Source organism: Sporosarcina sp. P7 (assembly GCF_002743425.1).
Lineage (GTDB): Bacteria > Bacillota > Bacilli > Bacillales_A > Planococcaceae > Sporosarcina.
In genome coordinates this window covers 115343-173013 of sequence record NZ_PDZF01000003.1, presented here as the reverse complement: position 1 = coordinate 173013, position 57671 = coordinate 115343, and the positions used below count along the sequence as shown (strand labels likewise).

At 43.1% G+C, this 57671-nt stretch carries 59 protein-coding genes and 1 riboswitch (2 of these 60 running past the window's edge); of the genes, 32 read left to right on the top strand and 27 right to left on the bottom strand.

The window, feature by feature from the left end:
* The 6 genes from CSV60_RS05095 to CSV60_RS05075 all read right to left on the bottom strand — a co-directional run.
* Positions 1–985, bottom strand: partial view of a methyl-accepting chemotaxis protein gene (locus tag CSV60_RS05095; RefSeq protein WP_099636185.1) — the 5' portion only. The gene continues 485 nt to the left of window position 1, outside the view; 985 of the gene's 1470 nt are visible here — the first part of the coding sequence; it begins with the start codon at positions 983–985; its stop codon lies beyond the left edge, outside the window.
* 207 nt (positions 986–1192) lie between these two features.
* A complete protein-coding gene (locus tag CSV60_RS16110) occupies positions 1193–1324 on the bottom strand; it encodes a hypothetical protein (RefSeq protein ID WP_255397304.1) in 132 nt (43 codons plus the stop codon).
* On the bottom strand, positions 1321–1791 hold the full coding sequence (locus tag CSV60_RS05090; protein WP_099636184.1) for a hypothetical protein: 471 nt from the start codon (positions 1789–1791) through the stop codon (positions 1321–1323). The genes CSV60_RS16110 and CSV60_RS05090 overlap by 4 nt, the downstream gene beginning before the upstream one ends.
* On the bottom strand, positions 1788–3068 hold the full coding sequence (locus CSV60_RS05085; RefSeq protein WP_158233153.1) for a replicative DNA helicase: 1281 nt from the start codon (positions 3066–3068) through the stop codon (positions 1788–1790). The genes CSV60_RS05090 and CSV60_RS05085 overlap by 4 nt, the downstream gene beginning before the upstream one ends.
* Positions 3049–3855, bottom strand: a complete 807-nt coding sequence (locus CSV60_RS05080; RefSeq protein ID WP_158233152.1) for a conserved phage C-terminal domain-containing protein — start codon at positions 3853–3855, stop codon at positions 3049–3051. Before CSV60_RS05080 ends, CSV60_RS05085 begins: the two co-directional genes overlap by 20 nt.
* A 211-nt stretch (positions 3856–4066) precedes the next feature.
* On the bottom strand, positions 4067–5440 hold the full coding sequence (locus CSV60_RS05075; RefSeq protein ID WP_369823580.1) for an alkaline phosphatase: 1374 nt from the start codon (positions 5438–5440) through the stop codon (positions 4067–4069).
* A gap of 251 nt (positions 5441–5691) precedes the next feature.
* Between CSV60_RS05075 and CSV60_RS05070 the strand changes: the two genes are divergently transcribed.
* On the top strand, positions 5692–6921 hold the full coding sequence (locus CSV60_RS05070; RefSeq protein ID WP_099636181.1) for a Fic family protein: 1230 nt from the start codon (positions 5692–5694) through the stop codon (positions 6919–6921).
* A gap of 90 nt (positions 6922–7011) precedes the next feature.
* Here the strand turns inward: CSV60_RS05070 and CSV60_RS05065 are convergent, their stop codons facing one another.
* On the bottom strand, positions 7012–7932 hold the full coding sequence (locus tag CSV60_RS05065; protein ID WP_099636180.1) for a DMT family transporter: 921 nt from the start codon (positions 7930–7932) through the stop codon (positions 7012–7014).
* 167 nt (positions 7933–8099) lie between these two features.
* Here CSV60_RS05065 and CSV60_RS05060 point away from each other — a divergent pair, with 167 nt between their 5' ends.
* A complete protein-coding gene (locus tag CSV60_RS05060; protein WP_099636179.1) occupies positions 8100–8525 on the top strand; it encodes a DUF1284 domain-containing protein in 426 nt (141 codons plus the stop codon).
* A 117-nt stretch (positions 8526–8642) separates the two neighbouring features.
* Complete coding sequence (gene rpoN, locus CSV60_RS05055) at positions 8643–9917, top strand: RNA polymerase factor sigma-54 (protein ID WP_233189540.1); 1275 nt, start codon at positions 8643–8645, stop codon at positions 9915–9917.
* A 287-nt stretch (positions 9918–10204) separates the two neighbouring features.
* Here rpoN and CSV60_RS05050 read toward each other — a convergent pair whose 3' ends face one another.
* Positions 10205–11458: an S-layer homology domain-containing protein gene (locus CSV60_RS05050; RefSeq protein ID WP_099636177.1), complete on the bottom strand. Its 1254-nt coding sequence runs from the start codon at positions 11456–11458 to the stop codon at positions 10205–10207.
* A 502-nt stretch (positions 11459–11960) separates the two neighbouring features.
* Between CSV60_RS05050 and tatA the strand changes: the two genes are divergently transcribed.
* From tatA to CSV60_RS05015, 6 genes are all read left to right on the top strand, one after another.
* A complete protein-coding gene (gene tatA, locus CSV60_RS05045; RefSeq protein ID WP_158233151.1) occupies positions 11961–12188 on the top strand; it encodes a twin-arginine translocase TatA/TatE family subunit in 228 nt (75 codons plus the stop codon).
* Positions 12189–12196: 8 nt separating this feature from the next.
* Positions 12197–13105, top strand: coding sequence for a twin-arginine translocase subunit TatC (tatC, locus tag CSV60_RS05040; RefSeq protein WP_099636176.1), 909 nt, complete (start codon positions 12197–12199; stop codon positions 13103–13105).
* Positions 13106–13149: 44 nt separating this feature from the next.
* On the top strand, positions 13150–13596 hold the full coding sequence (locus CSV60_RS05035) for a hypothetical protein (RefSeq protein ID WP_143565316.1): 447 nt from the start codon (positions 13150–13152) through the stop codon (positions 13594–13596).
* A 567-nt stretch (positions 13597–14163) separates the two neighbouring features.
* On the top strand, positions 14164–15117 hold the full coding sequence (locus tag CSV60_RS05025) for an agmatinase family protein (protein ID WP_099636173.1): 954 nt from the start codon (positions 14164–14166) through the stop codon (positions 15115–15117).
* 107 nt (positions 15118–15224) lie between these two features.
* A complete protein-coding gene (locus CSV60_RS05020) occupies positions 15225–15860 on the top strand; it encodes a helix-turn-helix transcriptional regulator (RefSeq protein WP_099636172.1) in 636 nt (211 codons plus the stop codon).
* Positions 15861–15911: 51 nt separating this feature from the next.
* The gene (locus tag CSV60_RS05015) at positions 15912–17162 is read left to right on the top strand and encodes an Nramp family divalent metal transporter (protein ID WP_099636171.1); all 1251 of its coding nucleotides are present in this window, start codon (positions 15912–15914) and stop codon (positions 17160–17162) included.
* Positions 17163–17350: 188 nt separating this feature from the next.
* On the opposite strand, the gene CSV60_RS05010 is transcribed toward CSV60_RS05015, so the two are convergent.
* From CSV60_RS05010 to CSV60_RS04995, 4 genes are all read right to left on the bottom strand, one after another.
* Complete coding sequence (locus tag CSV60_RS05010; protein WP_099636170.1) at positions 17351–18592, bottom strand: S-layer homology domain-containing protein; 1242 nt, start codon at positions 18590–18592, stop codon at positions 17351–17353.
* A gap of 528 nt (positions 18593–19120) precedes the next feature.
* Entirely contained in the window at positions 19121–20701 is a 1581-nt protein-coding gene (locus tag CSV60_RS05005) for an ABC transporter permease (RefSeq protein ID WP_099636169.1), read from the bottom strand.
* Positions 20701–21600: an ABC transporter ATP-binding protein gene (locus CSV60_RS05000; protein ID WP_099636168.1), complete on the bottom strand. Its 900-nt coding sequence runs from the start codon at positions 21598–21600 to the stop codon at positions 20701–20703. Before CSV60_RS05000 ends, CSV60_RS05005 begins: the two co-directional genes overlap by 1 nt.
* A gap of 140 nt (positions 21601–21740) precedes the next feature.
* The gene (locus CSV60_RS04995; protein WP_099636167.1) at positions 21741–23222 is read right to left on the bottom strand and encodes an S-layer homology domain-containing protein; all 1482 of its coding nucleotides are present in this window, start codon (positions 23220–23222) and stop codon (positions 21741–21743) included.
* 182 nt (positions 23223–23404) lie between these two features.
* Here CSV60_RS04995 and CSV60_RS04990 point away from each other — a divergent pair, with 182 nt between their 5' ends.
* The 4 genes from CSV60_RS04990 to CSV60_RS04975 all read left to right on the top strand — a co-directional run bounded on the left by CSV60_RS04990 (position 23405) and on the right by CSV60_RS04975 (position 25458).
* Positions 23405–23602, top strand: coding sequence for a DUF6440 family protein (locus CSV60_RS04990; RefSeq protein ID WP_099636166.1), 198 nt, complete (start codon positions 23405–23407; stop codon positions 23600–23602).
* Positions 23603–23976: 374 nt separating this feature from the next.
* Positions 23977–24150 carry a Zn-dependent hydrolase gene (locus CSV60_RS04985; RefSeq protein ID WP_233189534.1) on the top strand — a complete coding sequence of 58 codons (174 nt, stop codon included), beginning with the start codon at positions 23977–23979 and terminating at the stop codon, positions 24148–24150.
* Positions 24137–24715 carry a Fic/DOC family protein gene (locus CSV60_RS04980; RefSeq protein WP_099636165.1) on the top strand — a complete coding sequence of 193 codons (579 nt, stop codon included), beginning with the start codon at positions 24137–24139 and terminating at the stop codon, positions 24713–24715. Before CSV60_RS04985 ends, CSV60_RS04980 begins: the two co-directional genes overlap by 14 nt.
* Before the next feature lie 296 nt (positions 24716–25011).
* Entirely contained in the window at positions 25012–25458 is a 447-nt protein-coding gene (locus CSV60_RS04975; protein ID WP_099636164.1) for a hypothetical protein, read from the top strand.
* A 434-nt stretch (positions 25459–25892) separates the two neighbouring features.
* Here the strand turns inward: CSV60_RS04975 and CSV60_RS04970 are convergent, their stop codons facing one another.
* On the bottom strand, positions 25893–27146 hold the full coding sequence (locus CSV60_RS04970; RefSeq protein ID WP_099636163.1) for an amidohydrolase family protein: 1254 nt from the start codon (positions 27144–27146) through the stop codon (positions 25893–25895).
* A 284-nt stretch (positions 27147–27430) separates the two neighbouring features.
* Here CSV60_RS04970 and CSV60_RS04965 point away from each other — a divergent pair, with 284 nt between their 5' ends.
* From CSV60_RS04965 to CSV60_RS04945, 5 genes are all read left to right on the top strand, one after another.
* Positions 27431–27886: a MarR family winged helix-turn-helix transcriptional regulator gene (locus tag CSV60_RS04965; RefSeq protein ID WP_099636162.1), complete on the top strand. Its 456-nt coding sequence runs from the start codon at positions 27431–27433 to the stop codon at positions 27884–27886.
* Positions 27887–27966: 80 nt separating this feature from the next.
* Complete coding sequence (gene mhqE / locus CSV60_RS04960) at positions 27967–28920, top strand: ring-cleaving dioxygenase MhqE (protein ID WP_099636161.1); 954 nt, start codon at positions 27967–27969, stop codon at positions 28918–28920.
* Between the two features lie 23 nt (positions 28921–28943).
* Positions 28944–29837 (top strand): VOC family protein, encoded by an 894-nt coding sequence (locus CSV60_RS04955; protein WP_099636160.1) that lies wholly within the window; start codon positions 28944–28946, stop codon positions 29835–29837.
* 58 nt (positions 29838–29895) lie between these two features.
* Positions 29896–30504 carry an alpha/beta hydrolase gene (locus CSV60_RS04950; RefSeq protein WP_099636159.1) on the top strand — a complete coding sequence of 203 codons (609 nt, stop codon included), beginning with the start codon at positions 29896–29898 and terminating at the stop codon, positions 30502–30504.
* A gap of 372 nt (positions 30505–30876) precedes the next feature.
* The gene (locus CSV60_RS04945) at positions 30877–31407 is read left to right on the top strand and encodes a YceI family protein (protein WP_099636158.1); all 531 of its coding nucleotides are present in this window, start codon (positions 30877–30879) and stop codon (positions 31405–31407) included.
* Positions 31408–31515: 108 nt separating this feature from the next.
* Here CSV60_RS04945 and CSV60_RS04940 read toward each other — a convergent pair whose 3' ends face one another.
* The 7 genes from CSV60_RS04940 to chrA form a co-directional block, all read right to left on the bottom strand.
* Positions 31516–31953 (bottom strand): GNAT family N-acetyltransferase, encoded by a 438-nt coding sequence (locus CSV60_RS04940; RefSeq protein WP_099636157.1) that lies wholly within the window; start codon positions 31951–31953, stop codon positions 31516–31518.
* Positions 31954–32025: 72 nt separating this feature from the next.
* Positions 32026–32700 (bottom strand): Dph6-related ATP pyrophosphatase, encoded by a 675-nt coding sequence (locus CSV60_RS04935; protein ID WP_099636156.1) that lies wholly within the window; start codon positions 32698–32700, stop codon positions 32026–32028.
* A complete protein-coding gene (locus CSV60_RS04930; RefSeq protein WP_233189533.1) occupies positions 32697–33689 on the bottom strand; it encodes a GNAT family N-acetyltransferase in 993 nt (330 codons plus the stop codon). The genes CSV60_RS04935 and CSV60_RS04930 overlap by 4 nt, the downstream gene beginning before the upstream one ends.
* A 972-nt stretch (positions 33690–34661) precedes the next feature.
* Positions 34662–35186, bottom strand: a complete 525-nt coding sequence (locus CSV60_RS04925; RefSeq protein WP_099636155.1) for a PCYCGC motif-containing (lipo)protein — start codon at positions 35184–35186, stop codon at positions 34662–34664.
* An 84-nt stretch (positions 35187–35270) separates the two neighbouring features.
* Entirely contained in the window at positions 35271–36656 is a 1386-nt protein-coding gene (gene fumC, locus CSV60_RS04920; RefSeq protein ID WP_099636154.1) for a class II fumarate hydratase, read from the bottom strand.
* A 320-nt stretch (positions 36657–36976) separates the two neighbouring features.
* The gene (locus CSV60_RS04915) at positions 36977–38194 is read right to left on the bottom strand and encodes a multidrug effflux MFS transporter (protein WP_099636153.1); all 1218 of its coding nucleotides are present in this window, start codon (positions 38192–38194) and stop codon (positions 36977–36979) included.
* 71 nt (positions 38195–38265) lie between these two features.
* The gene (gene chrA / locus CSV60_RS04910; RefSeq protein ID WP_099636152.1) at positions 38266–39456 is read right to left on the bottom strand and encodes a chromate efflux transporter; all 1191 of its coding nucleotides are present in this window, start codon (positions 39454–39456) and stop codon (positions 38266–38268) included.
* A gap of 256 nt (positions 39457–39712) precedes the next feature.
* Here chrA and CSV60_RS04905 point away from each other — a divergent pair, with 256 nt between their 5' ends.
* From CSV60_RS04905 to CSV60_RS04890, 4 genes are all read left to right on the top strand, one after another.
* The gene (locus CSV60_RS04905) at positions 39713–40333 is read left to right on the top strand and encodes a DUF47 domain-containing protein (protein WP_099636151.1); all 621 of its coding nucleotides are present in this window, start codon (positions 39713–39715) and stop codon (positions 40331–40333) included.
* A gap of 13 nt (positions 40334–40346) precedes the next feature.
* Positions 40347–41345, top strand: a complete 999-nt coding sequence (locus CSV60_RS04900; RefSeq protein WP_099636150.1) for an inorganic phosphate transporter — start codon at positions 40347–40349, stop codon at positions 41343–41345.
* A gap of 191 nt (positions 41346–41536) precedes the next feature.
* On the top strand, positions 41537–41737 hold the full coding sequence (locus tag CSV60_RS04895) for a cold-shock protein (protein ID WP_009766462.1): 201 nt from the start codon (positions 41537–41539) through the stop codon (positions 41735–41737).
* A gap of 148 nt (positions 41738–41885) precedes the next feature.
* Positions 41886–44036: an MMPL family transporter gene (locus CSV60_RS04890; RefSeq protein WP_233189532.1), complete on the top strand. Its 2151-nt coding sequence runs from the start codon at positions 41886–41888 to the stop codon at positions 44034–44036.
* 281 nt (positions 44037–44317) lie between these two features.
* Here the strand turns inward: CSV60_RS04890 and CSV60_RS15825 are convergent, their stop codons facing one another.
* Positions 44318–44485, bottom strand: coding sequence for a hypothetical protein (locus tag CSV60_RS15825; protein WP_158231657.1), 168 nt, complete (start codon positions 44483–44485; stop codon positions 44318–44320).
* 21 nt (positions 44486–44506) lie between these two features.
* On the bottom strand, positions 44507–44968 hold the full coding sequence (locus CSV60_RS04885) for a hypothetical protein (protein ID WP_099636149.1): 462 nt from the start codon (positions 44966–44968) through the stop codon (positions 44507–44509).
* Between the two features lie 276 nt (positions 44969–45244).
* Between CSV60_RS04885 and CSV60_RS04880 the strand changes: the two genes are divergently transcribed.
* The 3 genes from CSV60_RS04880 to CSV60_RS04870 all read left to right on the top strand — a co-directional run bounded on the left by CSV60_RS04880 (position 45245) and on the right by CSV60_RS04870 (position 47195).
* Positions 45245–46372, top strand: a complete 1128-nt coding sequence (locus tag CSV60_RS04880) for a CAP domain-containing protein (protein ID WP_099636148.1) — start codon at positions 45245–45247, stop codon at positions 46370–46372.
* 98 nt (positions 46373–46470) lie between these two features.
* On the top strand, positions 46471–46920 hold the full coding sequence (locus CSV60_RS04875) for a hypothetical protein (RefSeq protein WP_099636147.1): 450 nt from the start codon (positions 46471–46473) through the stop codon (positions 46918–46920).
* Positions 46905–47195, top strand: a complete 291-nt coding sequence (locus CSV60_RS04870) for a DUF2653 family protein (RefSeq protein WP_099636146.1) — start codon at positions 46905–46907, stop codon at positions 47193–47195. Before CSV60_RS04875 ends, CSV60_RS04870 begins: the two co-directional genes overlap by 16 nt.
* Positions 47196–47395: 200 nt before the next feature.
* Here the strand turns inward: CSV60_RS04870 and CSV60_RS04865 are convergent, their stop codons facing one another.
* The 5 genes from CSV60_RS04865 to CSV60_RS04845 all read right to left on the bottom strand — a co-directional run bounded on the left by CSV60_RS04865 (position 47396) and on the right by CSV60_RS04845 (position 51898).
* Complete coding sequence (locus CSV60_RS04865) at positions 47396–47998, bottom strand: superoxide dismutase family protein (RefSeq protein ID WP_233189531.1); 603 nt, start codon at positions 47996–47998, stop codon at positions 47396–47398.
* A gap of 326 nt (positions 47999–48324) precedes the next feature.
* On the bottom strand, positions 48325–48714 hold the full coding sequence (locus CSV60_RS04860; RefSeq protein WP_099636144.1) for an ectoine synthase: 390 nt from the start codon (positions 48712–48714) through the stop codon (positions 48325–48327).
* A gap of 15 nt (positions 48715–48729) precedes the next feature.
* Positions 48730–50010: a diaminobutyrate--2-oxoglutarate transaminase gene (gene ectB, locus CSV60_RS04855; protein ID WP_099636143.1), complete on the bottom strand. Its 1281-nt coding sequence runs from the start codon at positions 50008–50010 to the stop codon at positions 48730–48732.
* Between the two features lie 67 nt (positions 50011–50077).
* On the bottom strand, positions 50078–50602 hold the full coding sequence (gene ectA / locus CSV60_RS04850) for a diaminobutyrate acetyltransferase (protein WP_233189530.1): 525 nt from the start codon (positions 50600–50602) through the stop codon (positions 50078–50080).
* A gap of 615 nt (positions 50603–51217) precedes the next feature.
* Entirely contained in the window at positions 51218–51898 is a 681-nt protein-coding gene (locus tag CSV60_RS04845) for a phosphoribosylaminoimidazolesuccinocarboxamide synthase (RefSeq protein WP_099636141.1), read from the bottom strand.
* A 165-nt stretch (positions 51899–52063) separates the two neighbouring features.
* On the opposite strand from CSV60_RS04845, the gene CSV60_RS04840 reads away from it, so the two are divergent.
* The 7 genes from CSV60_RS04840 to CSV60_RS04810 form a co-directional block, all read left to right on the top strand.
* Entirely contained in the window at positions 52064–52285 is a 222-nt protein-coding gene (locus tag CSV60_RS04840) for a heavy-metal-associated domain-containing protein (protein ID WP_099636140.1), read from the top strand.
* A gap of 15 nt (positions 52286–52300) precedes the next feature.
* Complete coding sequence (locus CSV60_RS04835; protein ID WP_099636139.1) at positions 52301–54202, top strand: heavy metal translocating P-type ATPase; 1902 nt, start codon at positions 52301–52303, stop codon at positions 54200–54202.
* Positions 54180–54869, top strand: coding sequence for a Crp/Fnr family transcriptional regulator (locus CSV60_RS04830; protein ID WP_099636138.1), 690 nt, complete (start codon positions 54180–54182; stop codon positions 54867–54869). The genes CSV60_RS04835 and CSV60_RS04830 overlap by 23 nt, the downstream gene beginning before the upstream one ends.
* 57 nt (positions 54870–54926) lie before the next feature.
* Positions 54927–55035, top strand: a riboswitch (TPP riboswitch).
* Positions 55036–55105: 70 nt separating this feature from the next.
* Positions 55106–55705, top strand: a complete 600-nt coding sequence (locus tag CSV60_RS04825; RefSeq protein ID WP_099636137.1) for a thiamine phosphate synthase — start codon at positions 55106–55108, stop codon at positions 55703–55705.
* Positions 55692–55895 (top strand): sulfur carrier protein ThiS, encoded by a 204-nt coding sequence (thiS, locus tag CSV60_RS04820; RefSeq protein WP_143565315.1) that lies wholly within the window; start codon positions 55692–55694, stop codon positions 55893–55895. The genes CSV60_RS04825 and thiS overlap by 14 nt, the downstream gene beginning before the upstream one ends.
* A complete protein-coding gene (locus tag CSV60_RS04815) occupies positions 55892–56665 on the top strand; it encodes a thiazole synthase (protein WP_099636135.1) in 774 nt (257 codons plus the stop codon). Before thiS ends, CSV60_RS04815 begins: the two co-directional genes overlap by 4 nt.
* Positions 56662–57671 carry the 5' portion of a ThiF family adenylyltransferase gene (locus CSV60_RS04810; protein ID WP_099636134.1) on the top strand. Its footprint extends 7 nt past the window's final position, so 1010 of the gene's 1017 nt are visible here — the first part of the coding sequence; its start codon is at positions 56662–56664; the stop codon falls past the right edge of the window. Before CSV60_RS04815 ends, CSV60_RS04810 begins: the two co-directional genes overlap by 4 nt.

Below are 57671 nucleotides of genomic sequence, written 5' to 3'. Positions count from 1 at the left end.
CCAATAAATTCGTTTGCTCCGTAATTTGTTTAATTGAACTTGCAAACGCATTGGTCTCGTCAATTTTGCTCGATAGAATACCAAATGTATGATTTAAATCTGTGAAGAATATGGCAAATGTATCAAGGCTCTCTTTTAACCGCGTCATTTGTGCCCTTCCCGCCCTCGCTTTACTACCCGCATCGTTCGTTTTGTCGCCCAGTACACTTAACCCAGTCGAAATCTCTTGAATCGCTTCATATGTCTGTTCCGTGTTTTCAGCAATTTCCGAAATGTGATCAGCTTGGTGTTGACTGCCTGAACTTACTTCATTGACCGCCTCTAACATTTCGCGCTGGGAAGTGGTGGACCTATCCGCATTCCTTTGAATAAACGCTAGATTAGATGTAATTTTCATCACTGCCGCATCCAGCTTCTCAAACAGCACTTGTTCTTCTTCAGCTTTACGTGATGTAAGTGCAAGAAGTTCTTCTACGTGATGAAAAACACGATCATTCTGTCTTACTAATAAAAACAAACAAAGTGCAGTGAGAAAGTGAAGAAGAACTAAGTTGGAACCGCTTCCAATAATAAGTTCAGGCGATATGAAATATGTATTGTTCACGAGCAATGCAATCAAGCTCAGTGCATAAGCAAATCCAATAATACTCATTCTCCCATGAACGGCGCCTAATACTAAGATTAAGTAGATCACGCCAATCGTCCCTAAGTTAGCATTTGAGAATAAAATAAGACTCATTGAAATGCAAAAAGTCAAAAAAATTAAGATGTACGGAAATTGTTTTGCGATGAAAGCGGATGTATTCATAAATAAGTAAAAAAGGATGGCGACGACGAATGGAATGGCGACAGATGTAATAATAATCATCGATGACTGAAGAATGATTTGGGCAAGGAGTCCAAGTCCCGCGGTTAGTCCAAAACTAAGTGCCATAATTTTGTTTTTGTTCATCCAATCCGTGTGTTTTAGTTCTTCTATTTTCATCTTTCATTCTCCTTTTGAGGCAATAGGCCTAGGAGGGTAATGGCATACCCTTATGTATAAGGTATCATTTAAAATTTTCTAAATGTATAGGCAATTCGATTCAATTATATCTATATAACTTTTCAGCAGAAGAGTTTTGTAACGTTTTCTGATAGGAAAGCTATGTTTCGAAGGTTTCGATATTTCCCATGATGTAGTAGATTTCATTCACCACTCCGCTATACATCTTTCATATAACGCCTCCAATTCGTCGTCTCCCATCCTTTCTACATAACCCATCGAATAATTCAAGCGCAAGCAAATTATCAAAACTAGCACTCCGCGTTCTTCCACTGTCATGCACCCACCCCCACCCGATACAGCACACGCTCTCCCGCTTTTGCATGGCCCACATATGCCGGGTACGCAATGATCTCTTTCTTATGCTCATACAAGCATTCTTCGGCACCCGTTTCCATAAAGGTCATACGGGTGATCATCAGTCGATCGGCACGTGTGATTTTTGGTTGTCGTTCGCGAAATAATTCTTCATGCAGTCGGTATACGTCCAGTGAATGCTCTGCCAGATAAAAGGCGTACCAATCATCAGGGCCGTCCATGACAAATAATTTTACTTTGCCTATATTCAAGTCGTTTTTCTCCATCATTCGCTTAATTTCCACTTCGTCGAAATCAATGGTTTTTAACTTTTTACTGTCATCTTGGAATGTCACTTGGTCTTTCAGTAAAGCCCAGTAGATGCTGTTGGCTAAGTGTGATAAGTCCATTTCTAGTGCGTAGTCGAACATGTCTTGAACGGTGATCATTTGTTTTCTCCCCTTTTGTAGTAGTTTTCATCAAAGTTATATAGCTTGCCGGTTTCTTTGCTGTAAATCGTCTTGATCGTGCCGGTTGGTCCATTGCGGTGTTTGGCAATATCGATTTCCAGTAGATTCGTTGGCACTTTGTCTCTTTCGTAATAGTCCTCACGATGGAGAAGCGCAATGACGTCGGCGTCTTGTTCAATATTTCCTGAGTCACGCAAGTCACTCATGACGGGATGTTTGTCATGCCGCATTTCAGACGCTCTTGATAGCTGCGATAAGACGACGACGGGGCAGTCGAACTCTTTCGCCATCGCTTTTAATTCATTGCTGATCTGTCCGATTGCTACCGTTTGATTGTGTACATTGCCTTCAGGACGAATGATTTGTAAGTAATCGATGAATATAATCGATCGTTTTGTCGGATTGGTTTTGATGATATACCGAGCTTTTGCTTTGATTTCTCTGACGGTCATACCGCTTTTGTCGTTGATGTGAATCCCCCCACCGTTCAAGTGATTCAGCGTGGGTGTCCATCGATCTTTTTGTGGTTCGGTGAAATACTTATACGGGTCGCGCATTCGTAAACGATTGTATTCACCTGTCGAAGCGATCATTCGGTCAATCATGGTTTTACGATTCATTTCAAGCGAGAAGACGATTGGCATATGTCCATCTTTGCTGGCTTGCAGTGCCAAGTGATTGAGCACGTCCGTCTTTCCCATAGATGGCCGACCCGCGACGACGATGTACTCACAGTCTTGGAAGCCGTTCAGGATTTTATCCAAATCGACTAGTCCTGTCGATATGCCAGGCTTTGTTTGATCCGGCAAGAACGGCCTTTCAAATTGAGTGACTAGATATTCCGATAATATCGTCACCTCTCTACCGTTATTCAGTTCATCCAGTTCTTCTAGGACATGCACTACGTCATCCCCGCTCCAATCATGCTCAATCGCTTGATGTAATATCCGTGCCGTTTCTTGCTTTTTCCATTGGTCGATGATCATCTCTTCGTATTCATCAAAACGTATGACATTCGCAAATCGTTTGAGTCCATATACGTAATTGACTCCTCCAAGTTCACTTGGCTCTCTCCTTGTCAGAACCGTGATATAGTCTACCGGTTTCCCTTCCTGCGCCAATTCCCGCATAACAGTATAAATAGTTTGATGGACATGCCCCTGGAAAAATCTCGCTTGCATGTGACTATCGAGAATTAAGTAATTTTCTTCAAACATCGCACCTAGTATGCTTTTTTCAGCAAATTCGTAACTCATATGCATTCTCTCCCTTTTCAAAATCTAATGTTGGTGATGTATAGGCTTCCAATACGATCGATCGAGCCATTTCGGCTGGGGCTTCATTCAAGTAATTCTCGAATTTCTCCGCATTGAATAATGTGGACGGTTGCAAGTAATTGCGAAATTGCGGATGATGCAGCCATTGCGCTGCCTTCGTATCAATCACTAGTTTGAAATCATCCACTGTGTAGCCTTCTTCGATACGCCCTTGGAGAAGGTCCATCGTCGTCTTCGAATTATGCTTAAATCGTTTGAAAGCTTTTTCGTTTAAATACTCAATGACAGAAGAAAATGTGGCGAGATCTTTCTCGCTATATCTTTTTTTCTTTGTAGTCTGTTTAAGTTCTTTGGTTATTGCTGGGAGTAAAATGTTCTCCTCAGACAGACTTTTTTGTTCGACTCTATCGACCGTTTTCGTCTGCTCGAAGGGTACAAATTCACCGCACGTCTGTGACAGCTTTTCGTAATCAATCCGATACCATTTCGTTCGATCCATGGGCATTTTATTAAATTCCGAAGTGATGATCAGTTGTTCAGTTTCCAGCTTTTTCACTAGCCTTTTGACCACATGCATTTTCCAACACGGGAATTCATGCGTCCACTCTTCATACGTGTTATACACCCATCTATGGCCTTCGTTGTGGTTTTTAGATATTTGCAATCGATAATGCAATTGCTGTAGAAACAGCGCTTCATTTACGCCAACCATTGCCGCAAACTCCGGTGAAAATGGGATGCGTACGTCTTGATTGTTTTGTTTCATTGCTCTGCGCCTCCTGTTCAGTCGTTTGATTATTTGTTCTTTCATACGTCATATAGACGAATTATTCAAAAAGGATACTGGTATTTCAATTTATTTTTTATTTTGTTGAAAATGTGCGCACAAAAAAGAAGTTACGGCTCGTGTTTTGAGCTGCAACTTCTTTTTTATCGTGACAGATTACAGATATATTTTACGGTGTTAATCGCAAGACTTACTTCTCCCCCACAACAATATCAAAAATAATATCCGCATGATCCGTATTATCTAACAAACCTGTAAAGCGCTCTTTGGATGGTCCATACGCATAAACCGGTACGTCTTCACCTGTATGTCCACCAGTTGTCCAACCCGTATAAGAACGTTTGTCGATGATCTGTTTGATAGCTGTTTCAATGGCACTGGCATCTCTACCCGCGGCTTTGATGGCTTCGATTTCATTCTTCTCTATTGGCAAACTTTCTTGATCAATATAGCGTTTCACTGTCTGTTCTACATCGTGACCGTTTGCCATTTCTTGTGCAATGAATGCGGGTGTACGTTTCACTGCTTTGATCGCATCCGCTGACCAATCATAGATGTCATCCGCTCCTATGGAAAATCCTCCAGTTGAGTGATCCGCCGTCGCAACGACTACTGTGTGGGGATCGCTTTTTGCAAACTCGATAGCTGTCTTGAATGCTTTCTCGAAGTCTTCCATTTCACTCATCGCACCGACAATATCATTGTCATGTCCTGCCCAGTCGATTTGGCTTCCTTCCACCATGAGGAAAAATCCATCTTCGTTTTTCTTCAATCGCTCAATCGCCGCTTCTGTCATTTCTTCCAGTGAAGGGATTTCTGCCGAACGGTCAATCATTTTCGGCATGCCGCCGTCTGCGAACAATCCCAGTATTTGATCATTCTTATTGTTCACTAATTCTTCTTTTGTCGTGACATAGCCATATCCATCCAATTCAAATGAATGCGCATGGCTCAAATCTTCTCTGACAAAGTGTTTTTTCCCACCACCTAGAAGAACATCGATCGTATGCTCACCATTGATGCGTTCATTGTAGTAATCATCAGCGATCTCGTCCATATTCTTTCTACTTTCATTATGGGCACCGTATGCGGCTGGAGTAGCATGTGTAATTTCAGAAGTAGCAACAAGGCCTGTCGATTTCCCTGCTTCTTTTGCAGCTTCAAGGACAGTTTGCACGCGCTCTTTCTTTTTATCCACTGCAATGGCATTATTGTATGTTTTGACACCTGACGACATAGCCGTTGCTGCAGACGCTGAATCTGTAATCGATTCCTCGTCATCATCAGGATATGTCATTTGTTGACCAACTAGATATTGATCGAACTCGGTTAACTCGATCTCAGGGGTTTTCGGATCATCTTTGAAGTAACGATAAGCGGATGTATAGGAACTTCCCATGCCATCCCCGATCAAGAATATGATGTTCTTAATTTCCGGTGCGTTATCTTTTTTCACTTCGTCAGCTGAACTCGCTGAATAATTCCCTGTCCAGATGGCTCCACCTATTAAAGCAGCGGATAGCATGACTACGGGCACGATGGTCTTACTCATCTTCTTCAACAATAAACAACCTCCTGTATTTGTAATCAACTTTTACTCTACTAGAAGATTATTAATATACGAAGAAGGCTGTGTAAATGTTTGGTAAGGAAAGAGTTTTTGAAACATCATAACTTGCCGCGCACATTAGTAAGAACGAGGCCTTTAACTTCCCCTTGTAAAAAGCCTTTTTACATAAACTTGTCTATATACCATTTAAAATGTATACTAATTTAAAAAAACGCGTATATTTGAATTAAGGAGGTGTTTGTCTCATGACTTATGAAAAAATGAGTAAGCTTTTTTATAAATTGAGTACGGATTCTTTTGAAGAAGAGTATTTGAAGCGAATCACGGGTTATGGAAGTATGAACACACTATTACCTATTCGTGCATTCAGGAAAGGAAGGCTAGATCGAGAGTATTTTGAACTGTTCTATGTCATGACGCCTGAACTTATTAAACTGAACAATGAAGCTCTTTTGAATAGCGGTAAAATCCTATCGTTAGTGGGTAAATTGCCTACATTTGCAGCAGAACCTTATTTTCAGCGCTTGATTATTAACGACGCACAGAGTAATAATGAGATCGAAGGTATTCGCAGTACAAAGAAAGAACTGAGTCATGTGCTACAACGCCTGCAAGAACCGAACCCAAAAATGAAACGTTTTACAGGTATGATGAAAACTTATATGCATATTGAAGAGATTGGTCCTTTTCGTACATTAGAGGATTTCCGAACGCTTTACGATCATTTGGTCTCTGATGAAATTTCTACGAAGGATGCGCCGGATGGTCGTCTATTTAGAAAAGACGAAGTGGAAGTGACCGATGGCTCAAGAATTACTCATGTCGGCTTGCAAACAGAGGCAAAAATTGAAGAAGCGCTCTTTCATCTCATACAGTTTTTACAAGATGATACGCATGCAGAGTTGTTCCGATATTTGATAGCACATTATTACTATGAATATATCCATCCTTTTTATGATGGTAACGGTCGAACAGGTAGACTGTTGGTTGGTAGTTATCTTGCCAACTATCTGGAACGCTACTCAGCAGTAACTTTCTCCTACGCAATTAATAAAGACAAAGCGAAGTATTATCAGGCTTTAGAAGAAGTCCCCTCTCCTATGAATAAGGGAGAATTGACATTTTATTTAAAAAGTATGCTGGAGTTATTGATTGCTGGACAACGTAATATACTTGAAGATTTATCAATTAGTGAAGCAAAACTAGTTCGTATACAACATTTCCTGATTAATAATTCTTGGGAATTAAGAAAAGAAGAGCAAGAGATTCTTTTTTACTTACTGGTATTGACCGTTTTCGGTTCCAACGAAGACATCTTGGTCAGCCGCCTCATTACCCTGTCTGGCTATTCACGGTACAAGGTCAAGCAGGCTCTCGATAAAATGGAAGAGGAGGGCATCGTATCACTACAACAACTTCGCCCCATGTCATACAGTCTGACTTCCGATTTTTTATATGACACACTAAAAATTTAAAAGACATTTTAGTATTTGTTAGTAAAGATGATCCGCTAGTTTCCCGTCGTTAAACTAGCGGATACTATTCCACACTTCACCATCTACTGCCTACCCTACAGGAGGAATGGATTTATTCCGACTCCGTATAAACATCTCCAACGTTCCTGAGCCGAAGAGGACCCCTGCCACAATAAATACCAAACCGATAAAGTGAGCGGGGTAAATGGATTCCCCTAAAAATATACTTGCGCCTACTAGTGCGAAAAACGTATTGAAATTCAAAAAGATCGAAGCCCGTGCTGCACCGATGGTTTGAATGGCTGAATTATATGCCATGTGACCAACAGCGGTTGCGATCAGGGCAGAGAATAGGAATACGCCCCAGACAGCAGGAGTTCCTTTACTCAATTCAGCAAAGCCGCCTGGTTCTTTTATGAGAGCGATGATGACTAAAAGGATGGAGCCGACTAACAACATGTATCCTGTCAGTAGCCGCGCATCCATAGTTCTAGAAGCTTTTTTAATTAGCATAAAGCTAATGGCTTGGGACAAAATCGATAAGAAGATTTCTACATCTCCGAATGACGTTTTGCCTACTGTTCCACTCCCCCCAAGCACTACGATACTTACGCCTATTCCTCCGAACAGAAAGCCCATGGCACGTAAGCCTGTAATTTTTTCTTTCAAAATGAAAACAGCCAACGTCGCTGTCAATAGTGGTCCAAGTCCTAAAATTAATCCTCCGTTAGCCGCACTCGTTCTAGAGAGTCCTTCCGCTAGAAAATAATGATGCATCACGACATTCGTCGCAGCGCCTCCTACAATATATAGCCATTCTCTATTTCTAGGTAAGCGAATTTTCTTAAGGAAAAATAAGATGATAAATACTAAAACGGCCGCGGACATAATACGCATAGACGTCATAGTAATCGGATCGAAATAGTTCACGAGGTATTTGAGAGCGGATACGTTCATTCCCCATGTGAACATGACGAGCACTAATGTGATAATGACTTTTAGATCTTTCATAGTTTGGAAACCTTTCCTGCAGAATATTTCGTCGATGTGCCAATTATAGAAGCTATACCACTAAAGTCAATGCCGTCAAACTTGTACTTCCCGCAAACATACCAGTACGTGTATACTGAATAATAAAACTAGTTAACTAACTTACAGTTCAGAAAAGGCGGGTTTCTATGATTAAATTACGCGGACACCATATCTTTTGTTTGCTTGGGTACCGGGGAATGGGCTATTCAGCGGAGTACACGGCAAATATGACGAAAATCCACAACGTGTTACGGGAGCGGCCCGATACGTTGATTCAGATCATAAAAGGACCCGATTCTTTATGTGCAAAGTTTCCCAAAGGGCAACCGTATCATTGTGAAGATGACGGGATTTATGAACGCGATTCGGTAATCTTACATAAGCTCGGATTGATAGTCAGCGATGTACTACCTTGGCGTGATGTCGAAAGAAGGATTCGGCTACATGTCGTGCCGGACGATATTGTCGTAGTATGTGAGACGTGTTCTTGGCGTTCGTACGGTTATTGCCAGGAAGGTGTCGAGGATATGGTAGAGTTAAGAGGATTGCGAGAAGTTCTTCAGGACAAATAAATTTTCTAGAACAATAGTCCAAGTCGAAAGAGCATGATATGATAAGTACATAGAAATGAAAGCGTATTCATACACTTTCATTATAGGAACCATAATAAGGAGGAAATGTCGGTGAATATGTCTCTCCAGCAAAAACAAGAACTCGGTTTGCGGATGACTACCGAACTCCGGCAAGCGATCGAGCTTTTGCAGTTATCCACTTATGATCTGGAACTATATATACGGGAAAAAGAGTTAGAAAATCCTGTGATCGAGATACAGGAAGCGGATAGAACGGATTCATTCCAAGAACGACAGTCCACAAATTACTCCAGCCAGGAAACCAATTCACCAGAATGGGTGAAGCAGCAAGAAGTCAGTAAGCGTGACCAAATGCTTCGTCAAGTCGAAATCGATTTCAAAGATGTCGAGACGAAGCAATTACTTAAGACGTTGATTCATAGCTTGGATGATAATGGTTATCTATGTGCAGAGATGCAGTCTATAGAAAATGTAGAGGCAGGTATTGAATTACTGCAACAAATCGGCCCGCCTGGCATAGGTTCTCGGACACTGCAGGAATGTTTGTTGCTACAAGTGAAAAGTTGCGATGAGTATCCCGCTTTAATGGAAACGTTCATATCGAAGTATTTGCCCTATGTGGCCGAACGTAAATGGGCAGATATCGCAAAAGGTATGAATATTACGCTGGCTCAGGTAAACGAATTGCATGAATTTCTGCTGACGCTGCATCCAAGACCTTGTCCAGAGCTTGGCTACAGTGAAACAGAATTTATGATGCCTGACGTGATCGTAGAGGAAAAAGAGGGAAAATTGTCATTTCATTTGAACGATCGGGATCTTCCGACAATCGGACTGCGCAAGGAGTATGTATCTTCACTTAAAGGTACATCCGATCTGTCTTCCTATTTGCGCGATTACCATAAACAAGCGCAATGGTTACTAACGAGCATCGAACAGCGACGCAATACAATCATTCGCATTGTTACGGATCTCCTCGAAAAACAGGACGCGTTTTTCCGACACGGAAGGAAAGCCTTGCAACCTATGACGATGAAAGATGTGGCGGACAGTATTGAAATGCACGAGTCGACAGTTAGCCGTGCGGTGTCCAATAAAGTGATCCAAACACCTGCCGGCACGTTCGAAATGCGTTCTTTATTCACTTCCAAACTGGCCGCACAGGATGGAGACAGTGTGTCGCCATCCGCTGTCAAAACATCGATTCAGTCACTGATTACACATGAGGATAAACGGAAGCCGTTATCCGATCAAAAAATTGTGGATTTGCTCTTGGAACAACAAGGAATCACTATTTCGCGCAGGACGGTCAGCAAGTACCGGGAAGAACTTCACATCCCGGCGTCAAGTAAACGGAAGTCCATTTTATAAGCCGTATTTCTTCATCTTCAGTCATAACAAAAAGGCATTCAGTCATGTTCATCATTTTTCGAATGTTTTCCCTTCACTTGTGTCGTTGCAGTAATTCATTGAGCCTTAGCTAGACAAACAATACATCCAACATTATGAAAAGACGTTATAACATTTTTGTGTATCAGTCTCCAATTAAAAACAGCATACCCCCAGTCGAAACTAGACAGGGGGTATGCTGTTTTTTGCTTTGTCTGTACGTATTTCTGCGATGCCCGCTCCAAAATCTTAATCGCACGTTCCTTTATTCAATTCACAAACGATGTGAAGCCATCGGAAGAATTGAATTTCACTTTGAAGCGTCCATAATCTGAATCCAGATTGAATGTATATTGGTCAAATGTGTACTTCGCATCTGTTACCGGATCCAATTCAATTTGCTGGGTAGTTGTAACATATTTAGCCACCAAATTTTTATGTCCATAGGATGTAAACTCGGCTTCCAAAACTTTTTTGGCTTCATTAATTGTCAGCTGGAAGTTCTTCGTACCAACCTTCGTATACTTTAACGAATTCATCTTCCATTTATTATCTTGTTTTTTAAATTGATAGGCCACAAATCCGCCAACAGAATAGCCATTTTGGAATTCTACCGTGTTTACATTCAGTGTATTGGAATCGGGCTGTGTAAACTCGAACCGTACCAATGGCTCATTATTAATGTATGGCAAGACGTTAGTATAGCAGTCCAGGCATTTAGGATTGTAGTAACCTTTCAGATCCCCGTCTACAAACGCTTTTGTCGCATTCATACGTAGCGTAGACTCTATATCTGAATATCTCCATTGATTCATCCGCGCATCACGCATTGTCTTCTCAAGTTCAAATGTCCTGCGATTGACGAGATCCCATGCTTTACCTTTTGTCACTTTATCTGTCACCGGACGAGCTTCTTTCACCTTGATGGCTGCGTATAAGAACTGTGCATAGTGCGCGCGCGTAACGGGTTCATTCGGTTTAAATTCACCTTCAGGATAACCGTTCGCAACTCCACTGGCTTTTAGCGCATTAGCATGTGTGTAGCCCCAGTGGTCAATATACACATCATAAAATGAATTTTGTTTCGTCATATACAAATCAAATGCGATATCGAGAACTTTCGCCATTTGAATCCGTGTAATCGGTGCGTCCGGATTGAAGTAGCCATCGGTTCCGCCACTGAAAATGCCAGCTGCAGTCATTTTCATGATTGGGCCATAGTACGGGTGACTTTTCGGTACGTCGTGGTACGTGACGGTGCTGTTTGCTTGCGGTAGCTTCAGCGCTTGATCTAGTAACTTCGCCACGTGTTTACGTGAAATCATCTCTTGCGGTCGGAATGTGCCGTCCGTATAGCCGGCTATGAAGCCTTTATCCTGTAAATAGTGGATCGCTTCATAGTTCGGGTGATTTTTCGACACATCCTTGAATTCTTTGGTTGCTGCTTGCGTGGAACCAAATGATACAAATGAAAGCATAACGAGCAATACCGTCCAAACGAAAATCCGACTCATCTTGTTCATAATCTTTCCTCCTCAGTGAATTATTTTGTCGGCTGTAGGTTACTTGTTATTAGTATTCTACCAAGTTTCAAATGATTCGTATATATTTATTTTCATAATATTGCAAATAATTTGATATCTTCATTAATTCTGCCTTATTTCAAGCTTTTGTCATCATAAAAATGACATTTGACCTATCCTATGAAGTCTGTTAGCATGAAAAGATTGTTATGCTTTCGACAAACTTCGATGATGTGTAGTGAAGCGTCGGGGGATTTGTAAGATTACAATGAATACGTTCATCGTTCATAGTCTCCCAGTAGAACAATTTATCATTTCACTGGGGATAATTTCGACTATAGCGGTCTAGACTTCATTAATGTACAAAACTTATTTGTTGTGAGTGTAAGGAATTTCGCTCATAATAGTGGATACAACCCTACTGCAACAGTCGGTGCACTTGCCTATCGTACAACGGAAGGCATTCAGAAACACCAGTAACAATAGGAAGGATGGATGGATTATGAATTTAGCAGCTATCGGTGTACCAGGGCTCATTATTATCCTTGTAATTATTTTGATTCTTTTCGGACCTCGTAAATTGCCTGAAGTCGGCTCAGCAGTCGGTAAAACTTTAGCAGAGTTCAAAAAAGCTACAAAAGATATTATGGGCGATGATGAAGAAAAAGAAAAAACAACTAGTACTTCACAAAAGACAATAGAAACAGACAAAAAAGATATGAATAAGTAGGTGAAATGATGGATCCGTATAGTGATCAAAACCCAAAAAATCAAAGCTCGTCAGACAAAAAAATAAAAGATGAAGAAACCGCGCTACCTGATCACTCTGCGGAGACTTCTTCCACTGAACGGGCCGTACCAGAAGAATTAAAACCAGAGCCACAACCGGAAGAACCCAGAATGCCACCTCCAGAGCCATCTGAAGATGAAAAGGAGGATACAGATCCTGCGCTAATCGAGCATCTCACGGATCTTCGGAAGCAGCTCATCAAAAGTGTCGTCGTATTCCTGGTTTTCTTCATTGCCGTATTCAGCACCATCAATCTATGGTTCCCATACGTTACACGGGGCTATAAGCTGATCGTTTTGAGTCCGCTTGAAGTCATTTCATTTTACACGACGATTTCCGCCGCGATGGCGTTTGGATTATCCGTCCCGTTCGTCTGTCATTTCCTCTGGCAGTTCGTCAAACCGGGTCTGACGCAGAAAGAAGGACGTTTCCTGAGCCTCTACTCCCCTGCCATTTTGATCCTGTTCGTCGGCGGTCTGGCATTCGGGTACTACGTAGTCAATCCACTGAGCTATAACTTTTTAGTAAAGCTCGGCAAAATAAATTTCGATGTCATGATTACAGCAAAGGAATATGCACGTTTCCTATTAATGACCACCATGCCGATTGGCTTGCTGTTTGAGCTCCCAATCGTCGCACTATTCCTGTCTGCGATCGGTATTCTAACATCCGAAACTATGAAAAAAGTAAGAAAGTGGTCGTATGTGATACTCGCAGTCGTGTCTGCATTGATCACACCTCCTGATTTTTTAAGTCAGTTAATTATTCTCATTCCGATGATTGCCTTGTATGAAGCAAGTATTTTCATTGTCATGAAAACTGAAAAACGACTAGCGCCTGAAGCGGAGGCATCGTAAAGACGAGAAAAAAGCGTTTCACTTTTAAAGTGGGACGCTTTTTTATGTGCGGAATATATTTAATGACGCGGTCGCATACTAATTCGGGTAACTTGCTCTGTGTCGGGCGTTACACGCTCTATAAACCACGCTATCCGCTCTATGTCCAGCGCCAAACGCTCTATCCATCACGCGAACCGCTCTATATCGAAACACAAACGCTCTATCCACCACGCTATCCGCTCTATGTCCAAACACAAACGCTCTATCCATCACGCAAACCGCTCTATATCGAAACACGAACGCTCTATCCATCACGCAAACCGCTCTATGTCGAAACACAAACGCTCTATCCATCACGCAAACCGCTCTATATCGAAACACAAACGCTCTATCCATCACGCAAACCGCTCTATATCGAAACACGAACGCTCTATCCACCAGGCTATTCGCTCTATATCGAAACACAAACGCTCTATCCGCCACGCTTACCGCTCTATGTCCAACGTTAAACGCTCTATCCATCACGCAAACCGCTCTATATCGAAACACAAACGCTCTATCCATCACGCAAACCGCTCTATATCGAAACACGAACGCTCTATCCATCACGCAAACCGCTCTATGTCGAAACACAAACGCTCTATCCACCACGCAAACCGTTCTATATCGAAACACGAACGCCCTATCCATCACGCAAACCGCTCTATGTCGAAACACAAACGCTCTATCCATCACGCAAACCGCTCTATGTCGAAACACAAACGCTCTATCCACCACGCAAACCGCTCTATATCGAAACACGAACGCTCTATCCACCACGTCAACTGCTCTATATCGAAACACAAACGCTCTATCCACCACGTCAACCGCTCTATATCGAAACACAAACGCTCTATCCACCACGCTATCCGCTCAATATCCCCCGCCAAACGCTCAATACCCACCTTCTCCCCCACCAAAAAAACCACACCTATTCCCCCCTCACAATTTAATTTATTTAAAACTATTTGACAATTAGTCAAATAGGTTTTATTATTAGTACAAGTTCTTTAAAAAAATTAAAGGTGGTAATTGATATGACAGAGATGATCTACGGCAATACTCCATGTATGTTGGGGGCTAAAAATATATCAGCAACAAAAGACTTTTCGGATGTAGACGCGATTGTATACGGTGTTCCTTGGGAAGGCGCGGTTACATGGGGAGATTACACAGGTTGCGAACTCGGTCCAAAAGTAATGCGCTTATGTTCTGCACGCTACTCGGGTTACCTTCCTGAAATCAACGACATGGATGTTTTCGAAAACGTCAAACTAGGTGATATGGGAGATGTCGACGTCGTGCCTTCTGATGTAGATGAAACAATGAAGCGCATCACCAACTTCACTTCGGAATTATGGAAATCAGGCAAGTTCGTCATCGGTCTTGGCGGCGATCACGGTATTACGTTTCCTATCGTGAAAGCGATTGCAGAGCAAGATAAAAAAGTAGGAATCATTCATATGGATGCGCACTACGATAACCTTCCATCTCACAACGGTGACGAGTTCGCTCGTTGTAGCCCGTTTGCTCGTTTGTATGAACAAGAAGGCGTACGTAATGAAAGTATTATCCATACAGGGATTCACGGACCTCGCAACAAACCCGAAAGCGGACGCAATGCGAAAGCTGCTGGTGCAGTGACTATTACGGTCAATGAAATCCGTGGCCATAAAGATTTAAAAGAGATGGCTAAAGAAATCTATGCGCAAGCTTCAAAAGATGTAGATTGTGTATACTTGACGATCTGTAGTGATGTGTTGGACTTCGCATTCAATCCTGGCGGTCCAGTTGACGGAAATGGCTTAACTTCTTATGAATTACTCACATTGGTACATGAAATTTGTAAATTAGGCGTTATCGGTATGGATTTCGTGGAAATTTATCCACAGCAAGATCCTAATCAATTTTCTGCTCATTTCGCTTCTACTTTGATCCTATATGCACTAGCAGGAAATATCCTTCATAATCAGCAAAAAGAAGGAAAGTAAGCTACCGCTTCCCAGACTACTGAACCTTTTCATCGAAAACAGTCGATTTTTCCTTCTTTGTATAGGAAAATAAGGAATAGTAATTAATCTGAGGAGTGTTAGAAGTTATGAAACCAAACCAATTGATTTTCGACTCTTATATACGAATGGCTGATGCCATATACAGTGTGTTTAATGTGAATTGTGAAGTTGTCATCCATGATGTGACGAAAGTAGAGTCCTCTTTAATCTATTTGAAAGGCGATGTCACCGGCCGTACTGTCGGTGCCCCTACTACGGAAGTCATTTTGAGGGAATTAAAGAAGAAACACGAAGATATTAAAGATTTGAATGGCATCATTACGAACACGACACGTGGCAAGATGATCAAGACTTCCATTGTATTCATTCGAGATATGGACGGCAAAGTGATTGGTTTCCTTGGTATCAATTTGGATATCACGGAAATCAATCGTCTACATCACGTGCTAGAAGAAATGATTCGTCCAGACACAAGCTACGAGGGGCAGCATCTCGATGAAACGTATGCGACGCATGTCGATGAAGTGTTCGACAACATCACCAAAAGCACAATAGTGGAGCTTGGAATCGACGTGGAAAACTTGAGACGTAAAGACCGCATTACGTTTGTGCGGCAGTTGGAAAGTAAAGGTATCTTCCTGATTCAAGGATCTGCTGACCGAATCGCAGAATTACTAGGTGTATCGAAACAAACAATTTATAACTCACTCGAGGAAAAGTGACTTTTCTTTTCCTCTCTTATTCGGTGAGGACATTTAAGGGAGGTTAAGAAGATGCTCGCTAACGTATCCACAACACAGCAAGTTAAGAAAAAAGGGCTACTTTCAAAGATAAAGTCGATGGGACCAGGAGCTATTATTACGGCTTCATTCATAGGTCCGGGTACTATCACTACCGCCACTCGCGCAGGTGCTGGATTTGGTTACGCCATTCTATGGGCAGTAGTCTTCTCTATTATCGCAACAATCGTTCTTCAGGAAATGTCTGCACGACTTGGTGTCGTTTCAAAAAAGGGATTGGGCGAGGCGATACACGACCAATTCAAACAACCTTTACTGAAATTCGCTTCTATATGGCTCGTCATTATATCGATTGGCGTTGGCTGTGCGGCATATATTTCAGGTGATTTGATGGGAACGTCCCTTGGTGTCTCTACATTGACGAATATTCCAGCACATATTGTAAGCCCTTTCATCGGTGTAGCGATTCTGCTTCTCGGATTGTCAGGTAGTTATAAATTAATCGAAAAGTTAATGATTTTCCTAGTCATCGTCATGAGCGTGACGTTCATTACGACCATGATTGTTGTAAAACCTGATATTGGCGCAGTATTCGCGGGAGCATTTATCCCAAGTGTACCAACCGGTTCGATCATTATCATTATCGCATTGGTCGGAACTACAGTCGTGCCGTATAACTTCTTCATTCACTCTTCTATGGTGCAAGAACGTTGGACGCAAGTAAGTGACTTGAAGGAAGCAAGATGGGACACGATCATTTCGATTTGTGTCGGTGGATTAATCACTGCTGCAGTATTAATCACAGCTGCCTCTACGATGATGGGCATGGAAGTAACGAGTGTTGCGGACCTGTCCGTCCAATTGGAACCTTTATTCGGTTCATGGGCAAAAGTATTTATCGCGATCGGTATTTTCGCAGCAGGCTTCTCCTCCGCTATCGCAAGTCCACTTGGTGCAGCAGTCGCGATCAGCAGTGTACTGAAGTGGGAAGGCGGAATGAAGAATAAAAAGTTCAAAATGGTATTCTCCGTTGTGATCATCATCGGTATTATCACATCCGCAATTGGCTTCAGTCCACTTGACGTATTGCTTGCGGCACAAGCGTTGAATGGTATTTTGCTTCCGATTGTTGCGGTATACTTGTTTATCATCATGAATAATAAACAATTACTTGGTGATCAGCGCAACTCCACTTTACTCAATATCATTGGAGCTATCGTGATCTTAATTGCGATTTTCCTTGGTGGGTATAGTTTAGTTGATGCAGTTCAAATGTATTTGTAAGAATGGTTGTATAGGGAAAAGCGTTTCACTTTATAAGAGTGAGACGCTTTTTCTTATGTTTTACTGAGTAGGAGACCATTTTGTAATCATTACCACACTGATAGATAGTGTACAAAACTTGAACCCTCAGAAACTAGCACTGGCAGGCAACGCGGCGAAGAATGTATAGTGTTTCAGACCGATTAAAACTAGTAGAGAAGACCACTATCGGAATGGAATGTCACATGATCTCGGCCAATATTGCTATCCACAGTGAATTTGTATTGGTCGAATGTATATTTTTCATGACTGGAATAATCTTGACCTGTCATTTGGGTCTTCGATACGAATTTTACTTGTACATTGCTAAAGCCATGGCGTCTATATTCATCTTCTATAGCGAACTTCGCTTCGTCTACCGTCAATTGGAAGTTCTTCGTGCCTGGGTAATCAACAGCATAACTAGCGATTTTCCATTGACCGGCTTCTTTTGTAAATACGGCATGAACAAACCCTCCCGTATCATCATTTATATTTCTAAATTGAATTGTGTTCACGTTTAACGTATTTTTATCAGGCTGGGAGAAATCAAAACGTAACTGAACTTCTGCATGCAAAGCATTATGCACATAATCGAGGTAGTCGAACTCCCCGTTATATACTTTCTGGATCACGTCATTCACATACCCTTCGGTCGCATACGAGAGATACTCTGGACGGACTTGGTTGAACGTTTGATTATTTTCTTCGCTCAGCAAGAAGATACGTTCAATTGAAGACGTTAATCGATTTAATTTATCCAGTGCGCTGTCACTATTCATTTGATCGCCACCTGGTTGAGCAGCATGTGCATGAATAGCTCGATTTAGGAATTCTGCATAATGCGCACGTGTAACTTTATCATTCGGTTTAAAGTGTCCGTTATCCCCTTTTGTCACGCCATTTGAAAACAACGCATTGGCATGGACATATCCCCAGTGCGTGACGAGGAGATCATAAAATCCGGCATGCTCAGTCATATTGAATTCAAATGCCAAATCGAGCATCTTTGCCATCTGGATGCGTGTAACAGAGGCATCGGGATTGAACTTGCCGTTTGATCCGCCTACAATCCCTTTATTATACAACTTCATAATGGGTGCGTAATAGGCATGGCTTTTCGGTACATCTGTAAAAACAGCTTTTGCAGTAGACGGTTGCGGCAACTTCAACGCTTTATCCAGTAACACCGCTACATGCTTACGACTCACCGGCTCATTCGGCCGAAAACTCCCGTCAGGATAACCATTGATGAATCCTGCTTTTTGCATCTCCTGAATGGCTGCGTAGTTCGGATGTTGCTTCGATACATCCTTAAACTCTTTCGCTGATGCCTCATTGGATCCGACATGAACAAATGACAAAGCAAATAGCAGTAACGTCCAGAGCATAACCTTGAACATTTTCCTCATGCTTTCACTCCCTTTACATTTTTTCGGTGATAGTCTCCTGCTTCCATACTATCAGGTAGTTAAAAGATTTCATACATCTTTTTGGAAAAATCAGTAAATTGTTTAATGTTATTGAATAAAGTGTTAGCTAATATAGATACTTACAGATCCTAACACAAAAAGCACCTGCGTAAACAAAGGTGCTTAAATCGCTTTTGTAAGTATTCGTAATGCAATATTAATAATCTATCGTTACCGGGATGAATTCCCTTCCGAAATGAAGATAAAGAATAAGACCTTATGTGTTACCATCGCCAGACCGAACAGTCCTATTGCAGAAGGATCTGCATTCACTATTTTTGTTTCTTAATTTTGATTCATACTTATGACAACCTCCTGAAAGTCCAACCAAACTTCAATCACAATAGCATTAATTGTAACCCCAGGAAGTCCTTGACCGATGTTTCTTTCAATAAAACTAGTTCTATTATCGATTTGTGCCGAATCGGTCGAAATTGGAAGGGGATTTTGATATTTGTAGACAAATCACTACCCTTCTATGTCTCGATTAATATATCGATTGATACCGAAAATAAACAAAACAACCGCCACCGCTAGTAACCCACCAGTAGATAGCCAGTTCATGTCCTCTATCGGCAACTTGGAAACGAAGCCAAACGGTGAAAGTTTTTCCATCCAATTAGGAAACTGGAATAAGCCGCCTAAATATAGCGTAAGGAATCCGTAAAATAAATAGAGCCACACGAAGCCTGTCGCTTTTTCTGCGATACCAATCAAACATGTGCTGATCGCAATCATTACGACCACCGCGGGAAAATGAACGATGCTAGCTTGCCATACGGTTAAGAACGTGAATGGCTCTTCCATCGATGTAGTGCCTGCTAACCATAAACCGAGTGCCGAGAAGCTCAGCATCACAAATCCAGTGAACAACGCCAACACCAAATAGGAACCTAGTAACTTGTTCCTTGAAACGGCGCGCCCTAGCAAATGTTCTACGCGTGACTTCCGCTCCTCACCCACTATTTTATGAATAGAAAGCAATGCCGGAATTGTGCTAATAAATGCAAGTACCGCCATCAGCATCGGCAAGAATTGCGTAGTCAATGAACTGTTTTCATCCTCTACAATCATCGAAGCGAGCATGTCATTGTCTTGAAAAAACGAATCTAAATCCCCGAGAACGGAACCGTAAGATAGCCCGAGCACCAGCATGCCAATTGACCAGGAAATGAATGCGGTTCTTTGCAGTCGCCAAGCGAGTCCCATCGGATGACGCAACAAAATCGAAGCATGCGCACGGCCGCTTCTCGAGGGAAGAAAGCCTGAGCCGATATCGCGTTTGCCTTGAAGAACGACTGCCAGCACGAACCATAAAATACTTGTGCCTATCAATCCCACTACAGGCACCCAGTTATTATCGCTGTACGGCTGAACTTGCGTAAGCCAGCCAAACGGTGGAACCCACTCCGTAACCGATCGCAATACATAACAGCTGATCATCACCGTAAACGAAAGCCCTACTGCCCCCCGCGAACTTTCCGAGAGTTGCACGCAAACCGCTGTAATACCTGCAAAAAACAAGCCGACCGCACCAAGCGACGCACCGTAAATAAGTGATCCAGACAGCCCCATACTATCAAATGAAAGACTATACAAGCCCACACCGATTAGCGATGCAAGTAGTAAATTGACGCCGAACAGCGTAAGTATGGAAGCCGTCAGTTGCGAATGCCGCGCAATCGGCAACGAACGTAGTAATTCTGCTTGCCCCTCTTCTTCCTCTGCCCGCGTATGGCGCACCATCAATAAAATATTCATGATAGCAACTGCAATGGCGGTCATCAATAGCATCTGATGCGAGACCATGGCGCCAAGCGTGTAATTCGCCAAATCTCCAGGACCTACCATTGCCTCCATCGCGGGATTTTTCATCGTTTCCGCCATGATGTTGCGATCTTGCTCAGTTGGATATAATTCATTAAAAGCAGGTGGTACGACAAGCGTCATGGCGGTGATGCCAACGAGCCACCACATATAACGCATGCGATCTTGCCTGATAATGAATCGGGATAGACGGAGAACACCTGCAAAGGGAGCCCTCTTCATCACACTTCCCTACTTTCCGTGGATTCTTCATAATGTCGCATGAATAAGTCTTCAAGCGTAGGCGGCGCACTTTCGATTTTCCGTATGCCGTGCGCGCTTAGTTTTTGCATAATCGCTTCCATCTCATCTGCATCTGCATGAAATGTCCAGCCGGTTTCTGTCTGCGCTGCATCATGGACACCTTGCCACGAAACAAGCGACTCAATCGGAGTTCGCGTCACAACCGTCAGCTGCATTCGCGTCAAATGCCGCAACTCATTCAACGTACCGCACTCGATCAGACGCCCTTGTCGAATGATGCCAACGCGATCGCATAGCTTCTCAACTTCCGACAAAATATGGCTCGACAGTAACACCGTCTTCCCTTCAGCCTTCACTTCCTCTACACATTGCTGAAACACTTTTTCCATTAACGGATCGAGTCCCGAAGTCGGTTCATCTAGCAAAAATAATTCTGCATCGGAGGCAAATGCCGCCACCAAAGCAACTTTCTGTCGATTCCCCTTCGAATACGTTCGGCACTTCTTCGTCGGATCTAGCTGAAAACGCCTAAGTAATTGCTCACGTTTTTGTTCATTAATCTTCCCTTGCAGACTTGCGAATAAATCAATGACTTCTCCGCCCGTCAACTGCGGCCACAAATGTACGTCCCCTGGCACATACGCTACACGTCGATGAATGTCCACTGCATCTCGCCACACGTCTTTGCCGAAAATCGTCGCGGTTCCGCTCGAAGTACGAAGCATGCCAAGCAGAACCCGAATGGCTGTCGACTTTCCTGCTCCATTTGGACCGATGAAACCGAACACTTCACCGCTCTTCACTGCTAAATCCAGTCTATCCAACGCCAGATGCTTGCCGAAAACTTTCGTCACTTGGTTCATCTCAATCACATTCATCTACATGCTCTCCTTTAGTTTGTGCCAGAGTTTGTTAATAATTTCAGTGTAGCATAGGACAATACTGCCCGAGATATTTTTTTGCAAAATTCAAAAAAGCAGACACGTGATGCATGTCTGCTTTGCTCAATCCTATTTAATTAATTAAAAATCATATCGTCTTCTTCACTGACCGTTGCGTCTACATGCAGATAAGCGCCCAGTTGACGGACTTTCACCGTGATGCCGTAGTAAACCCTGTGATTTCCCTGCGACACGCCCTTAGCTTCTGGGAAGTCGACAAAGAATTCTCCTGGTTTCTTCGGTGTGATACGGAACACATTCGTCCCCGGATCTCTTGTCACTGTCGCAATCTGTTCACTTCCTTTAGGCAGCACGTGCTTGCCCAATTTAGCGCCTTCCCAAATGCTCAGCACCTCTTCCGATTTGATCGGCGTGACATGGATGTAATAATAAAATTGTTCTTTAATTTCAGTTGATGAGACATAATAACGTACGATCTTGCCATCCGCATACGTAACCGTCGCAATAAATTCGCCCGGCTGATCCAGTTGGATGACATGACAATATTGCAATGATTGATTTTCGCATCGCTTAAAACCTACGCGATCATTCACCAGTTCTCCTTCAGCTGTAGAAAGAGTAATCGACGTAGCATCTATGAACGGTTCGTTATTATCTCTTCTTTCATAATGCTTCCATAGCTCTACAGGTGTGGAATAAATGTCTTCCGTCTCTTCCAATGAAATATCCCATGCACCATTCACTTTTTTAACATGTACATAGTATTTTCTATAACTTTTATCGGATGTCTCGGATGAAGCTACCCCTGAAAAAGTCAGTGTAGCCGTTCCTTCTTTCTTTGGAACAATATGAATCTTCGTTTGCAAATTGACTTGACTTGGGATTTCACTGTCTGCCACGACGTCGAATACATTCGAGTTCGTTTTGCTGACATTATTGAATCTCTTCCATTTAAAATCTTTCGCATGCATCGTTAGAATTCCAGGCTTCACATCTTCCGCCGCTTTGAGTAATTTCGCTGCTTGACCTCTTGTGATAGTGGCGTTTGGACTAAATGTCGTAGGAGACGTACCAGTTGTCAGCCCGAGTTGATACAAACTATAAATTCCATCTCTGTGGCCATTTTTATGCACAACGTCTTTAAATCCATAATCGGGATCACGATATAGCGGTAATTCAAACGCTTTGATGATGATCGAAGCCATTTGCGCGCGCGTAATCGAATCGTTTGGCCCGAATCGCCCGTCTCCATAGCCGTTGATGACTCCTTTTTCCGCTAGTACCGCAATCGCTTTATAGTAGCCATTTGCAGTCGATACATCTTTGAATTTTGGATCTTTTATATTCGTAGTAGGAAGTTTCGTCATCTTCACGATAATGGCAGCCGCCTGTCCTCTCGTGATAGAGTCGTTCGGACGGAATGTACCGTCTGGATAGCCTCCAATTATATTACGTGACGCCAACTCATTCACCGCTTCCGCGAAATGCTTCGAATCTGGAACATCCGGAAAACCCGAATTGCCTGCAGCTGAGCTTGATACAGGTACACTACATGCTAGCAAAATCGCACCGAGTACCGCTATCATTTTATTCTTCATTCGACTTCATCCTCTCCATAATATAGTAGTATGCCGTACAGACGTAGAATTACAGAAATAGTTTCAAAGTTTTTTTAATTAATTTCCCTTTAGATTAATGCACTACTTAATAGAAATCAATGGATTTTTGAATAATCAAATAACTCGTTGTATAGTAATACTAATACAAAGGAGGGTCTAGAATGGATAAGAAACGTTTTGAAATCATCGAAAAACAAGGCAAACTGCAGCAATTTCAAGTGATCCGCGACAATGAAACCGGTGTACTTTATATGTCACGAGCACAAGTTTACGGCCTAGGCATGACAGTCCTCGTCGATGCGGAAGGAAAACCACTCGTGGATCAAGAGTATGTAAGATCAGGTAAGCGCACTATGTAGAAATCCACACGCTCTCTCTCGCAATGAATCAATTTCTTTCAAGCGGACCTACTGGCCAACAATAGATTAGCAATATTGGCGTGTGCATACAATGTGTCATGTTGAAACGATTTGTCGGCGATGTAGCCATGGAGGATATCACAACGGATGAACTGAAAAACCTATCTGATCGAATGCGGCAGTCATTTAAAGCGGATCAACATGTAAGATGCTTTTGGCGACCCGTTGCTGCTTAATTGTGAAATACTAATAGGAAGCTAAAGCAAACGGTTGCGATTCCCCAAGAAGGATTTGGTCATACGTCTAATTAGTAATTAACCCATTAGAACTGTATAATATAAAGTAAGATTATAATGATAAAGGGGTGGTTTATTATGAAGCCATTGGATCTTGACTCAAAAGAATTTAGACGAGTGATGCATAACCTACATCTCGAAAATTTAAAAATTTCTTCTGATATGCAGGAAAAAGTCTTAGAACTCATAAATACAAAGACTTCAATTACCCCTACTTTGATTAAGGATATATTGCGGCATGGGAAAGTATAATGATAAAGAAAATGATGAGTACCTAATAAAACACAATTTATTGGAGATTAATTCTTATAAAGAACTCGAAAGAGCAGAAGCATTGGCGTTTTCTCTTCGTGCAATGGCACTAGAACAAAACGATTTCATATTCGAATCATTTACCTTGAAAAAGTTCCAAGAGCTGCATCATTATCTATTTCAAGATATCTACCCCTTTGCAGGAAACTTTAGGAATGTTCAACTCATGAAAGGTGCTACTCGTTTCTGTCAAGTTCAATTCTTGGATAGCTATGCAAGTAACTTATTTATGGAGTTAAATGAGGAGCCTCTTTGGAATTCATTAAATGAAGCTGCAGATCGTTTAGCTTACTTCAAAGCAGAATTAAATATGTTGCATCCTTTTCGAGAAGGGAATGGTAGAACTATCCGGATTTTTCTACATGCTTACGCAATGAGTAGAGGAATTGAGTGGTCGTATGAAACGCTGGAGAGTGAAAAGTATCTGCATGCCATGATTAAGTCTGTCACTGATTTAAAGCCACTAAGAGAAGTATTCTTGGAAACGATTCAATACGTTGAATAATATAACGGGTACTGATCTTTTACACAGATTAGTGCCCGTATTTCATATTAGGAGTTTACTATTAAGCGGACTATTTGTGGTGTCGTTTGGAGGAACTCTTCGAATATGGCAATGGATAGTTCAGGGTAAAATGTAAGCTGCATGTTAAACATTCGGGGGCAATTATTAGGCAATGATTCTATCTCGATTTCCTTAAATAACTATATGATTGTTAGTAATTATCAAGTACTGGTCCCGTATAGATGTTGACTTTAATAGATTCAAAAATCATTACACTTATAGAGAGGATATTTAAAATGAAAAAAATAAGCTTGATGTTTTTAATGGGAGTAATATTGATTCTAGCAGCGTGCACTTCTGAAAATAAAGATAGTCTTGTAAATATCAAATTGTCGGATAGCGAAAATGAAAATGTAGAAGCAGCGAAAGCCGATCTAAGCCAAAGTGAATTTAACGATGCAATTGAAGAAGCCAATAAAGAAACGGCAAAAGAAAATAATGCTGAAGTAGTAGATTTATTCGAAGGTGCAACTTATGAAGCTTATTTATTAACACGAGCAAAATTAACACAAGAAAGTTTCGATAAAGCTAAGGAGCAAGATGTTTTTGCAACTGAAGTAAGTTACGAAGACTATCAAAGTGTTGCTGAAGCATTTGTAAATGATGATGAATACCAAGGTAGTTATGGTGCATACGCGGCGAAATCTGTTCAGTATTTAACTCCCAAAGGTATTCCTAATTAAAGGATGTATGGTCCAGTTAATCGTTTCAAATGAACAATGACTTTCAAAAGTAATTCAATATTCGGGTGCGATTGTGTAACTTAGTTTATTCGCACTCGCTTAGTTGATCTTCGCTACAGCCGGCGACGGGAGGATCAGCAAGAGCCGTAACGGAGAACGGCTTTTGCGAGTCAAGCGTAGCGGGAAGGAGCACATCTTTGCATTGACAGATGAAACCCTAGCGAAGCAAAGCCGAGCGGCGTGGTTCACCGCACGCCCATAGGACACGCGTCTGGCTGCAGCGCAGATTAACGGGTTCCAACCACTTCCCCGTCATCCGTTGATTCAGTTTACACATACATCCTCCGTATCAGCATTTCAAATAACTTGCAGGGACTTTTACAAATCCTCCCCAACACATGTTGAGAAGGATTTTTTAGAATGGTCAAGAAACCTTACGATAGCTTTAAGAAATCCACTTCCACTTCATTTTTTCGCGGTTCACGCTTAAAGAGATATTCACCGTTCCTAACCGACATCAGCACTTCTGCACGCTCACGAATGGCTTCATACGGATCTTGTGCATCCAACACGATGAAGTTCGCTGGTTTTCCTACTTCAATACCATACTCATCGTTCACTCTCATAAGATTGGCCCCGTGGTATGTGATCAAGTCGAGTGCTTTATTGATCTCGTCAATATGTGTGTAATGCGCTAAGTGAATCCCATTGTCTAAAATATTCATCATATTTCCATTGCCCAGTGGATACCAGTAATCCGCTATGGAGTCTTGAGCAAATGCCACATTGTTTCCGTTATTTAATAATTCTTTTACCCGTGTTAGGCCACGACGTTTAGGGTAACTGTCGCCACGTCCTTGTAGATGGGCATTTTCAGTCGGACAAGAAATAAAGTTGATTTGTGATTCTTTAAATAACCCTAACATTTTATTGGCATAGCTGTTGTCTACTGAACCGAAGCTACATGTATGACTGGCCGTTGTATACTTACCATAGTCTTTTTCCATAACGAGTGCGTTTAACACTTCTAAGAACCTACTATTTGGATCATCATTTTCATCACAATGAATATCAATCATCACATTGTGCTTTATCGCCATGTCTACAATACGTCGCAAGGATTCCACGCCATGCTCATAGGAAATTTCAAAGTGAGGAATTCCCCCTACTACATCCGCACCCATTTCAAGCGCTTCTTCCATTAAACGCTCTGCGCCTTCATATCTAAAGAATCCTTCTTGAGGAAAGGCGACAAGTTGTAATGTAACGAGATCTTTCAATTCTTCGCGTAATGCAATTAACGCTTTCATCCCCGTTAAATTCGGATCCGTAATGTCTACATGCGTACGAATGAATTGAACCCCTTTGCTTAATTCTTTTTGAATTCCTTTAATCGCCCGTTCACGCACCATTTCTTCAGTCAATGATTTCTTATTATCACTCCAACGCTGAATACCTTCAAATAATGTCCCGGATACATTCGCATTTCCCTCGCCTAACCCTGAAAAGATATAATCCAAGTGTAAATGAGGATCCACATAAGGCGGCAACACTAAACGCCCTTTTAAATCAATCACTTCATCTGCGTTACCTACATCATTCCCTATTGTTTTAAACTGCCCATTTTCCACTACAAATTCATGGGAATGTGGGTCACCATATATATTCGCATTGATAAATTTTTTCATAAAATACATTACTCCTTTATCCGTTGTACTAGTACTGAGTATAGCATTTACAAAAGACTTAAAAAAATTCTTGCTCTCCACACGACATGGTCAACCTATTCTCCAAACATCCACCTCGTATTCAAATGAACTTTTGAAAAGTGCATGGTACGAATGCCGTATACACCATAACGCCCCTGACACAAACCATCCAAGTAGTGTAGATTTCTTTTCAAACGTATCGATTGACATCGTAACGTCCCTATTATATGATTACCTTGAATTCGAGATAAAAGGAGAACGTCATGGACAATCAAAATGTAGATCGTTATGAAGAAGATTTGTCTCTAAAGGCATTTATAGTTTTAACTCGAGCATTGCAATCCATTAAAGTACGCGTGGAAGAAGATATAAAAAGCTCAGGTTTAAATCCAACAGAATTTGCTGTTCTAGAGTTAATTTATAGTAAAGGTGATCAACCGATACAGAAAATTGGTGAGCAAGTATTAATTGCTAGTAGTAGCATCACGTACGTTGTAGATAAATTAGAAAAGAAAAACTTACTAAAAAGAAAACCGTGTCCAAAAGATCGACGTGTCACATATGCGTCTATAACAACTGAAGGCACGGAACTGATGAATGAGATCTTCCCCCCACACAAGAAAGCGATAAAAGAAATTTTTAGTGGGCTAAATATATCAGAAAAAGAACAACTCATTACACAGTTAAAAAAATTAGGTTTACATGCACAAAATATGTAATAGTAAATCTAGTTTTTTTAACCTAATATCTCGAATTAGTAACATATTAATTAATTACAATTATAAAGGAGTTTTAATACATGACAAACGAATTACTAGGCATTCACCACGTTACCGCTATGACAGACAACGCAATGAGAAACTATGAGTTCTTCACAAACGTACTGGGAATGAGATTAGTCAAGAAAACAGTAAACCAAGATGACATCCAAACGTATCACACATTTTTCGCAGATGATATCGGTTCACCAGGGACAGACATGACGTTCTTTGACTTCCCGAACAATCCGAAAGGGACACCCGGGACAAACTCGATTTCCAGAACAGGACTACGAGTGTCTAGCGACGCAGCCCTTGAATATTACGTAGAGCGTTTCAAAGAGTTCGGCGTAGAAAACGAGGGCATTCAAGAGCTCTTCGGGAAAAAGGTGCTACCTTTCCAAGAAACAGATGGGCAGAAATATCAACTGTTCTCCGATGAGAATAATACAGGCGTAGCACCCGGCACACCTTGGAAAAACGGACCCGTACCTGAAGAACACGCAATTTACGGCTTAGGACCGATTGAAATCACAGTTAGTTATTTTGAAGACTTTAAAAAAATGCTTACAGATGTGTATGGTATGAAACCGATTCTTGAAGAAGACAACGTAACACTGTTGGACGTAGGTGAAGGAGGCAACGGTGGACAGGTCATTTTACGATATGATGATACTACGCCAGGACGTCAAGGGTATGGACAGGTTCACCATGTATCGTTCAGAGTGAAAGACCATGAAGCAATCAAAAATTGGGAAGCAACATACGATGAAATGGGTATGCAGCATTCCGGTCATGTAGACCGTTTCTACTTTGAAGCACTTTATACACGCGTCGGTCATATTCTCATCGAGCTATCAACAGACGGACCAGGTTTCATGACAGATGAACCTTACGAAACATTGGGTGAAAACCTAGCACTCCCACCATTCCTTGAACCAAAACGTGAATATATTGAATCTCAGATTCGCCCATTCGATACAACACGTTCATAATCGTTTTAAAAGGAGTTTTGTAAATGGAAGCCATTAAAAGAATCCATCATATTTCAGCCATTGTAGGAGACCCCAATGAAAACTTGAAATTTTACAGAGATGTTTTAGGGCTCCGTTTGATTAAGCAAACGGTAAACTTTGATGATCCAGCTGTCTATCACTTGTACTTCGGAGATCATCGTACGACTCCTGGTACGGTCATTACATTCTTTCCTTGGACAAACGACAATCGTGGACGAAAAGGCAGCGGTCAAGTCGGACGAATTGCTTTTAGAGTACCTAAAGGAAGTATGGACTATTGGAAAGAGCATTTAACAGCCCAAAACATCCACATAGAAATGACTCAGCTTTTCGGTAAAGAAACACTCGAGTTCAATGATGTGCATGGATTGGAGCTCGCTATTGTCGAAGGCGAAATATCCGCAAATCATTCCGACATAGTGGATTTCCACGGAGCTGTGTTATTATCCGCAAATCCACAAGCCACAAAAGATTTGCTTACAGGCATTATGGGATTAAATGAACTAGATGTCGAGGATCAGAACCACCATTTTGAAACAGTAGGTCAGGAAAAGCATCACATCCTAACATCCATCCCACCGCAACCTGCTGGTAGATTCGGTATTGGAACGGTCCACCATATCGCTTGGTCTGTCCCTACTATTGACGCATTAAAAGAATGGCAGTCCACCTTACAAGATAATGAATTCGGGGTCACTGAAGTAAAGGACAGAAATTACTTCAACTCGATCTATACAAAAGAAAAAGGAAAAATCGTATTCGAGTTCGCAACAGACGGTCCGGGATTTGACATAGATGAAGATATACAATCACTTGGTTCCATGCTGAAATTACCGGAACAATACGAACATAAAAGGCAGGAATACGAAACTCTACTTCCGAAATTGAAGATATAGTATATAAATAAAATACTGTAAGCAGACTTGCCGTTAATTAATTGGAGGCGTTAAAGCAGTGAAATATATTTACAATGAAAAGAAAAAAGGTGCACCGGTATTTGTATTGCTACACGGCACAGGTGGTACAGAAACGGACTTAGTATCCCTAGCCGAACTTCTACATCCTGAATACAACGTTTTAGGCATCAGAGGAAATGTGCAGGAAAATGGAATGAATAGATTCTTTAAACGTCATGGTGAAGGTCAGTACGACTGGGAAGACCTGGAGTTTCGCGGCAATGAACTGTATGAGTTTATCGTGGAAAAATCAAAGGAATACGATTTTAAACTAGAGGATACGGTTCTTGTCGGATTCTCAAACGGTTCGAACATTGCCATACAGATGATGCTTATGCAGCCAGGAACTTTCAAAAAAGCGGCTTTATTCGCACCACTGTATCCAGCAGATGTGGCGAAAACACATGATTTCAGCGACGTGGACGTATTCCTTTCACTAGGCGAAGGCGACCCGGTTGTACCAGAATCTGAAAGCAAACGAGTCATTCGTCTCTTTGAAGAAAGAGGCGCACAGGTCACAACAGCTTGGGTGAAGGGACATAGCCTGACACAGGAAGTCGCGCAACAAGCGAAGAATTGGTTGAATTCAACACAACTTACGCGATAAAAAACGTAACTAGAGTGATCATGGTGATGATCAAAAAAAGCGATGAATTAAGAGGATAATACGTAGATGGTTTACAAGCAAACTAACGGACTGACCACGACTTTCTTGCAACCACGTAACGTTTGAACAGCATCCGTAGAAAGATACGACTAAAACAACTTCCATCGAATCCCCTACTATACGCATATATTTCCCAAAAGAGGGTAAATAGTTCTTAAGTGGTGGTGGTAGTGTTTTTTTCTAAAACGTATAAATACGAAGCCATCACTCCAGTGCTCGTTTCTCAGATTCCAAGGATTGTTCATCTTGAATAGGTTGCATGTCAGTTACTGAATGCAACATAAAAACCAACCAGTATTGGAGGAGATTTATATGACAAAAGCAAAATGGAATGTTGACACAGCACACAGTACAATAGAGTTTTCGGTAAGACATATGATGATTTCAAACGTAAAAGGTACATTCAACGAATTCCAAGGAACTATCGAAGCGGATCCCCAAGATTTAACGGACGCATCGATCGATTTTACAATTGATGCAAACAGTATTGATACGCGCAAGTCTGATAGAGACAATCATTTACGTTCAGCAGACTTTTTCGATGTAGAAAATTACCCAAACCTTTCGTTTAAGGCGACAACTATCGAGAAGACGTCAGACGATACGTACGACATAACTGGCGACTTCACTATTAAAGATACAACGAAGCCCGTCACATTCCATGTAACATTTGAAGGCATAGCGAAAGATCCAATGAGCGGAGATGAAGCTGCTGGATTCTCAGGTAATACGAAGATTAACCGTAAAGACTTCGGTCTAACATGGAATGCGGCACTTGAAACTGGTGGCGTAGTCGTAAGCGACGAAGTAAAAATTCATATCGAAATTCAATTACGTAAGTAAGCTGTATATGATGAAAAGTTGATTACGTAGTGTCTATATCGAGCCCCTAAAGTTAGATTTCATTCTAACATTAGGGGTATTTCTTTACAGAACTAGTACTATTTCAAACTACAGAGCTAACTCTTTCTCCATCACAATATGTGGTATGCCGTCTTCCATGAATATATCAGATGTAGTTGCATACTCAAGTTTTCGATAAAACTCTTCTGCATGTGTCTGTCCATGCAATTTCAACCGTACTATTCCCTTCTCCCTTGCGATATCTTCTAGCCCTTGAACAATAATCTTGCCGACACCTAAACTCCGATGAGAAGCTAACACACAAATGCGTTCTAACTTCCCCACTCCATCTACTATTCTCAATCTTCCTGAGGCGATCGCTTGTCCGTTATGTTCCACTAAAATATGTTCACAAAATTCACTCAGCACATCAAATTCATCAAATTCGTCCTCTTCCGGAACATTCTGTTCTTCTACGAATACAGCTTTTCGTATGTCAAAAGACTTTTGAAGATCCTCTTCCGTCACTATTCTCTTACTATTCATTAGACATCTGCTCCTTTTTCTACTTTTATTTATTCATCAAGTAAGAATTAAAAAACTTCCACAGATTATCTCTCAGTCTGTGGAAGTCACTTGTTCTAGCTCGCATTTCAAAAATACATAGCCCTCTTTTTCGATTGTTTCATTCATTTTTACAGGAATACGTTCCTTGAAAATCGGTCCATCTACAACGACAGTGTGGAATTCCCCTGACTCACCACAGCTATCGATGCCGAGTGCTTCGAGTTCATCCATTAATTCAATCGTGAAACGTCTGCCTAGAAAGTTAGCAGGCATCATCTTGGTATTGACGACGACCACATAGGCTTCAAAACCTGACGCTATAAATTCTTCAAGTAGCATCCGTCTAGGTTCTTCCCATAGGGGATGATATGTTTCCATGCCGACTTTGGCACACATCGACTGTACCCATCGTAAATGATCTTCCAAATCGATGTCACCAAATACCGCTTTATGAATACCTTGTTCTTTAGCAGCGCGCATCGCATCTAAAAATTGTATTTCATAGCCAGCCCAGTCTGCTTTTCGGATCATCAGTGGTATATTCATCTGCTTGGCTTGCGCTTGAACAACATCAAGTGGCAATGCATGTGATTTGGAATGTGGCTGATCTTTCTCGAACATCGTCCACAACATCGCTGGCGTATTTCCCTCTTGAATCGCGCGATAGGCTGCGAGTGCTGAGTCTTTGCCGCCACTCCATGACGTGACGAACTTCATGCCCGTCATTGTCCGTCCGCCCATGAGATTCGTGCATCCACTGTTCGCGCCATGCGAATCATATACGAACGGAATCCAAGCTTCGGCCAGAAATACGACGCTAAATGATTCGCCGTCAGCCAATCTGTCATGACATATTTAAAGCCTGCATTTTTCATTTGAGTAAAGCTATGGTTCGCAATCGATTTACCGATACCTTGTCCACGCATATCAATATTTGTCGTGCCCTGTACAAGCACGGTCGACTCATCTGGCGTTGTCATCGCATGTCGAGCGTCCGCCGGCGTGAATAGATGAAAAGCTACAGGTACGTGATCTTGCTCAGCGACCCAGCTGCGCGTACCTTCTTTGCCTTCATACGCCGCAAATACATCGCGCTCCGCATCCAATGCTTCTTGCGTAATCGGTTTCCACGCGGGAGCTTTCGCTTGATGCAAACTGTTCCACGGTGCCATCTTATGCAATATTTTTTGCTCGTCCCCTACTAGTTCCTTCATCTTCACGAGACTATTTTCTCCCGGCTGTGCACGATACTGTTCAAGTGACAACGCCGCAAAGCGCTGTTCAAAATGAAACGACTGCTCCAGCATTTCAAGAATTAATTCATCATTCCCAACGGGTATATCCAGAACATGTTCAAAATATCCATTGCGAACCCATTCCGCACCGACTTCCGTGTACATCAAACGTGCTAATCTTGGATGCTCGTCCTCATGTATGACAAATGAAGGATACCCAACATACACTGTGCGTCCGCGGGTAGCGTCTTGGCGATATTCGTATAGTAAATAGCCGATGACCTCTTCGTCACGCAACGTCACGAGGCCCCCTGTATATGGTTTCTCCAATTCTTCACGCAAACGTTCTTCTGCTTGTTCGACATCTTCAAAGCGTTCCTGCAAAAATGGAAAGCGTTGTCGTTCATCTGCATGTCTCGCCGCTAATAACGAGGCCATCTTCGGTATATACTGCTCTTCAAATTGTACAAAATGAATCATCAGAATCCCCTCCTGCCTAATTTAACTAAATTATACCACATCCATTTAGCTTGCCAATGAAATGAATAGATTAGATGTTTTGTCGGGGTGATAGGATATGCCGTGGGTTTGAGCGGATATGCGTTGGCATTGAGCGGGTGACTCCCAACTATGAGCGGATACACGACGGCATTGAGCCGATAACGCTATGCATAGAGCGCTTGCGGGACTACATTGAGCGGATAGCGTGATTCATTGAGCGAATGCCGCGAATGCCAAAGAGTGGATGGCGCGGCGATAGAATGTTGGGTGTAAGGTGTAGGGCCACGGACATTGAGCGGATGCGTGGGTTCATTGAGCAAGTAGCGTGGAACTATGAGCGGATACCGATCGCGATTGAGCGGATAACGCTATGCATAGAGCGCTTGCGTGATTCATTGAGCGAATGCCGCGAATGCCAAAGATTGGATGGCGCGGCGATAGAATGTGGGATGTAAGGTGTAGGGCCGCGGACATTGAGCGGATGCGTGGGTTCATTGAGCGAGTAACGTGGAACTATGAGCCGATACGGATCGCGATTGAGCGGATAACGCTATGCATAGAGCGCTTGCGGGACTACATTGAGCGGATAGCGTGATTCATTGAGCGAATGCCGTGAATGCCAAAGATTGGATGGCGCGGCGATAGAATGTGGGATGTAAGGTGTAGGGCCGCGGACATTGAGCGGATGCGTGGATTCATTGAGCGAGTAGCGTGGAACTATGAGCGGATACGGATCGCGATTGAGCGGATAACGCTATGCATAGAGCGCTTGCGGGACTACATTGAGCGGATAGCGTGATTCATTGAGCGAATGCCGCGAATGCCAAAGATTGGATGGCGCGGCGATAGAATGTGGGGTGTAAGGTGTAGGGCCGCGGACATTGAGCAATATACAAAAAACTGCAGATCCACTCTCATTAAAAGAGTGAATCTGCAGCCTAAATTAATCAATCAAGCAGGCATTGGAGTATCTGTCGGTTTCGCATAATTTCCGTTGCCGTATTCCGCATCAATTGCGTCGCGGATTTCCTTCATAGACTTTCCGTCTTGCTTCATTTGTACGGATTTCACTGCGATCTCTAGGCAAACTAGGCAGCGAGTGCCGTGGTCATCCCATACAACGGAGCCATCTTCGCGCACTTCATCCAAGAAACAATTCATATTACTCTTGTGTCCAGCACTATCTCCGCAACCACAATAGCAAGGCATGTATTCCAAGATCTCCGTCGCGTTGGCCGCCACTTGATAGACCTTGCGCATATCTTCTGGCTTATCGTCTAGGAATGAAGGCAAGATATCCGCTGAAGCAGTTACTTCCTGCAAGTCGCCGTTCGGTAGTTGCTTTGCGTGATCATGTCCTGCTTCTGCCTGTGAATCTTGTGGATTTACTTCTGCGGGCTTTTCTGTAGCGCCGTTTCCACATGCTGCAAGCGCCAATGTCAGTGCCGCTAGTCCTGCAAGTAACTTCTTTTTCATGTATATTCAAGACTCCTTCGTATAGAGGTTATGTCTTTAGTATACAAGATTTGCTTGAAGAACAAGCGTACAAATTCATGACAATTAAGAGTTGCCCGTCATCTTGCTTGGGTCTACATATTCGTCAAATTGCGCTTCCGTCAATAAACCCGTAGAAAGTGCCGCTTCTTTCAGCGTTGTACCTTCTGTATGAGCCTTTTTCGCAATTTTCGCCGCATTTTCATAGCCGATATGTGGATTCAATGCTGTGACTAGCATCAAGGAGTTTTTAACTTTATTGTCAATTTCTTCACGGTTCGGTTCAATCCCTACCGCACAGTTATCGTTGAAGCTGATCATACCGTCAGCAAGTAATTTCGCTGATTGTAGGAAGTTGTAAATAATAACTGGTTTGAAGACGTTCAATTCAAAGTTCCCCTGGCTCGCTGAAAAACCGATGGTTGCGTCGTTCCCCATTACTTGCGCTACAACCATCGTCAACGCTTCACTTTGTGTCGGGTTCACTTTACCTGGCATAATCGAGCTGCCTGGTTCGTTTTCCGGAATCGTAATTTCACCGATACCTGAACGTGGACCGCTTGCCAACCAACGTACGTCATTCGCTACTTTCATCAAGTCTGCAGCCAATGCTTTCAGTGCGCCGTGTGTGTAGACGATTTCATCGTAGCTCGTCAAAGCATGGAACTTATTCTCCGCAGATGTAAACTCGATGCCCACGGACTTCGAAATTTCTTCCGCTACTTTTTCACCGAATCCAGCTGGCGCGTTAAGTCCCGTTCCAACTGCTGTACCGCCGATTGCGAGTTCTTTCATTGTCTGGACACTTGTTTCTAGCATGCTGTGCGTTTTCTCTAGCATTTTGTGCCAGCCGCTGATTTCTTGTCCCAATGTCAATGGCGTCGCATCCTGCAAGTGCGTACGTCCAATTTTAATAATATCTGCGAAGTCTTCGGATTTTTTCTGAAGTGTTGCAGCTAATTTATCGATTGCTGGCAATACTTCGCGCTCTACCGCAATAACTCCCGCCACGTGTAGCGCTGTTGGGAATGTATCGTTCGAGCTTTGTGACTTGTTAACATCGTCATTCGGATGCAGGCGTTCTTCCTCGCCCCACTCCTCAAGCAACTGGTTACCACGGTTAGCGAGTACTTCGTTCATATTCATATTCGACTGCGTACCGCTTCCTGTTTGCCACACAACCAATGGGAAGTGCTCGTCCCATTTGCCTTCGATGACCTCTTCTGCTGCTGCTTTAATAGCTTTCATTTTAATTTCGGACAGATTGCCGAATGAATGGCTTGCGATCGCTGCTGATTTTTTCAAATGGGCAAAGGCCTGGATTACACCAAGCGGAATGCGTTCCCCGCCGATTTTAAAGTTGTGCTTACTGCGCTGCGTCTGCGCTCCCCATAACTTATCCGCTGGTACTTGTATTTCTCCGAACGTGTCGTGCTCAATACGATATTCCATCTTTACATCCACCTTTCAAAGTAATAATCAGACTCTCTATCTCTATCATGCCTTATTTTCGAGCAGATTTGAATTAAAAAGGGTTGGGAGTGTGAGTTACTTGGTGTGTGTGAAGGGATTGAAGCTCCAGCTGGCGGACGCTTTCTTGCGGGCGTGGCTTGAGCCAAGCGAACAGCGAAGGGTTCGCTTGGCCGTATTTCTGTGTACTTTGCAGAAATTAAGGCATCTGTGCAGGGTCTCAAGGCGCACGCTGTCCCTCTAGGAAAGCGTCCCCTCCGAAGCACCAATCCCTAACCCCCACACGACTACCTGCCCTTTACTCAAACCTCTTGCAATCGAAACGCTTTCCGAACCACTGTAAAGAACATCACCAAAGCACCAGTACTGCATGTCAACACTACAATACTAAGCGGCCAAGCCGAGCTGTCTCCCGCTAGACCTACTAGTGGCGAAACCGTTGCACCACCGATGAAAGGCATCAGTCCAAGGAACGCCGCTGCGCTTCCTGCTGACTTCCCCTGACTCTGCATCGCAAGCGAAAATGCCGCTGGTGATACTAAACCAACGCTTGACACCATAAAGAACAACGCCGTTGCAATCACTGCAAGTGGCCATTCATTCCAGACAGTCAACAACAGTAAAATACTTGCTGCGAACGACATCAACACGCCCGCGCGCAAGAACTTCACCTCGTGAATTCTCCCCGATAGCCGACCCGTCAATTGTGCCGCCGTGATAATCCCGACACCGTTCAGCGCGAAGAACAGTGAAAACTGTTGCGCTGTCACACCATACATATTCTGTAAAACGAACGGAGATCCCGCAATGTACGCGAACATGCTTGACATGATCAAGCCTTGCGTCAAAGCAATGCCCACGAACCACTTATCCTTCAGTAGACCACTAAATGTCTTGACGACCGCAAGCATTCCGCTCTCTGCACGTTCTTCAACCCGCAACGTATCCGGCAAGAAACAGGCTGTGGATACAAACATCAATAAACCGATGACTCCGAGTAAAAAGAACACTGCTTGCCACGAAGCATAGTTCAGCACGACACCTCCTACAATCGGCGCAAGAATCGGTGCTGCTCCACTGACAATCGACAACATCGCCATGAATTTTGTTAATTCATTTCCTACATATAAGTCACGTGCGCAGGCTCTCGCGATCACGATTCCCGCAGCGCCTGTCATACCTTGAACGAAACGCAATGCCACAAAAATCCAGATATTCGGACTAAACGCACATAATACCGAAGCGATTGCGTACACTATGAGCGTAATGACGAGCGGTTTCCGTCTGCCGTAAATATCACTTAACGGACCGAAAATGAGCTGTCCTGCGCCTAAACCGATTAAACAGGCCGTCAGACTTAATTGGACGAGCGATGTCGAAGCGTTTAGATCATCCGCTACAATGGGCAATCCCGGCAAATACATATCCATCGACAGCGGACCGAATGCTGATAACGAACCGAGCAATAGCACAAGCCAAACAGTTGGCAATGGAAGTCTTTTTTGTAATGAAGTATTCATATGTACAAAACCCTTTTCTTCTATAGAATTCATTCAGTATAACAAAAAAGCAACCGTATTTGGTTGCTTTTCTACCATATGGAAAGTAAAGTTCCGCCTAGCGCCCCAACTAGCACGACAATCCACGGTGGCATCTTCCAAAAGGTCAGCATACTGAATAAAATCGCTGCCAATGCGAAGTCCTCCGCCCGTAAAATGGAGCTTGTCCAAATTGGGTTGTATAACGCCGAGAATAAAATTCCGATGACCGCAGCATTGACACCCATAACGGCTCCTTTGATTTTTGGATGATTGCGTAAGGCATCCCAAAAAGGCAGGGCTCCGACGATCAAAAGAAATGCAGGTAGGAAAATCGCAACGGTCGCGAATAATCCACCTTGCCAACCGTTCATCACTGCGCCGAGATAAGCAGCAAACGTAAACAACGGTCCCGGAACCGCTTGCGTCGCACCGTAACCGGCTAGAAATGACTCATTTCCAATCCACCCAACCGGTACCAATTCCTGTTCCAATAAAGGCAAGACGACGTGTCCTCCTCCGAATACGAGCGCACCTGATCGATAAAAACTATCGAATACTGCAACCCAGTAAGAACCAGTTAGTTCGCGGAGTAACGGTAATATACCGAGCAAAGTGAAAAACAGCGTTAAACAAATAACCCCCATTTTCTTTGATACGAGAAATTTCATTGAAACAACTTCAGACGTATCATGTACGTTAAATAGCCATAATCCCACAAGTCCAGCTATGACAATCACACTGACTTGCGTAAAAGCTGCTTGCCATAAAAGTGTGACGACGAGCGCAAGTAACGCAATGGCCTTTTGCTTGACGTCCGGTGTTAAATTCTTCGCCATTCCTAGGACAGCATGCGCAACGATCGCAACAGCCACGATCTTCAATCCATGCAGCCAACCAGCCTCACTAATATCCGTGCCTGCAAGAAGCATAGCAAACAAGATCAATGCTACTACGGATGGCATGGTGAAACCTAGAAAGAAAACTAGGCCGCCTACCACCCCTGCCCGGGCCACGCCGATGCCAATCCCTACCTGACTGCTTGCTGGACCCGGAAGAAATTGTGCCAACGCCACTAAATCCGCATAACTTTTTTCGTCCATCCACTTACGTTTTCGTACATACTCTTCATGGAAATAACCTAAATGTGCAGTAGGACCGCCAAATGAGGTCAGCCCTAGTTTTAGTGATACAATAAATAGTTCTACAAGTCTTTTTATAGAAGAAGCCTTAGTATACTCCATTTCTATCCCCTTTCCGTTTATGTGATCCTTTACAGCCGATCATCTCATGTCCACAGTTATTTTCAATGATTCTTATACATCTTTACAATAACTTAACAATATTCCACCAAATAAAGCCCTAATTATGTTTACGAAGTTTTAGTAACGGAAACTCGCCTACCTTCCGCGTAATTTCTACACTATTCGCTATCTTTTTACACATGTTTTTTGTATGATGTAATAACTATCGATGTCATCAATAAATGGAGGAATTCAAATGCTAGGTCCACGTAAGCCCGATCCATTTTTCACAGCATTATTAGACATCGCGAAACATGTGCAAGCATCTATGCACTATGCGAACGATTCTAAAGTCCAATCCGTTTCAGATCTGAAAGAAATCAGCATTCGAATGAAAGAATATGAAACAGCAGGCGACACGCTGATTCATGAATTGATTACAAAACTAAATACGTCGTTCATGACACCTATTGAACGGGAAGATATTCTGAACATCGCGATTGCTATGGATGATATCTTGGATGGCATGGAACATTTTCTCGCGAACCTCGAGATGTTCTCTCTCATTGAAATCGATGAATACATGCAGAAGTTCGTCAGCAACATTATGAAAAGTACCGATGAAATCGTTCTTGCGATGGAATTGCTGACGAAGAAAAAGTTGGTCGAAATGCGTCCACATGCTGTGCAAATCAAAGAGTACGAACGTATTTGCGATGAAGTTTTGCGAACTTCCATTAAGCAAATGTTCCTTCGCGAAAAAGATCCAATCCGTATCATTCAACTGAAAGATCTGTATGAACTACTTGAGGATACGGCAGACTTTTGTCAAGACGTAGCGAATAATATTGAAACCATCATCATGCGCAACGCATAAGGAGTCCTGACCGATGGATACCATTCTCGTACTAACCATTCTCGTCGTAATATTTGCTTTAGCTTTCGATTTCATCAATGGTTTCCACGATACAGCCAACGCGATCGCTACGTCAGTATCGACACGCGCATTGAAACCTCGGACAGCGATCATGCTTGCCGCTACGATGAACTTCGTCGGTGCGCTGACATTCACGGGCGTAGCGAAAACCATTACGAAAGATATTGTTGATCCGTTCGTATTGGAAAACGGATCTCTCGTCATTTTGGCAGCACTCGTTTCTGCGATTACTTGGAACTTGGTCACGTGGTATTTCGGAATCCCCTCCAGCTCTTCCCATACACTGATCGGCTCCATTGCCGGCGCAGCGATTGCAGCAGCGGGTTTCGGCATTCTGAATTACAGCGGCTTCATCAAAATACTTCAAGCACTGTTGCTATCTCCTATCATTGCACTAGTTGGTGGATTTCTTGTCATGACCATATTGCGTGCGGTCTTAAAGAACCGTAATTTATTCAAAGCGAACCGCCGTATTCGTTACATGCAAATCGGTACGGCTGCGATTCAATCGTTCACGCACGGTACGAATGACGCGCAAAAAGCGATGGGGATTATTACGATGGCTTTGATAGCAGCAGAATTACAGACAACCGATGATATCCAATTATGGGTACGGGTAGCAGCGGCTACAGCAATGGGAATCGGTACGTCGATCGGCGGTTATAAGATCATCAAGACCGTTGGCGGCAAGATTATGAAAATCCGGCCGATTCACGGGATTGCGTCAGACTTGAACTCCGCAGTCATTATTTTCGGTGCTACCCTTCTTCATTTACCTGTCAGTACGACGCACGTAATCTCTTCTTCTATTATGGGCGTCGGTTCAGCGCAACGCTTGAAAGGCGTGAAATGGGGAGTCGCACAGAAGATTGTTTTGACGTGGATTATCACAATGCCAATCTCTGCATTAATGGCTGCAGTCATCTATAAAATATTCGCACTTTTCCTATAATGACGTGAGAATCTAGTTGTTCAATCCTTTGAACTAATCTTTCCACTTGCCATTTCTGGCTTTTCTTGTTATGATAAAGAAGAATTATTTTTGTTCGACGTTGGTCTACGATTTATCTCGACCGTTTTTTAGAAATTGAGCAAGGATAGTAATACAATGTGTACACGAGTGTGCACGAGGAGGAAACAAACATGGAACAAGGTAAAGTAAAATGGTTTAACGCAGAAAAAGGTTATGGCTTCATCGAACGTGAAGATGGCGACGATGTATTCGTACACTTCTCAGCTATCCAAGGCGATGGCTTCAAAACTCTTGAAGAAGGTCAAGACGTGTCTTTCGAGATCGAACAAGGACAACGCGGACTTCAAGCAACTAACGTTACTAAAAACTAATTAACCTATACAAACCACTTCCTTTTTAGGAAGTGGTTTTTTTGTGCATTTCTTTCCATATTTCTGCAACACTTCTCTATATTTCATTGGTATGATAAGCATAGAAATGAAATAATTGATTTCATTCATAGGGTGAGGAGGAATTACGTTGCACTGTTTCGGGAAGTTTGTAACGCATTCATATAAATGGATTTTCACTTTTTGGATTTTACTATTTGGTGTGATGACGTATTTCGCCATTCAGTTGCCCGGCTTACTTGCAGGAGACGGCTTCCGCGTGGACGGTGAGCATGAACACGTGATGAAAATCGTCTCGGAAGACTTCGGTTTACCTGCAGAATCTCTATTTTTAGTGTTTGACGGCAAATCTGATGAAGAAATCGCAACTTCACTTGACCAGCTAGAAAAGCTTGGGATTATATCAACTATCGTATCTCCTTTAACTGAAAACGAACAGTATACGAAAGACTTATCTTATGCCTTGTTACAATTTGATAAGGCGCCTGACGATATGCCGCAAGTTGTGGAAGATATCCGCGATGAAATCGATGGGCATACAGGCGTAACCCTAACTGGCGGTGGGGCATTTGAACACGACGTCAATCAGGCTAGCCAACGCGACTTGATGACCGCTGAGGCAATTGGTTTGCCGATCGCAATCATTGTGTTGTTGTTTGCATTTGGTACGATTGTTGCCTCATTCGTACCTTTGATAGTTGGAATTGGCACAGTCGTCTCTACTCTCGGAATTTTAGCGTTACTTGGCAATACCGTGGATCTAACTATTTTCATACTGAATATTGTACCAATGCTCGGTCTCGCCCTCTCTATCGACTTCGCGTTATTATTCATCAGTCGCTATCGAGAAGAGCTTACTAAACGTAGCGTGACAGATTCGATCATCATGACGATTCGCACGGCGGGTCGCTCCATTATATTCTCTGCTGTTTGTGTGTTCATTGGACTCGGCGCGATGCTGCTCATCAAAGTAGATATTTTCATGAATATTGCACTCGGAGGTATGATTGTCGTAGGTATGGCGGTCGTTTCGTCACTTACTCTGTTGCCTTCCGTTCTGTTGATGCTAGGCGAACGCATCCATAAAGGTCGTTTACTAAAAGAGCGTAGCGAAGATGCGAACGGTTGGAGAAAGTTTGCAAATTATGTGATCAAGCGCCCTGTAATGATTGCGATCATTGCGTTTGTTTTACTCGCAATTGCCGTAATTCCAGTAAAAAATATGGAATTGACGATTCCGCAGATTGATTCATTACCGGAAACATTCGATACACGTATAGCGTTTGAACAAATGGAAGATACGTTTGGTTTAGGCAACGAAAGTACAGTATTCTTAATTGCAGAGCGTGATGGTAGCTGGAAGACGACGGAAGGTCTTCGCGATATGCTAGCGTTACAAGATCAGTTAAAGAATGATTCATTGGTCAAAGATATTTCGACTGTCTTTACGATCAGCGGAATCGATAACGTCACGGAATGGGAGCAAACTCTGCGAATTCCACAAATGTACGACCAACTCAATCCTGTGTTAAAGAATTTTACGGACAGTGGCAACCGGTTATTCATTCCAGTGACATTAAGCGCTGCCGGTAGTTCAAACGAAGCACAGGACTGGATCCGCGACTGGTCAGAGAAAGATACCGGCTTTACCATTTTGCTTGGCGGCGAACCACGGTTCAACCAGGAAATCTTCGATGAAATCGCGGATCATATCGTGTATGTATTGCTGATCATCATCGTTTCTACCTTTTTCATCTTGATGTTCGCATTCCGGTCATTAGTTATTCCAGTGAAGGCAATCCTGATGAATATTCTCGGGTTGTCGGCAACGTTCGGCATACTCGTCTATATATTCCAGTATGGCCACTTCGGATTAAATCCAGGCACCGTCGCGCTCATCATTCCTGTCATCGTTTTCAGTCTCGTATTCGGCTTGAGCATGGACTATGAAGTGTTCTTAATCTCGCGAATGCAAGAAGAGTTCGCACAGTCGTTCGATAATGATAAGTCCACGGTCGAAGGACTGGCCACGACGAGTAAAGTCATTACGTCCGCTGCGCTCATTATGATCGTTTTAACAGGCGCCTTCGCGTTTACAGATGTCATGCCCGTGAAGCAGATCGGCGTAGGTATTGCAGTCGCTGTGGCGATTGATGCAACGATCATCAGGCTATTGCTAGTTCCAAGTCTAATGAAACTGTTCGGCAAATGGAACTGGTGGCTACCGTTTGGCAAAGGTCTATACCGTTCGAATAGCCAGAAATATAGTGTGAAGAAATAAAATGAAGCCGCGCAAGATCCCGTCCGTGTTGACTGGAATACTTGAGCGGCTTTTTTCGATTGCTATGGCGCGGTGTTAGGTAGCTTTGGCGCGGTTCTAACGTGGTATTGCGCGATCTACTAAGAGTTTAGCGCGATGAATGATACGTATAGCGCGGTAATGGTCAACAATAGCGCGGTCGTAGTCAACTTTGGCGCGGTTGCGATGCTACCCTCACAACCACCAACGTCGAACTATAAAAAACTGCCGAGTATAGTATATACCCGACAGTCGTTCATAGATTATTGCCAGCCAAACGTACCGATTTCGGTGTACGACTGGTTGTCCATTGATTGATGATTTTTTTGTGTAGGATTATTTTTGAAAGTAGTCTGAACCATTAACACGACGCCCACTACCGCCACAATCAACACCACGATCAGCCAAATCGCAACTGTTTTGCCCTTCATTTGCTATCACCTCTGTAGCTGTTATTTCGTTTTGATAGAAAAGCCTTCTTCTTTCAAATAACTTGCCGCCTCTTGGTAATCTCCGAAGCCCTCTTCCAAGTTGACTTCATGATAAATATTAAAGAAGCCATCTTCTTCAAGAAGTGTCAACATCTGACCATTGGAATTCTGCCACGTTTCCGCGATAGTTTCAGGTTCTTGGACCTCTGTCGCCAAGCCTTCAATTGCCGCGCGGATGACTGTACGGAATTCATCCGCAGAGTATTCGCGTACATTGACTAGACCGCGTTCATCTGCTTCATAGCCTTTGACATCTGCCACGTAGACAAATGCATTGCCATTCGGGTGCAAATGCTGCACGACCACTGTTTTATCATACAAAGACTCTTCATAATGATAGTTCAAGCGCTTCATAGACACTTCTTTCTTCACTAAATCCGGGAACTCTTCTATAATCTGTTGTTTTTCTTCAAATGTTAACATGTTTTTTCCTTCTTTCTACTGAAATTCAGTCTTCATCTCGTTCGCCATTCCGTAATCAGGACAAGCAATATGACGACTACAAATGCGACTATATAAAACCAGGAAGGTACACTGCTCACGCCACCGAACATGCCATCCACTCCTTCCAAACTTCCATTCTTTTTTTAGTATACCCTTTTTCGTGCTACTCCGGAGGAATATTTTCAACAATTCATAGTTACCACTGTATTGCTGAGGGTGAAACAGAGTATAATGTGAATGAGGAGTGGGTTTCTTATGATAAAACGCCTGTTTCAGTTACTCTTTCTCGCAGTACTTATCTACGCTTTCAAGCCCTTATGGGAAGGTCCAGTATCGCAATACGTGGACTTATCGTTTCTCGACCCGCTTGATGCCAAAGTAGAAACCGTGCTGAACGAGGAAGTAGTTGGATCTGCGCTTGACTATACAAAAGAATCGATTATCGATTTAATTACATTCGTTTCCAATAAAGCTGCCGGAAGCAGTCCCCCAGAGGAAGTCGCCCAACCCGTGCTCGATGCACCGGCAACAGGCATTATTTCTATCCACAATATCGAAATTGGCACAACCGAAGCGCAAGTGAAGGAAAAACTCGGTGAACCTATGCGGAAATCCGTCAATGAATATGGAACGGAATGGCTGACGTTCCATGACAATTATCAGAACTTCGTCATGTTGTCATACGATATCAAACGTCGCGTCAATGCGCTCTATACAAATGATCGCCTCATCGCTTCATCCATCGGTATCGAGTACGGTGTGCCGAAAGCGGAAATACGTGAAAGTCTTGGCGAACCGATTTCCGAAATACGTAAAGGGACAAACATTTATAAGCTGCAAAACGATGAAGGCATGGACATCTTTCATTCGGACGGTCTGTATATCTATGTCTTTTATGATCTGCATACTGACAATACCGTAACCGCAGTCCAATTAATCTCGGATTCACTAGAACAAAAAAAGTCTGCCCTCTATGCCCCCAAAAACGATGCGATGCGTAAAGGCTTTGAGATGCAACTATTTGATTTGACGAACGCAGCAAGAGTTCGACACGGTCGCTCCATTTTGACATGGGATGAACTGGCGGCTGAAACGGCACGTCTGCACAGTACGGACATGGCAGTACAAGATTACTTCAGTCATAAAAACTTGCAAGGCGAGTCCCCTTTTGACAGGATGAAAAAGCAAGGGGTGGCGTTCGTCAGTGCGGGTGAAAACCTAGCCTACGGTCAGTCAAGCAGTATTTTTGCACATGAAGGTCTAATGAATTCAAAAGGCCACAGAGAAAACATATTAATCCGTGACTACCAGTTCATTGGGATCGGTGTAGACTTCAATGACAAAGAACAGCCATTTTATACAGAAAACTTCTTCGCCAAGTAAGGGAATTTCCTTTCATTACGGTAAGATATCCAGTAAAATAAAGACAAGGGCTTTGGTAAATCCAAGACCTTCATTACAGCATCAAAGGAGATTATACATTGAAAAAATTTGCTGCATTTTTCCTTGCTGCGACATTAATTTTGTCGCCAATCGGGAACATCATCTTCCAAGATGAAATTACTGCTGAAGCACGTGGCTATAAGTCTGGTAAGAAGAGTTTCAGTACACCTAATCGTGTGCAACCGAATAAAGCCGAAAAGAAACAAGATACCAATCAAAGTAATGATAAAGCAACAGCAGGTAACACAGCGAAGAAGCCAGGCGGAATGGGTGGCGGCTTGATGAAAGGTCTATTAGTTGGTGGACTTGCAGGCCTATTATTCGGCAGCTTGTTTGCGAATATGGGTATGCTTGGGTCCATTATGGGCTTGTTGATTAACGTGTTGGCAATTGTCTTCATCATTTATATGGTTCGGAAGATTTTCGCGATCTTCAAAGAGAAAGAGCGTAAACGCAATGAGGATATGAATCAATGGAACAACAGATAATTTACGAACAAGACGTAGTGAATGCAGTTTGTGTCTTAATTGCAAAAGAGTCACGTGCAATGCCAGACGACGTGGAAGTCGAACTTGCTTACGATGAGGACACTGGGTTTTCAGCAGATGCCGAGCTTAATGGCAAGATGCATCATTTGGATACCTCCCGTCTTGTCGAAGCGCTTCGCCTTTGGATTGAGCAGTATCTCGATCAAGATCCGATGGCAGCAGGCATTCAGCTAAAGCTGGATGATGAAGAAGGGATTATCGCGATAGTTCGGTAATCAACAGGACGCCCCTTTCCGGGAGGGCGTTCTTTTTTTCGTCTATAGGAATGAAGAGGCTGGCAGAGATGGGGATTTGCGTCCATCTGCTTTAATCTTTTCGTAGATAGTACCTAACTATCCATTTCCTGTATGCCTTCACTTAAAACTTCAACACACAAAAAGGATGCCCCACATATCGGGACATCCTACTTTACTTATTACTTCAAATTCTCAGATGTAATCTCTGCACAAGCAAATGGTGCGCCAGAATCACCTGCTGGATCTGTGATGTTATCATCCGCACCTTCGTGAATCACCAACGCTGTTCCGTCCTCATCAATTAATGAATTGTCTTTTCCAGACTCAAGTGTAACTTCATCTGTCGTCACAGTAACCTTTGCGTTTCCATCTTCATCCGCCACAAGATTCTCCAAGTCACCTGCGTGGTGTCCTTCTGGATTATCCAATCCGTGCTTTTTATCTGTTGGGTTGAAATGACCGCCAGCAGATGCTTTAAAGTCCGGTGCTGTACAGACACCTGTTTCATGGAAGTGCATGCCGTGCTCCCCTGGCTCAAGGCCCGATACGTCAACATCCATTGCAACGCCAGATGGTCCTTGCGTTAACGTTACGGAACCGATTTCTTCTCCATCCACATTTATCACCAGCGCCATCACTTCAGGCTCCGCTGTCGCCTCTTCTTCCACGACAGGATCACCGCTGCCGTTCACCGGTTCTTTTTCTTTTTCTTCGTCCGCTGCGCCACCGCAAGCCGCCATCATTAACGCTGATCCCAATACAATACTAGGTAATTTCCACATAATTGAATACCTCCCCGTGTAATTTATGTACATTGATGTTCATTACCACTTGGATAATGAACCCACAATATGTAGTGTACCCACTTTTATAGCTTTCTAACATGCTGCTAGAGTTCCAAGAGCGGATAGCGGGCTAGATAGAGCGGTCAACTCGTGACATTGAGCGGTTACAAGGACTGACTTATAGAGCGCTTATCAACGATTTAAGAGCGAAAATATAGGACGATAGAGCGCTCCGGCCACATGAATGAGCACCCACACCCCCAATCCCACTTTCCACAATAAAAAACACTTCAAGGAATTACCCTCAAAGCGCTCTCATTTACTCAATCTTCAACCAGCGGGTACACACCATTCTCATCATGCGTTTCCGTCCCGACGACTGGCGGGTTAAAGACACAGATTAAGCGCATGTCTTCTTTTCCACCGCGTAAATAGTGTTCGTCGTGTTCATTTAACGCATACATCGTGCCATCGTTGATTGGGTAGACTTTGCCGTCTGCGATTGTTTCGATTTCCCCATCGCCTGCCACGCAGTAGACGGCTTCTAGATGGTTTTGGTAATGGATATGTGTTTCCGTTCCAGCATAAATAATCGTTTCGTGGAACGAGAAGCCCATATTATCTTTCTTCAGCAAGAAGCGACGACTTGCCCATGTTTCTGCTTTGGTTTCATTTTCGCTCCCGATAATTTCATCTACTGTACGTACTATCAATGAACATTCTCTCCCTTAGTTTTTTACAATTTCCTCAATCGCGTCTTCTAGAATATCGAATCCTTGGTCGATACCTTTTTCATCCATGATCAATGAACCGAGGAATTTAACTACTTCTCCTTCAGGTCCAGACGTTTCGATGATCAACCCTTTTTCGAATGCTTTGGCACAGATTTTGTCTGCATAGTCTTCCTTGCCTTCACCACAGACGATTCCTTGCATGAAGCCGCGACCACGTGTTGTAGCTTTCAACTGTGGATAGTCTTCGACGATTGTTTTCATGCGCTTCGTAATGAGTTTGGATTTTTCTTGTACCGATTTAGCGAATTCATCTGTTTCCCAATACGATAAAGCCTCAGTCGCTGTCAAGATTGCCATATTGTTACCGCGAAATGTTCCGTTATGCTCAGCTGGCCCGAATGTATCGTATTCTGGTTTGATCAGCGTGAGTGCTAATGGCAAACCGTAGCCACCAATGGATTTCGACAAGCAAACAATGTCAGGCTGAATGCCGGCAGGTTCAAAACTGAAGAATGTACCAGTTCGTCCGCAACCTGCTTGTACATCATCAACAATTAGTAAGATGTCGTAATTTCTGCAGAGACGTTCAACTTCCCGCAACCACTTAAAGCTTGCAGGATTGATACCGCCTTCCCCTTGTACCGTTTCGAGAATCATGGCTGCCGGCAAATCCAAGCCACTGCTTGCATCGGACAAATATTTTTTCAAGAAGTTCAATGATTGACCTTCTTCTAAAAATGTATCAAACGGCATAGATGTCGTATTATTCAGCGGGACTCCAGCTCCACCACGGTTGTATGAATTGCCTGTTACAGACAAAGCACCAAGCGTCATACCGTGGAAACCATTCGTAAAGCTGACAATATTTTGACGTCCGGTTACTTTACGGGCGATTTTCAGTGCACTTTCAACTGTATTCGTCCCAGTAGGTCCAGGAAACATGACTTTATACTCCATATTTCTTGGCTGCAAGATCACTTCGTTAAATCGTTCAAGAAATTCTTTTCTGACCGTTGTACCCATATCTAAACTATGTGAAATTCCATCGTCTTGGATATATTCAATCAATTTTTCTTTCATTTTCTCATTGTTGTGGCCGTAGTTTAAAGCACCTGCACCGGCAAAGAAATCGATATACTCCTTACCTTCCGTATCCCACATCTTATAGCCTTTTGCTTTATTGAATACTGTTGGGAAACTTCTGCTGTAACTTCTCACTTGCGACTCGCGATTGTCGAATACTTCCATTACCTGCTGACTTTTTGTCAGTACCATGTGTAATTAATTCCTCCGTTAGATTGTGTATTTTTCCAGTGTCAAATTGCGGCAATCAGCCAATTTCTCAGAATGGTCCAATGCGGAACAGTTCTTCTGATTCATGCCCGCTGCCAGGGAATTGATTTTTCGTATAGCCGTCCGTAATCGTGCATTCAGTCTTTAAGTCACGTGCCACCCCTTTAAATAGCTTAGCGGATGGAATATTAGACGGTGTAACCGTCGCTTCCATATACCGAATATTCCGACATGATTTACTATGCAAAATGGTATGCAACATACGAGAAGCTATACGCTTTCCTCGTACCGATTCATCGACTGCTACTTGCCAGATAAACAATGTATCTTGCGCTTTTGGTTTAATAAAGCCTGAAATGAAGCCTACAAGCTTCCCATGATCTTCTACGATGATACTCGTATCGCTGAATTGGTCTGCCCACAGCAAATAGCTGTAAGAAGAGTTCAAATCAAGTACTTTCGTATCCTTAATAAGCTGCCAGATGAACTTTCCATCGTCTACAGTGGGAATACGAAATACATAAGGGTCGTTCGGATCCAACCCTGCAATCGAAACTTTGTGTTTTCTATCCAAACCATTTCTCCTCCAAGTTCTCTTACATGTAGTTGCATACATATTTGGGATCTGAAATTTTCTAAGATGTGTACTTCGTTACTTCTTTACCCGAGAACACGATCTACTTACAATACGTTCGTCGAATAGTCATCCATGTGAAGTTTTTGAGAACCGAGCAAATACACTCGGTAGATTCTACTTATGAATCTAGCGGACTTAGCAAGGGTACTTACGTAGAAAGTCCAAAATGGAGATTCGTGCTGGCTACTTTGGGTGCTATCTTTCTGCCTTGCGGTATGAAGAGCAAAAAAGAGCGCCTTTACAAAAGCGGGGAGCTTTTGTTCATGGAAACAGCAGATATATTAAAGATTCGCTGATATGAAAGACACTTTCATTATCTAGAATTCACTATCATACGCATTCATCCAACCAACGTTCACACACTGGTGAAGAAGCAAACTAGGTGTCACCTCTGACACTGGTTGCTATTATAGGGAACCATGAAAACGTTGTCAACAGTAAATATATCATTTTATTTATTTGATTAAAAAGTAAAGTCCCGCTAAGTCAGTCAGCGTATAGCTTGAGAGAACATATAAAAAACCGGAAACATTTTTCGTTTCCGGTTGAGTTTTATGAAAATAATATCTTTTCTAATTCCATTGGTTCAATATATGTATCGCCTCGATAAACGCGCATATTGCCTCCTGAAATTTCATCGATCAACATGATGTTTCGCTGTGGATCACGACCGAATTCCAATTTGATATCATATAGTTCTAAACCTTTTTCCGCCATCTCTGATCGCACTACTTCAGAAATCTGCTGGGTTAATTCTTTCAGTACTGCATATTCTTCATGCGTCAAAATGTGAAGTTGTGCCAAAGCATCTTCTGAAATGGGTGGATCTTGACGTTCATCATCTTTTAGTGTCACTTCCACGAAAGCATCGAGTACTTGTCCTTCTTCAGCATATGCACCGAATCTGCGTAAGAAACTTCCGACCGCACGGTATCGACAAATCACTTCTAATCCTTTACCAAAGACCGTAGCAGGCTTCACCGTCATCGTCACTTCATCCAGATCGGCATCGATGTAATGCGTCGGTACGTTTTGCTCCTCCAATTTCTCGAAAAAGTATTTCGTCATGCGAAGTCCAGACTTCCCAGCACCCTCAATCGTCAGTCCTACTGTGTTGGCACCTGGATCAAATACACCATCTTCCCCTGTTACATCATCCTTGAATTTTAATAGCACGTGGCCATCTTCCAAGCGGTAGACGTCTTTCGTTTTACCAGAATAGGTTAATTTCATCCGTACGATTCTCCTCTATTCATAAATGTGTACTACTTATTCAGTATAAAGCACTTTGACGAGAAGAAAAAGTATTGTTTGACAAAAGTTGATGGGCGTCAAGGTCATTTTCACAAAATATTCTTATACTTAAGTTAACAAATACACAAGAAGAGGATGAGATCAATGAAAAAAGTCGTATTTTTAATGGAACCATTCAGTTGCCCGTCATGTATCAAGAAAATTGAAGGCGCTCTATCCCGAGCTAAAGGCGTACAGCAAGTAAAAGTATTATTCCACTCAAGTAAAGTTCGGGTCGAGTTTGATGAATCTATCGTAGAAGCCAATGAATTGCAGGAGTTGATTGTAAAACTCGGATATCCAGTTCTCAATCAAAAAGTCTCATAAAGAGGAGGTATTCAAATGAATGCAAAACAAACCGTGCGCATCACTTCCCTATCCGCGATTTTACTTGGTGTAGCTATCATCTTGCACTTCGCGGGCTTTCATGATGCGCGTCAGATTACATTAATCGCGGCCACTTTAATCGCGGGTACTCCGATTGCCATAAAAGCTTGGAAAGCTATTCGCATGAAAGCTTTCAGTATTGAACTTCTCGTGACAATTGCGGTAATCGGTGCGCTATTTATTGGTGAGTATGTAGAATCCGCTGCAGTTACGTTCTTATTTTTATTCGGAGCGCTACTTGAAATTCGTACAATGGAGAAAACTCGCTCGTCCCTCAAGGCCCTTATTGATCTGGCACCACTAGAAGCAAGTGTCTTTCGGGATGGTAAAATCATGACAATCGCTGTTGATGAGGTAGTAGTCGGTGACCGGGTAATCGTTCGCTCAGGAGAACAAGTGCCAGTTGACGGACCGATTGTTACAGGCAATGCTTCTATAAATGAAGCAGCCATCACGGGAGAATCTGTACCGGCAGCCAAATCGCTAGACGACCAGGTGTTCAGTGGTACATTAGTAGACAACGGATATATCGAAATAATGGCAGAACGCGTAGGTGACGATACAGCATTTGCTCGTATTATCGAGCTAGTCGAAGAAGCACAGGAAGCCAAGTCGAAAACGCAAAAATTCCTTGAACGATTCGCCAACATCTATACACCTTCCATTGTCGTCTTATCGATGATCGTCTATCTGTTCACACGCAACATCGAAATGACATTAACCTTCCTCGTCATCGCTTGCCCTGGCGCTCTTGTCATTTCCGCTCCCGTTTCTATCGTAGCGGGAATCGGTAATGGTGCCCGACATGGTGTGCTCATTAAAGGTGGCGACGTGATGGAACAATTGGCGAAAATCGACACAGTCGTCTTTGACAAAACAGGCACATTGACCAAAGGACGTCCAGAGGTAACTGATATCCATAGTTGGGGTATCGAAAAAGAAGAGCTACTGCGCCTCACTGCAGAAGTTGAACTATTGTCCGAACACCATCTCGGTCAAACGATTGTCCGCGAAGCAAAGAAGCGCTTGATTGGCTTGACACATCAAGCACGTGACGCAAACGTTATGAAAGGCAACGGCATTCTTGCTGAAGTAGACGGCAAGCAACTCGCAGCCGGCAACCGAAAACTGATGGCCTCGCAAGGTATACCTATTTCTAGTGACGTGGAAGCTTATGCATCTAAGCGGGAAAAGGCAGGTAATACGGCCGTGTTCGTCAGCATTCATGGAAAGATCGCAGGTATTATTTCCATAGCGGATCAAATCCGTCCGGAAGCACAGGCTGCTTTGGCCAAATTACGAAGAAGCGGTATCAAACAAATGATTATGCTAACTGGCGACAATGTCCACACTGCCCGTCTCGTCGGTCAACAACTTGGTCTTGATAGTGTCCACGCGGAGCTTTTACCTGAAGATAAAGTCGCCGCTGTTCAAAAGCTGAAAAAACGAGGACATCGTGTAGCCATGGCCGGTGACGGGATCAACGATGCGCCTGCGATCGCCACGGCGGACATTGGGCTTGCCATGGGCAAAGGCGGAACAGACATTTCCATGGAAACAGCTGATATCGTCTTGATGGCGGACCGGCTTGATCAATTCGCCCATGCCTATGCATTATCGAAAGCGACTGTCCATAACATGAAACAAAACACATTCTTTGCGGTAGGCACAGTCTTCCTCCTGTTGGCCGGTGTACTGTTAGGTAAAGTGTTCCTAGCATCCGGAATGCTCATTCATGAAGTAAGTGTACTTCTGGTTATATTGAACGCCATTCGATTAATACGCTATACTAGTGACAAACCAGCCAATCGAAATATAAGCGAGGTGAAAGTGAATGAGTCAACAGCCCCACAATAATACGACGGATCAAAATATGTGTGTATCGCTCGTTCCGCTGTTCAATCATTTGGAAAATGAACAGATGAAACACGTGGTAGGACTCGCGCGAAACACTTCGCATCCACGTGGAAAAATTATTTACAATGAAGGCGACTGCTCCGAAGGTTTATATATTTTGCATAAAGGACGAATCAAAGTATACCGCCTTTCAGAAAACGGCAAAGAGCAACTCGTACGAATTTTAGAACCGGGAGATTTCACGGGTGAGCTGTCGTTATTCAACGCCAAACCTCATGACGCCTACGCAGAAACACTTGAACCCGTGGAATTATGTATTATTCAACGTGATCAAATGCAACAACTTCTACAAAAGCATCCTGCGATCTCATTAAAGATGTTAGAGGAGTTCTCCTCTCGCCTCGCTCGAACAGAACAACGAGCGGCGCGGATCGGTATGGAAGCAGCAGAAACGCGTATCGCCATGTATCTAGCTGACTTATCTGAAGAACAACAACAATTGAAAGTCGAATTGCCGATGAGTCGCAAAGACCTCGCCTCCCACCTCGGGACGACACCTGAAACGATTAGTCGAAAACTTAGCGCATTCGAGGAGTCCGGCTGGATTCGCCAGTCCAGCATGAAAACGGTGGATATTCTCGATTTGGATGCTTTATTACTATTATAAAAGAAACTCTTTTCATTCTACTTCATACATGATACGCTAGTTCTGAAAACTTAATATTTTGACCATTAGGGGAATCCTTCACAAGGACTGAGAAAAGAGTGTGGCTCTGAAACCCTTATTACCTGAACAGATTAGCATCTGCGGAGGGAAGTGGCGAGTCGTTCCGTATATATTTCTGTCGACACATCCACCACTTTCCGATTCGGGAAGTGGTTTTTTCTATTGGAGGGGAATGAATGAAGTTACTTGGCGTGACCGACGACTGTCTTTCGATTGATGAACTGACTCTCCACTTGCAGCAGACTGCACATTTTCTAGATGCTATTATTTTGCGGGAGAAGTCCAAGACAGACGAACAACTGACAGATTTGATTACGCGTCTTGCGAATAGTGGATTTCCACTCGAAAAGCTCATTATACATGCCAGACCAGACGTAGCAAGCAGGCTGAATCTCACGAAAGTACAGCTGACTAGCTATGGCATGTCTTTACAGGATGCACATCGGAAATTTCCCAAGCTACAATTCGGGTGCTCGATTCATTCAGTTAAAGAAGCAAAGGAAGCGATGGCAGAAGGAGCAGATTGGCTCTTGTACGGGCATGTTTTCGAGACGAAGTCAAAGCCCGGCCTACCAGCGCGCGGCACGGAAGAATTATTTTCTATCGCAAAGTATAGTTCGATTCCCGTGTATGCAATCGGTGGAATTCAGCCGCATCACTTGCCTGATTTACAGCGAAACAGCGTAGCAGGCGTGGCTGTATTATCCCCTATGCGTTCACTAAAAATCTTACAAAGTTATAGAATAGGAGGCGTGTCTAATAATGAAAAAGATTGATCTGAACGGGAAATCCTATTCGGTCGTTCCGGAAGTAGCAACGATTCAACAGCTACTTGAGCACTTGGGATTGGGTGATCGTATTTTAATTGTGGAGAAAAACAAAGAGGTTTTGCAAAAAGATCACTATGACGCACCGATTATGGATCGGGACCAAATTGAAATTATACATTTTGTAGGAGGCGGATGAAGATGTTAAAAATTGCAGATAAAGAATTCTCTTCGCGGTTATTACTAGGTACAGGGAAATATCCTTCATTTGAAATACAAAAGCAGGCAGTTGCAGTATCAGAAGCAGAAATCCTTACGTTCGCAGTACGACGCATGGATATTTTTGAAGCGTCACAGCCCAATTTTCTAGAGCAATTGGATTTAACTCGCTATACATTACTTCCAAATACTGCAGGTGCAAGTACAGCAGAAGAAGCCGTACATATCGCACGTCTCGCAAAAGCATCAGGACTTTGTGACATGGTGAAAGTTGAAATTATTGGATGCAGCCGTTCATTGCTTCCTGACCCAGTAGAGACATTACGCGCTACTGAAATGCTGCTAGAGGAAGGCTTTATTGTATTGCCTTATACGTCAGACGATGTAGTGCTCGCAAGAAGACTATGCGAATTAGGTGTTCATGCCATCATGCCGGGCGCTGCGCCAATCGGTTCAGGCAGAGGCATTCTAAACCCGCTGAATCTGTCATTGATCATTGAGCAATCGAGTGTCCCCGTCATCATTGACGCCGGTGTCGGCTCTCCAAAAGACGCGGCATTCGCGATGGAACTCGGAGCAGACGGTGTATTGCTGAATACAGCAGTATCGGAAGCGGCTAATCCCGTCATGATGGCAGAAGCAATGAAACTCGCGATTGAAGCAGGACGTCTCGGTTATAAGGCAGGACGTATGCCAGTCCGCGATTACGGCGTAGCAAGCAGTCCAACTGAAGGGCTTGTGACGAATTGACCGGAAAATATTCTCGGCAAGAGCTATTTGCACCTATCGGACCAGTTGGACAACAGCGTATCCGCGAGGCAAAAGTTTTCGTCTTAGGAGCGGGTGCACTCGGTTCTTCCGGAGCGGAAATGCTTGTCCGTGCAGGGGTCGGCGAACTAACGATTGTCGATCGTGATATTTTGGAGTGGAGCAATCTTCATAGACAGCAATTATATACAGAGCAAGATGTCATCGATCAATTGCCGAAAGCGATCACTGCGGAAAGCCGATTGCGCGCAATCAATAGCGATGTGAAAGTTCGTGGAATTGTGGCGGATGTGACACCTGAAAATGTTCTCGACCTATTCGAAGGACATCAGTTCATTCTCGACGGCACAGATAATATCGAAACACGATTATTAGCAAACGACGCAGCGTTACAACTGGGCATTCCCTTCTTCATGGGTGCTTGCGTCGGTAGCTACGGGCTGACGTTTCCTATTGGCGTAAAAGAAGGCTCGCCCTGCTTGCACTGTCTACTCGAAGCGTTACCACCACAGTCTTTAACATGCGATACAGTCGGCGTCATCTCACCAATCGTCGTTACAACGGCTGCCCGTCAAACCGCCGAATTGCTGAAGTGTATAACGGGCGCACCGATGGAACCGCGCCTGGAATCCGTCGATTTATGGACAGGCGAACGTGCTGCAATGGATGTGCACAGTATGAAGAAATCTAGTTGTCCAAGTTGCTCAGACTCCCCTGTCTATCCTTATCTGACTGCTAATGAAGTCATTCGGACTGCTGTGCTGTGCGGACGTGACACCGTGCAACTGTCATGGCCGAAGCACCGACAAGTGGAACTGATACCATTTGCCGAATCCATTCGCGGTATTGTCTCTAATTTAAAGCAAAATCCTTATTTGGTTTCTTGTGAATATAACGCTCATCGACTCGTGTTATTCCGTGATGGGCGGATGTTGGTTCATGGAACGAAGGATATCATGGTTGCACGGAAGATTGTCGCCGGTTTATT

Bases quoted from the DNA above. Each gene is read 5' to 3' on its own strand.
- CSV60_RS05015 (WP_099636171.1), top strand. From the start codon at position 15,912: ATGCTCGCTAACGTATCCACAACACAGCAAGTTAAGAAAAAAGGGCTA.
- CSV60_RS04880 (WP_099636148.1), top strand. From the start codon at position 45,245: ATGATAAAACGCCTGTTTCAGTTACTCTTTCTCGCAGTACTTATCTAC.
- thiS (WP_143565315.1), top strand. From the start codon at position 55,692: ATGAAAAAGATTGATCTGAACGGGAAATCCTATTCGGTCGTTCCGGAA.
- CSV60_RS04965 (WP_099636162.1), top strand. From the start codon at position 27,431: ATGGACAATCAAAATGTAGATCGTTATGAAGAAGATTTGTCTCTAAAG.
- CSV60_RS04870 (WP_099636146.1), top strand. From the start codon at position 46,905: ATGGAACAACAGATAATTTACGAACAAGACGTAGTGAATGCAGTTTGT.
- tatA (WP_158233151.1), top strand. From the start codon at position 11,961: ATGAATTTAGCAGCTATCGGTGTACCAGGGCTCATTATTATCCTTGTA.
- CSV60_RS15825 (WP_158231657.1), bottom strand. From the start codon at position 44,485: ATGAAGGGCAAAACAGTTGCGATTTGGCTGATCGTGGTGTTGATTGTG.
- CSV60_RS05035 (WP_143565316.1), top strand. From the start codon at position 13,150: ATGTGCGGAATATATTTAATGACGCGGTCGCATACTAATTCGGGTAAC.
- CSV60_RS04815 (WP_099636135.1), top strand. From the start codon at position 55,892: ATGAAGATGTTAAAAATTGCAGATAAAGAATTCTCTTCGCGGTTATTA.
- CSV60_RS04970 (WP_099636163.1), bottom strand. From the start codon at position 27,146: ATGAAAAAATTTATCAATGCGAATATATATGGTGACCCACATTCCCAT.
- CSV60_RS04915 (WP_099636153.1), bottom strand. From the start codon at position 38,194: ATGAATACTTCATTACAAAAAAGACTTCCATTGCCAACTGTTTGGCTT.
- CSV60_RS04945 (WP_099636158.1), top strand. From the start codon at position 30,877: ATGACAAAAGCAAAATGGAATGTTGACACAGCACACAGTACAATAGAG.
- mhqE (WP_099636161.1), top strand. From the start codon at position 27,967: ATGACAAACGAATTACTAGGCATTCACCACGTTACCGCTATGACAGAC.
- CSV60_RS05005 (WP_099636169.1), bottom strand. From the start codon at position 20,701: ATGAAGAGGGCTCCCTTTGCAGGTGTTCTCCGTCTATCCCGATTCATT.
- CSV60_RS05070 (WP_099636181.1), top strand. From the start codon at position 5,692: ATGACTTATGAAAAAATGAGTAAGCTTTTTTATAAATTGAGTACGGAT.
- CSV60_RS05010 (WP_099636170.1), bottom strand. From the start codon at position 18,592: ATGAGGAAAATGTTCAAGGTTATGCTCTGGACGTTACTGCTATTTGCT.
- CSV60_RS05020 (WP_099636172.1), top strand. From the start codon at position 15,225: ATGAAACCAAACCAATTGATTTTCGACTCTTATATACGAATGGCTGAT.
- CSV60_RS04830 (WP_099636138.1), top strand. From the start codon at position 54,180: ATGAGTCAACAGCCCCACAATAATACGACGGATCAAAATATGTGTGTA.
- CSV60_RS05025 (WP_099636173.1), top strand. From the start codon at position 14,164: ATGACAGAGATGATCTACGGCAATACTCCATGTATGTTGGGGGCTAAA.
- fumC (WP_099636154.1), bottom strand. From the start codon at position 36,656: ATGGAATATCGTATTGAGCACGACACGTTCGGAGAAATACAAGTACCA.
- CSV60_RS04865 (WP_233189531.1), bottom strand. From the start codon at position 47,998: ATGTGGAAATTACCTAGTATTGTATTGGGATCAGCGTTAATGATGGCG.
- CSV60_RS04905 (WP_099636151.1), top strand. From the start codon at position 39,713: ATGCTAGGTCCACGTAAGCCCGATCCATTTTTCACAGCATTATTAGAC.
- rpoN (WP_233189540.1), top strand. From the start codon at position 8,643: ATGTCTCTCCAGCAAAAACAAGAACTCGGTTTGCGGATGACTACCGAA.
- CSV60_RS05090 (WP_099636184.1), bottom strand. From the start codon at position 1,791: ATGATCACCGTTCAAGACATGTTCGACTACGCACTAGAAATGGACTTA.
- CSV60_RS04975 (WP_099636164.1), top strand. From the start codon at position 25,012: ATGAAAAAAATAAGCTTGATGTTTTTAATGGGAGTAATATTGATTCTA.
- CSV60_RS04895 (WP_009766462.1), top strand. From the start codon at position 41,537: ATGGAACAAGGTAAAGTAAAATGGTTTAACGCAGAAAAAGGTTATGGC.
- CSV60_RS04900 (WP_099636150.1), top strand. From the start codon at position 40,347: ATGGATACCATTCTCGTACTAACCATTCTCGTCGTAATATTTGCTTTA.
- chrA (WP_099636152.1), bottom strand. From the start codon at position 39,456: ATGGAGTATACTAAGGCTTCTTCTATAAAAAGACTTGTAGAACTATTT.
- CSV60_RS04840 (WP_099636140.1), top strand. From the start codon at position 52,064: ATGAAAAAAGTCGTATTTTTAATGGAACCATTCAGTTGCCCGTCATGT.
- CSV60_RS04990 (WP_099636166.1), top strand. From the start codon at position 23,405: ATGGATAAGAAACGTTTTGAAATCATCGAAAAACAAGGCAAACTGCAG.
- CSV60_RS04955 (WP_099636160.1), top strand. From the start codon at position 28,944: ATGGAAGCCATTAAAAGAATCCATCATATTTCAGCCATTGTAGGAGAC.
- tatC (WP_099636176.1), top strand. From the start codon at position 12,197: ATGGATCCGTATAGTGATCAAAACCCAAAAAATCAAAGCTCGTCAGAC.
- CSV60_RS16110 (WP_255397304.1), bottom strand. From the start codon at position 1,324: ATGACAGTGGAAGAACGCGGAGTGCTAGTTTTGATAATTTGCTTGCGC.
- CSV60_RS04930 (WP_233189533.1), bottom strand. From the start codon at position 33,689: ATGATTCATTTTGTACAATTTGAAGAGCAGTATATACCGAAGATGGCC.
- CSV60_RS04925 (WP_099636155.1), bottom strand. From the start codon at position 35,186: ATGAAAAAGAAGTTACTTGCAGGACTAGCGGCACTGACATTGGCGCTT.
- CSV60_RS05065 (WP_099636180.1), bottom strand. From the start codon at position 7,932: ATGAAAGATCTAAAAGTCATTATCACATTAGTGCTCGTCATGTTCACA.
- CSV60_RS05050 (WP_099636177.1), bottom strand. From the start codon at position 11,458: ATGAACAAGATGAGTCGGATTTTCGTTTGGACGGTATTGCTCGTTATG.
- CSV60_RS05000 (WP_099636168.1), bottom strand. From the start codon at position 21,600: ATGAATGTGATTGAGATGAACCAAGTGACGAAAGTTTTCGGCAAGCAT.
- CSV60_RS04845 (WP_099636141.1), bottom strand. From the start codon at position 51,898: ATGAAATTAACCTATTCTGGTAAAACGAAAGACGTCTACCGCTTGGAA.
- CSV60_RS05060 (WP_099636179.1), top strand. From the start codon at position 8,100: ATGATTAAATTACGCGGACACCATATCTTTTGTTTGCTTGGGTACCGG.
- CSV60_RS04935 (WP_099636156.1), bottom strand. From the start codon at position 32,700: ATGACGGGCATGAAGTTCGTCACGTCATGGAGTGGCGGCAAAGACTCA.
- CSV60_RS04940 (WP_099636157.1), bottom strand. From the start codon at position 31,953: ATGAATAGTAAGAGAATAGTGACGGAAGAGGATCTTCAAAAGTCTTTT.
- CSV60_RS04885 (WP_099636149.1), bottom strand. From the start codon at position 44,968: ATGTTAACATTTGAAGAAAAACAACAGATTATAGAAGAGTTCCCGGAT.
- CSV60_RS04985 (WP_233189534.1), top strand. From the start codon at position 23,977: ATGAAGCCATTGGATCTTGACTCAAAAGAATTTAGACGAGTGATGCAT.
- ectB (WP_099636143.1), bottom strand. From the start codon at position 50,010: ATGGTACTGACAAAAAGTCAGCAGGTAATGGAAGTATTCGACAATCGC.
- CSV60_RS04995 (WP_099636167.1), bottom strand. From the start codon at position 23,222: ATGAAGAATAAAATGATAGCGGTACTCGGTGCGATTTTGCTAGCATGT.
- CSV60_RS05085 (WP_158233153.1), bottom strand. From the start codon at position 3,068: ATGAGTTACGAATTTGCTGAAAAAAGCATACTAGGTGCGATGTTTGAA.
- CSV60_RS05080 (WP_158233152.1), bottom strand. From the start codon at position 3,855: ATGAAACAAAACAATCAAGACGTACGCATCCCATTTTCACCGGAGTTT.
- CSV60_RS04825 (WP_099636137.1), top strand. From the start codon at position 55,106: ATGAAGTTACTTGGCGTGACCGACGACTGTCTTTCGATTGATGAACTG.
- CSV60_RS04835 (WP_099636139.1), top strand. From the start codon at position 52,301: ATGAATGCAAAACAAACCGTGCGCATCACTTCCCTATCCGCGATTTTA.
- CSV60_RS04980 (WP_099636165.1), top strand. From the start codon at position 24,137: ATGGGAAAGTATAATGATAAAGAAAATGATGAGTACCTAATAAAACAC.